This window comes from Collinsella aerofaciens (genome assembly GCF_015546965.1).
GTDB classification, from domain to species: Bacteria; Actinomycetota; Coriobacteriia; order Coriobacteriales; family Coriobacteriaceae; genus Collinsella; species Collinsella aerofaciens_X.
Map to the genome: position 1 here is coordinate 125,580 of NZ_JADMUF010000002.1, position 57,671 is coordinate 183,250.

The 57,671-nt window shown below is 54.8% G+C and carries 47 protein-coding genes and 2 tRNA genes (1 of these 49 only partly in view); 31 read left to right on the forward strand and 18 right to left on the reverse strand.

Features of this window, described 5'->3' with window-relative positions; translation table 11 throughout:
* A partial coding sequence (locus I1M21_RS02255) for a C39 family peptidase (protein ID WP_195192257.1) occupies window positions 1-1,149 on the forward strand: 1,149 nt, incomplete at its 5' end.
* Window positions 1,150-1,214: 65 nt separating this feature from the next.
* Here I1M21_RS02255 and I1M21_RS02260 read toward each other — a convergent pair.
* Both I1M21_RS02260 and I1M21_RS02265 read right to left on the reverse strand, forming a co-directional pair.
* Window positions 1,215-2,156, reverse strand: a complete 942-nt coding sequence (locus I1M21_RS02260; protein WP_195192258.1) for a DMT family transporter — start codon at window positions 2,154-2,156, stop codon at window positions 1,215-1,217.
* A 2-nt stretch (window positions 2,157-2,158) separates the two neighbouring features.
* Window positions 2,159-3,931, reverse strand: a complete 1,773-nt coding sequence (locus I1M21_RS02265; protein WP_271762386.1) for a phosphotransferase — start codon at window positions 3,929-3,931, stop codon at window positions 2,159-2,161.
* 165 nt (window positions 3,932-4,096) lie between these two features.
* On the opposite strand from I1M21_RS02265, the gene I1M21_RS02270 reads away from it, so the two are divergent.
* From I1M21_RS02270 to I1M21_RS02315, 10 genes are all read left to right on the forward strand, one after another.
* Window positions 4,097-6,268, forward strand: a complete 2,172-nt coding sequence (locus tag I1M21_RS02270; RefSeq protein ID WP_195192259.1) for an NlpC/P60 family protein — start codon at window positions 4,097-4,099, stop codon at window positions 6,266-6,268.
* A 42-nt stretch (window positions 6,269-6,310) separates the two neighbouring features.
* Window positions 6,311-8,380: a L,D-transpeptidase family protein gene (locus tag I1M21_RS02275; RefSeq protein ID WP_195192260.1), complete on the forward strand. Its 2,070-nt coding sequence runs from the start codon at window positions 6,311-6,313 to the stop codon at window positions 8,378-8,380.
* A 373-nt stretch (window positions 8,381-8,753) separates the two neighbouring features.
* Complete coding sequence (locus tag I1M21_RS02280; RefSeq protein WP_195192261.1) at window positions 8,754-9,701, forward strand: glycosyltransferase; 948 nt, start codon at window positions 8,754-8,756, stop codon at window positions 9,699-9,701.
* 44 nt (window positions 9,702-9,745) lie between these two features.
* Window positions 9,746-10,990 carry a lipopolysaccharide biosynthesis protein gene (locus tag I1M21_RS02285; RefSeq protein ID WP_124786114.1) on the forward strand — a complete coding sequence of 415 codons (1,245 nt, stop codon included), beginning with the start codon at window positions 9,746-9,748 and terminating at the stop codon, window positions 10,988-10,990.
* 4 nt (window positions 10,991-10,994) lie between these two features.
* Complete coding sequence (locus I1M21_RS02290) at window positions 10,995-11,855, forward strand: LicD family protein (RefSeq protein ID WP_195192262.1); 861 nt, start codon at window positions 10,995-10,997, stop codon at window positions 11,853-11,855.
* A 33-nt stretch (window positions 11,856-11,888) separates the two neighbouring features.
* The gene (locus tag I1M21_RS02295; protein WP_195192263.1) at window positions 11,889-13,034 is read left to right on the forward strand and encodes a glycosyltransferase family 4 protein; all 1,146 of its coding nucleotides are present in this window, start codon (window positions 11,889-11,891) and stop codon (window positions 13,032-13,034) included.
* 112 nt (window positions 13,035-13,146) lie between these two features.
* Complete coding sequence (locus tag I1M21_RS02300) at window positions 13,147-15,123, forward strand: DUF2142 domain-containing protein (protein WP_195192264.1); 1,977 nt, start codon at window positions 13,147-13,149, stop codon at window positions 15,121-15,123.
* 330 nt (window positions 15,124-15,453) lie between these two features.
* Window positions 15,454-16,185 (forward strand): glycosyltransferase family 2 protein, encoded by a 732-nt coding sequence (locus I1M21_RS02305; protein WP_229025531.1) that lies wholly within the window; start codon window positions 15,454-15,456, stop codon window positions 16,183-16,185.
* Complete coding sequence (locus I1M21_RS02310) at window positions 16,185-16,538, forward strand: DUF2304 domain-containing protein (RefSeq protein WP_195192265.1); 354 nt, start codon at window positions 16,185-16,187, stop codon at window positions 16,536-16,538. Before I1M21_RS02305 ends, I1M21_RS02310 begins: the two co-directional genes overlap by 1 nt.
* A 258-nt stretch (window positions 16,539-16,796) precedes the next feature.
* Window positions 16,797-18,644 carry a hypothetical protein gene (locus I1M21_RS02315; protein WP_195192266.1) on the forward strand — a complete coding sequence of 616 codons (1,848 nt, stop codon included), beginning with the start codon at window positions 16,797-16,799 and terminating at the stop codon, window positions 18,642-18,644.
* 191 nt (window positions 18,645-18,835) lie between these two features.
* On the opposite strand, the gene I1M21_RS02320 is transcribed toward I1M21_RS02315, so the two are convergent.
* Window positions 18,836-21,307, reverse strand: a complete 2,472-nt coding sequence (locus tag I1M21_RS02320; protein ID WP_195192267.1) for a glycosyltransferase family 2 protein — start codon at window positions 21,305-21,307, stop codon at window positions 18,836-18,838.
* Between the two features lie 169 nt (window positions 21,308-21,476).
* On the opposite strand from I1M21_RS02320, the gene rfbA reads away from it, so the two are divergent.
* The 5 genes from rfbA to I1M21_RS02345 all read left to right on the forward strand — a co-directional run bounded on the left by rfbA (window position 21,477) and on the right by I1M21_RS02345 (window position 26,199).
* On the forward strand, window positions 21,477-22,376 hold the full coding sequence (gene rfbA, locus I1M21_RS02325; protein ID WP_195192268.1) for a glucose-1-phosphate thymidylyltransferase RfbA: 900 nt from the start codon (window positions 21,477-21,479) through the stop codon (window positions 22,374-22,376).
* Between the two features lie 95 nt (window positions 22,377-22,471).
* Window positions 22,472-22,909, forward strand: a complete 438-nt coding sequence (locus tag I1M21_RS02330; RefSeq protein ID WP_195192269.1) for a DUF4869 domain-containing protein — start codon at window positions 22,472-22,474, stop codon at window positions 22,907-22,909.
* A 9-nt stretch (window positions 22,910-22,918) separates the two neighbouring features.
* The gene (locus I1M21_RS02335; RefSeq protein WP_187362399.1) at window positions 22,919-23,416 is read left to right on the forward strand and encodes a Fis family transcriptional regulator; all 498 of its coding nucleotides are present in this window, start codon (window positions 22,919-22,921) and stop codon (window positions 23,414-23,416) included.
* 185 nt (window positions 23,417-23,601) lie between these two features.
* Window positions 23,602-24,621 (forward strand): dTDP-glucose 4,6-dehydratase, encoded by a 1,020-nt coding sequence (rfbB, locus tag I1M21_RS02340; RefSeq protein WP_195192270.1) that lies wholly within the window; start codon window positions 23,602-23,604, stop codon window positions 24,619-24,621.
* A gap of 123 nt (window positions 24,622-24,744) precedes the next feature.
* The gene (locus tag I1M21_RS02345) at window positions 24,745-26,199 is read left to right on the forward strand and encodes a sugar nucleotide-binding protein (RefSeq protein ID WP_195192271.1); all 1,455 of its coding nucleotides are present in this window, start codon (window positions 24,745-24,747) and stop codon (window positions 26,197-26,199) included.
* Window positions 26,200-26,235: 36 nt separating this feature from the next.
* Here the strand turns inward: I1M21_RS02345 and I1M21_RS02350 are convergent, their stop codons facing one another.
* The 4 genes from I1M21_RS02350 to I1M21_RS02360 are packed head-to-tail and all read right to left on the reverse strand — an operon-like array spanning window position 26,236 to window position 30,563.
* Window positions 26,236-28,641 carry a YfhO family protein gene (locus tag I1M21_RS02350; protein ID WP_195192272.1) on the reverse strand — a complete coding sequence of 802 codons (2,406 nt, stop codon included), beginning with the start codon at window positions 28,639-28,641 and terminating at the stop codon, window positions 26,236-26,238.
* Window positions 28,625-28,747 carry a hypothetical protein gene (locus I1M21_RS09885; RefSeq protein WP_267471373.1) on the reverse strand — a complete coding sequence of 41 codons (123 nt, stop codon included), beginning with the start codon at window positions 28,745-28,747 and terminating at the stop codon, window positions 28,625-28,627. Before I1M21_RS09885 ends, I1M21_RS02350 begins: the two co-directional genes overlap by 17 nt.
* A gap of 52 nt (window positions 28,748-28,799) precedes the next feature.
* Window positions 28,800-29,594, reverse strand: coding sequence for a glycosyltransferase family 2 protein (locus tag I1M21_RS02355; RefSeq protein WP_229025532.1), 795 nt, complete (start codon window positions 29,592-29,594; stop codon window positions 28,800-28,802).
* A 6-nt stretch (window positions 29,595-29,600) separates the two neighbouring features.
* Complete coding sequence (locus tag I1M21_RS02360) at window positions 29,601-30,563, reverse strand: glycosyltransferase family 2 protein (RefSeq protein ID WP_195192273.1); 963 nt, start codon at window positions 30,561-30,563, stop codon at window positions 29,601-29,603.
* Window positions 30,564-30,723: 160 nt separating this feature from the next.
* On the opposite strand from I1M21_RS02360, the gene I1M21_RS02365 reads away from it, so the two are divergent.
* The 4 genes from I1M21_RS02365 (at window position 30,724) to I1M21_RS02380 (ending at window position 33,541) form a co-directional block, all read left to right on the forward strand.
* A complete protein-coding gene (locus I1M21_RS02365; RefSeq protein ID WP_271762397.1) occupies window positions 30,724-31,569 on the forward strand; it encodes an ABC transporter permease in 846 nt (281 codons plus the stop codon).
* Between the two features lie 11 nt (window positions 31,570-31,580).
* Entirely contained in the window at window positions 31,581-32,348 is a 768-nt protein-coding gene (locus I1M21_RS02370) for an ABC transporter ATP-binding protein (protein ID WP_006236046.1), read from the forward strand.
* A gap of 54 nt (window positions 32,349-32,402) precedes the next feature.
* Window positions 32,403-32,479, forward strand: a tRNA-Arg gene (locus tag I1M21_RS02375).
* Window positions 32,480-32,554: 75 nt separating this feature from the next.
* Window positions 32,555-33,541: an acyltransferase family protein gene (locus I1M21_RS02380; protein ID WP_195192274.1), complete on the forward strand. Its 987-nt coding sequence runs from the start codon at window positions 32,555-32,557 to the stop codon at window positions 33,539-33,541.
* 114 nt (window positions 33,542-33,655) lie between these two features.
* Here I1M21_RS02380 and I1M21_RS02385 read toward each other — a convergent pair whose 3' ends face one another.
* The 11 genes from I1M21_RS02385 to aroF all read right to left on the reverse strand — a co-directional run bounded on the left by I1M21_RS02385 (window position 33,656) and on the right by aroF (window position 44,792).
* Window positions 33,656-34,459 carry a helix-turn-helix domain-containing protein gene (locus I1M21_RS02385; protein ID WP_195192275.1) on the reverse strand — a complete coding sequence of 268 codons (804 nt, stop codon included), beginning with the start codon at window positions 34,457-34,459 and terminating at the stop codon, window positions 33,656-33,658.
* 194 nt (window positions 34,460-34,653) lie between these two features.
* Entirely contained in the window at window positions 34,654-35,655 is a 1,002-nt protein-coding gene (locus tag I1M21_RS02390; protein WP_195192276.1) for a DEAD/DEAH box helicase family protein, read from the reverse strand.
* The gene (locus I1M21_RS02395; RefSeq protein WP_195192277.1) at window positions 35,655-36,104 is read right to left on the reverse strand and encodes a DUF4869 domain-containing protein; all 450 of its coding nucleotides are present in this window, start codon (window positions 36,102-36,104) and stop codon (window positions 35,655-35,657) included. Before I1M21_RS02395 ends, I1M21_RS02390 begins: the two co-directional genes overlap by 1 nt.
* 130 nt (window positions 36,105-36,234) lie before the next feature.
* Window positions 36,235-36,672: a type II 3-dehydroquinate dehydratase gene (gene aroQ, locus I1M21_RS02400; RefSeq protein ID WP_195192278.1), complete on the reverse strand. Its 438-nt coding sequence runs from the start codon at window positions 36,670-36,672 to the stop codon at window positions 36,235-36,237.
* 101 nt (window positions 36,673-36,773) lie between these two features.
* A complete protein-coding gene (locus tag I1M21_RS02405) occupies window positions 36,774-38,012 on the reverse strand; it encodes a shikimate kinase (protein WP_195192279.1) in 1,239 nt (412 codons plus the stop codon).
* Entirely contained in the window at window positions 38,013-39,158 is a 1,146-nt protein-coding gene (gene pheA, locus I1M21_RS02410) for a prephenate dehydratase (protein WP_195192280.1), read from the reverse strand.
* A gap of 135 nt (window positions 39,159-39,293) precedes the next feature.
* On the reverse strand, window positions 39,294-40,394 hold the full coding sequence (gene aroC, locus I1M21_RS02415) for a chorismate synthase (RefSeq protein ID WP_195192281.1): 1,101 nt from the start codon (window positions 40,392-40,394) through the stop codon (window positions 39,294-39,296).
* Between the two features lies 1 nt (window position 40,395).
* Window positions 40,396-41,715, reverse strand: a complete 1,320-nt coding sequence (aroA, locus tag I1M21_RS02420; RefSeq protein WP_195192282.1) for a 3-phosphoshikimate 1-carboxyvinyltransferase — start codon at window positions 41,713-41,715, stop codon at window positions 40,396-40,398.
* Window positions 41,709-42,815, reverse strand: coding sequence for a 3-dehydroquinate synthase (gene aroB, locus I1M21_RS02425; RefSeq protein WP_195192283.1), 1,107 nt, complete (start codon window positions 42,813-42,815; stop codon window positions 41,709-41,711). Before aroB ends, aroA begins: the two co-directional genes overlap by 7 nt.
* Window positions 42,816-42,851: 36 nt before the next feature.
* Complete coding sequence (locus I1M21_RS02430) at window positions 42,852-43,766, reverse strand: prephenate dehydrogenase (RefSeq protein WP_117564237.1); 915 nt, start codon at window positions 43,764-43,766, stop codon at window positions 42,852-42,854.
* 3 nt (window positions 43,767-43,769) lie between these two features.
* Entirely contained in the window at window positions 43,770-44,792 is a 1,023-nt protein-coding gene (gene aroF, locus I1M21_RS02435) for a 3-deoxy-7-phosphoheptulonate synthase (RefSeq protein ID WP_195192284.1), read from the reverse strand.
* 204 nt (window positions 44,793-44,996) lie between these two features.
* Here aroF and I1M21_RS02440 point away from each other — a divergent pair.
* The 11 genes from I1M21_RS02440 to I1M21_RS02490 form a co-directional block, all read left to right on the forward strand.
* Window positions 44,997-45,073, forward strand: a tRNA-Arg gene (locus tag I1M21_RS02440).
* A 76-nt stretch (window positions 45,074-45,149) separates the two neighbouring features.
* A complete protein-coding gene (locus I1M21_RS02445) occupies window positions 45,150-47,873 on the forward strand; it encodes an HAD-IC family P-type ATPase (RefSeq protein ID WP_195192285.1) in 2,724 nt (907 codons plus the stop codon).
* Between the two features lie 103 nt (window positions 47,874-47,976).
* Window positions 47,977-49,119 (forward strand): zinc ribbon domain-containing protein, encoded by a 1,143-nt coding sequence (locus I1M21_RS02450; protein ID WP_195192286.1) that lies wholly within the window; start codon window positions 47,977-47,979, stop codon window positions 49,117-49,119.
* Between the two features lie 107 nt (window positions 49,120-49,226).
* A complete protein-coding gene (locus I1M21_RS02455) occupies window positions 49,227-49,769 on the forward strand; it encodes a peptidylprolyl isomerase (RefSeq protein WP_006236059.1) in 543 nt (180 codons plus the stop codon).
* Between the two features lie 11 nt (window positions 49,770-49,780).
* Window positions 49,781-51,085 (forward strand): tetratricopeptide repeat protein, encoded by a 1,305-nt coding sequence (locus I1M21_RS02460; RefSeq protein ID WP_055309859.1) that lies wholly within the window; start codon window positions 49,781-49,783, stop codon window positions 51,083-51,085.
* 127 nt (window positions 51,086-51,212) lie between these two features.
* Window positions 51,213-52,244 (forward strand): rod shape-determining protein, encoded by a 1,032-nt coding sequence (locus I1M21_RS02465; protein WP_006236061.1) that lies wholly within the window; start codon window positions 51,213-51,215, stop codon window positions 52,242-52,244.
* Between the two features lie 78 nt (window positions 52,245-52,322).
* Window positions 52,323-53,264: a rod shape-determining protein MreC gene (gene mreC, locus I1M21_RS02470; protein WP_195192416.1), complete on the forward strand. Its 942-nt coding sequence runs from the start codon at window positions 52,323-52,325 to the stop codon at window positions 53,262-53,264.
* An 11-nt stretch (window positions 53,265-53,275) separates the two neighbouring features.
* On the forward strand, window positions 53,276-53,842 hold the full coding sequence (locus I1M21_RS02475) for a rod shape-determining protein MreD (protein WP_195192287.1): 567 nt from the start codon (window positions 53,276-53,278) through the stop codon (window positions 53,840-53,842).
* A gap of 13 nt (window positions 53,843-53,855) precedes the next feature.
* A complete protein-coding gene (gene mrdA, locus I1M21_RS02480; RefSeq protein WP_195192288.1) occupies window positions 53,856-55,925 on the forward strand; it encodes a penicillin-binding protein 2 in 2,070 nt (689 codons plus the stop codon).
* Between the two features lie 9 nt (window positions 55,926-55,934).
* Window positions 55,935-57,161 (forward strand): FtsW/RodA/SpoVE family cell cycle protein, encoded by a 1,227-nt coding sequence (locus I1M21_RS02485; protein ID WP_195192289.1) that lies wholly within the window; start codon window positions 55,935-55,937, stop codon window positions 57,159-57,161.
* An 18-nt stretch (window positions 57,162-57,179) separates the two neighbouring features.
* Window positions 57,180-57,671, forward strand: partial view of a YcjF family protein gene (locus I1M21_RS02490; protein ID WP_006236071.1) — the 5' portion only. The gene runs 438 nt beyond the window's last position; 492 of the gene's 930 nt are visible here — the first part of the coding sequence; the start codon lies at window positions 57,180-57,182; its stop codon lies off the right edge, out of view.

Sequence of the window (57,671 nt, forward strand, 5' to 3'; positions counted from 1 at the left end):
GCGCTGGCCTCCGGCTGGCTCAACCTAAACGGTACGTGGTACTGGCTCGACCCCTCGACGCACGCCATGGCGACGGGCGTTCAAACTATCGGATCATGTGAATACATATTTAATAGCTCTGGCAAGATGATGGCAAATTGCTGGTCAAACGGCGATGGATCTTGGATGTATCATTCGTCAACCAGTGGCGCAATTGACCTCAAGGGAACCATGACCGATTCGGGAATCCAGTTGCGCGACGATGAGGGGAATGTCAGAACTGGTTGGATTGAGAGCCAGGGGTCTCGATATTACTGTTCTGCTAGTGGGATTATTTTGCTCGGTTGGCAGCAAATAGACGGGACCTGGTATTACTTTGATTCGGACGGTCGAATGTTGACCGGTTGGCTTAATGTCGATGGCAACTGGTATTGGCTAGACTCTGCTTCGGGTGTAATGAAAACGGGATGGCTTTCCCTTGGGGGTGCATGGTATTACCTTGATGCTGCGCGCGGCGGCGTTATGTTGAGTTCTGGTTGGTATTGGGTTGGCTCTACCGACTACAAGTTCAGCTCGTCTGGCGCAATGGTCGGTGTCTGGGTCGATGTCCCTTGTTATTCTCAATATCCGGAACTTCCTACTGGATGTGAGTCGGTTGCCCTTACAAACTTGCTTAACTACTATGGTTTCGGTTTAGGTAAGACGATTATTGCGGATTATTACTTGCCCAAGGGAAGCAACGGCAACTTTGTTACCGCCTTTGATGGCAATCCAAGGCGTAGCAGCGGGGGTCTCATGGGATGCGTCGCCCCTGCGATTACTATTGCTGGTAATAACTTTCTGCGCGCTGCTGGAAGCGGCAAGCAGGCAAAAGACGTTTCTTTCTCGTCAATTTCTTCCATTAAGAACAGACTGACCTGTGGACAACCTGTCGAGATGTGGAATACCGAGTGGGGAAGCTGGCCGGGAGGTCGTTATGCAGCGCGTTGGTATAACGGGCATTCCTATGGCCTGTGGGGCGGTAATCATGCCGTAGTCCTTAAAGGCTATGATGATGAACAGGGAATTGTCTATCTTTCGGATTCGATTAACGGCAATGTTACGCGAAATGCCCAGGTGTTCTTCGGCACGTGGCAACAGATGGATAGTCAGGCCGTGGTAATTGAGTAACTTTGATGCTAAAAAGGGGAGGACTCAATGAGTCCTCCCCTTCGCTTAATTTCTGCTATCAAGTCTTATGCAGTTCGCTTGCGACCAAACAGCTCATCCCAATTACTGGCTGCCAATACGGTTCCGCAAACAATTACAATGCAGCAGATTACAGACGCCATGTCGGGAATTGTGCCAAGCAAAATGAGGCCAAAGACTACCGACCATGCCGAATAGGAGATGTTCAGAGCCATTGCGCGTGCCGCTCCAATAGCGGCAATGCCCTTGTAATAGAACAGATAAGAAGCCGTTCCTGCGAGTCCGGCCAGTGCAATGATCAGCGTCGGCATGTTCGGGATGGCTCCTATCGTAAAGTGCCATGCGCCGAAGAGGGGGAGAACAAGTACCCCATAAACAAGCGCGCTTGCAGTTTCGCGAATCTGCAAAGCGGTTTCATCGTCAACGGCGTCATCCTTCATTCCCCATGCGCACAGCACAGCCTCAGATCCCCATCCAATAACGGCGAGTACGGCTCCGAGCAATCCGAGGGGGGCATTTGCAATTTCGCTCGATCCGGCCGATAGATAGCCCATCGTCATCACGCCACAAAGGGCGACAAGAAGGGATAATATTTGGCCCTTGCTCATTTTTTCCTTCAGCAGCAGGAATGACAGGAATGCTCCGACTGCGGGGTAAAAGGCGGAGATAATTGCCGTGTAGGCGGCCCCGATATTGTTGATCGCCAATACGTAGCCTGTCATTCCGATGGGTCCTCCGAGCAGCGCTCCGGCGATGACTACCTTTCCTGAACGAGTCTTTAGAGCGGCGAGCGTATCCTTTAGTCTGCCTCGAACGCCCATATAGCCAAAGAGCCAGATTGCACAGAAGGCATCATGTAGAAAAGAACCTGCGATAGAGGCGCAAGCGAGCGCCTCCGCCGTTCCGACGTAGGGCGCGAGTGCCAAGCCGATTCCAAGAATTACCGTATCGAGGCCCCAGAGGAGGCCACTAAAAAAGCCGAATTGCATCGTTACTCACCTTTCCGATAGATTTCCAGCGCCTTTTTGAGGTATTTGGCACCGTAGTTGAAGTAGATATAGAGCCATTCGCCCACAAAATCACCCTCGGCTTCTTTAAGAAGAGCCCAGAGATACCAGCACCACCCTGCGAGGGCAATGTGCGCATAGTTATGCGCAACTTCGCCATTCGTTGCTTTGCGACCAAAATAAGCGTCAAGTGCGCGGTCGACTTCATCTTCGGAAAGCTCGCAGCAGACACTACACGTTCCAAAATCATTCGCGTAGTCGCTCATGCCGGCATATTCCCAGTCAATGAGATAGTACTTATCGTTTTCATCGATAAGGAAATTGAGATAAAAGAAGTCATTGTGGCAAAGGCATTTTGGCGCGTTGTCGGCCTGAACAAATCGCTCCAGCTCATCGATTTCGGTCGCCATTTCTTTAAACCCCGGAATGTCGATGGGTCCTTTCTCTAGGAGAAGCGATTCATAACGCTTTGCCTCAAGATAAAAGTCGAACTCAGTTTCGACATTAGCGCCGCTCTCGTGAAGTGAACGACACATCTGCATCATGCGGTTCATTTGGGCGGCGTCATGCGGATCAGGCTGCTTTGCGTTGGGAACAAACTTTGAAATTTTCCAACCACGTTTGGGGTCTTCATAGATGAACGTGTCGTCAAGCCCAAGTTCTTTGGCCTTTTTAAGTGCGGCAACTTCGCCATTTCTATTAATAAGCAGCTCGGTCCCGACTCCCGGATGACGGTAGACGTACTCTCCCTTGTTAGTTCTAAAGTGACACGATAGATTCGTGAGGCCTTGCTTAAGAGGGTAGACGTCGTGAATCTCTGATTTGGAGCAGCCGAGCACCTGTTCGATGTTATCGAAAATGTCGGAGTCAACATTTTCGATAAAGTGCGGGTCGAAAACACGAAGCTCATCAAGAGAGTCAAATTCGTTGATTTCACCCTCAGGATACTTCTTGATTACCATATCGAGTTCCTTGATGTGCTCGATATACAGATCTTCCCAGAGCTTGTCCGCCGTTTCCGGCTTGTTATATTCCGCTTCAAGTATTTGTTTAAATGCAAGTGAGAAAGCTCGGTCGAAGTAAACATGGCCGAGCATATACCATGCGTTAGAACCACCGATTGTAACATTGGTGATTCTATCCATTGCACCCGTTTGAATGCACCATTCTTTGGTGGCGCCTTCAGCGTATTGAGCAGAATAAAATGCTTTCCAAACGTATGCCTCAAACGGATTGTTGAGAAGGTAATCATCGCTTGAGCAAATGTAGGTGTTGCCAAGACGCTCTTTTACGCACATAAGCGATGCGTGGTTATTCTTGGATGCGTATTCGTTGTTAACGACAATCGAAACGCCGAACTTGCTTTCGAGATAGAAGAAATACTCTTTTTTATAGCCGACAACGACGGTGATATTGCTGATACCCGCGTCTTGCAGCTGCCTAATCTGACGCTCAACGAGAATCTCACCACGTACTTTTAAAAGGCCTTTGGGCTTTTCATACGAAATAGGAGCAAAGCGGCTCGAAAGCCCAGCAGCCAATATCACTGCATTTTCAACTTTATAAGGGTGAAGTGCTTCATACCCGCTGTCGGTCAAACTGTCAGATTCGAGAAGACCCTCACTAGTGAGCTCCTTATTCGCTGCGTTTACAGAGCCAAGTGAAAGCCCAGTGTGCTCGGCAACTTCTCGCTGGCTGGCATAAGGGTGCTTTAAATATTCGTATAGAACCGTAAAGTTGCGCTTGCTCAGTTCCACTGTAGGCCTCCGATTAAAGTGTTCATTACTTGGTATAAGAATAGATTGATTGAACGCAATGTTCAATCAAATAAGGTTACCTACATAGACTGAACAGAAAGTAGTGAAAATCAATCACGTAATGTGGATTAAAATAAACAACTGAGATATCTGGGAGGGTTGATTATGTATCGATTCGAAAAGAAGGCTGCACTTGTTTGCGCCACTGCGTCATTAATCGTTGCTTGCTGCTTGTCTGTGACTGTCAATGTGGCGTTTGCGCAGGACTCCGGCGAAGCTCAGAGTATTGAGTCAAAAGCGGATTTACCCTCCGGGATTTCCGATAATCTGCCACTGGATAGCCCTTCCGTCATAAATGATGGGTGGCAACGTGACGAGTCGTCTGGAGTTTGGTATTACGGAAAAAACGGTAAACACCAAACCGGCTGGCTGCAAAGCGGAGGCTATTGGTATTGGCTTGACCCTGCCAATGATGGTGCAATGCAGACAGGCTCTTTTAATGTGACCGATGCTGGCGGATCGATTTCTTCGTTTTATGCGAACGACGGTAATGCCACAACGCCTTATGGCTCGCTATGTCAGAACTGCTGGCTGCGTAACTCGGGTGGAAATTGGTTTTACGCCAATGCTGGAGGCGATTTAGCTGCTGGTTGGTTTTACCAAAACGGCACATGGTATTACTTGGATCCTGTTTCGCATGTTATGCAGGTTGGTTTTGTCAACCTCGGGAGCGGGAAATACTATTTAGATGCTTCTGGCGCTATGAAAACCGGCTGGATTCTCCAGGACGGGAATTGGTACTGGGCATATCCATCGGGCGCACTTGCTTCGTCATGGCAGACGATAGGTGGGACTCGCTATTATTTTGACTCTCAGACGCTGGCTATGTTCAAAGGTCGTCACGAGATCGATGGAAGTACCTACATTTTTGGCGACTATGGCCTCGTAAATGGATGGTTCAAAGATGGAGTAGATTGGTATTACTGCTCTAATGGTATTGCGGTCACTGGCTGGCAACTCGTTAACGGAACCTGGTATTATCTCGATCCGGCTTCCGACGGCAAAATGTCTGTTGGGTATTTAGACCTTGGCAATGCAGCATATTATTTGAATTCGAATGGGGCTATGGCTATTGGTTGGGCTCAGTCCGAGGACGGCTGGTATTTTGCCTCTGAATCTGGCGCGCTTATTTCTGGCTGGTATAAAGAGGGCGTGAGTTGGTATTACCTGGACCCTGCTAGCCATCTCATGAAAACGGGCTTATTTGAGGTGGGCGGCAACGATTGTTTCGCAAACCTGAGCGGTAGACTTGTGGTGTCAAGCTGGATTACCGTTAAAGACGGCGTAGAAAGATATGCCGATGGCAATGGATATCTTTGCAAAGATGTGATCCGCGAAAACGGTACTATCCTAAAAACAGCTGGAGCTGATGGCTGGCAGGTTGCGTCCGGTTGGGTTAATGTTGCAAATCAAAGGTTTTATGCTGAGCCCGGAACGGGCGTCATTCATCGTGGATGGCTGCAGATTGATGGCGATTGGTATTGGCTTGATGCCGATTCTGGTGCGATGAAAACTGGATGGGTTTTTACTGACGGTGCATGGTATTACCTAAACGCCGACGGAAAAATGGCAACTGGTTGGAAATGCCTCAATGGAACATGGTATTACCTTGACTCCAACGGCAGCATGCATGTTGGCTGGCTTAAAGATTCGGGTAAGTGGTATTGGCTAGACGGCAGCGGTGCTATGGCAACAGGCGCAAGAACCATCGATGGCGTGCGTCGAATTTTCTGGAGCGATGGCCAGTGCGACAAGGTTGGCTGGCAAAATCCTCCGCAGTATCCCCAGGTCAGCTCTTGGACTGTTCAGTTGCCTAGCTACTGCACTGGCTACTTTACCTATGTGACTCCTTCTCGCATTTCTGTCGAAGCGACGCGGGAAGATTGCGTGAATGCCTTTATTCAGCGTGCTTACGAATATATCGGTACGCAATATATTGAGCCTTGGTCTACCGCTCCCGGCGGGGCTGTTGATTGCTCTGGTTTTGTCTTGCAATGTCTTTATGCTACTGGCATGGATATGGGTGTTTACAACCCTTATAACCATCGCTGGGATCCAAGCCAAACCTACAATTCGATGAATTGGTATCGAAGCAACATCTTTATGCCCGTGAGCACCAGCTCGATTCAGCGTGGCGATGTGATTTATTATCGCGGGCATATCGCAATCGCACTTGGCGGCGGTATGATGATTGACTCCTGGCCTCATCAGGGTGTCGGTATTCATCCCGTCAGCGCTAGGGGAAATGTGATCGGCGCAGCCCGTCCGTTTATCTAATTGATTCCTTGTAAGACAGTCGGTACCGGTTGGGGGCCTGAAATGAATGCTCGGATTGATCATCGAATTTGCTGGCGAGCAATCGGCTTGGTGCTACTATCCGCCTCGCTCTCGGTTTTCGCCCCCGCGTTTTCTTGCACTGCTTATGCCGTGGAAGAGGGGGCGGATAACGATATCGTAGAGCGCGACTCGACGGAAGGGTCGGGTGCTTTTGTCGGCGGCGGTCTCGCTCAAGATTCCAACGATTATGCTGGCAAAACAGCGGAAGATTCGAATCCACAGGTTGTCGAAAGCCAAGACTCGTCGACGACGGAAAAACTATCTGGATGGCAATGGGACGGTTTGTCCTGGTATTACTATCTTGACGACTGCCGTTTGACCGGAATGCAGAATGTTGACGGCTCGTTGTTTTATTTGGACCCCGCTCGTGACGGCGCGATGAGTTGCGGCTGGATTTTTACTGACAATAAGTGGTATTACGCGAGTCCATCAGGCGCTTTGGCAAATGGTTGGCAGCTTATCGGAGGCCAATGGTACTGGTTTGACTCCCTTGACGGCTGTTCCATGGTTACTGGGCGACGTGTTATCGATGGGCATCCTTATCTTCTTGGAACCTATGGACTGATTAATGGATGGTGTCTTGATAACGGTTTATGGTATTGGGGTAGCAATGGTGAAGTCTTAACCGGTTGGCTTCAAACTGGCAATAACTGGTATTGGCTTGATCCCGCCAATGATGGTGCTATGTCTAGGGGAATCGTTTCCGTTGGCTCATCACGTTATTATTTATCGGATTCCGGTGCAATGGCTGTTGGTTGGGCGTTTGATGGTACGGACTGGTATTACGCAGACGGTTCCGGCGCACTTGCGTCGGGCTGGCGTTCGGTGAACGGCGCTTGGTATTGGCTCGATATCGCAAATGACAATAGAATGGTTACCGGCTTTTTTTCCATCGGATCGAATCGGTATCATTTTTCTTCAACGGGAGCGCTGTCACTCGGCTGGTTTATGAGCGATGGAGACTGGTATTACGCTGAGCCATCTAATGCATCGGGTATTGTAAAGACGGGTTGGCTGAAGGACGGTAGCCAATACTATTATCTTGATCCTGCCGTCGACGGCAAAATGCTGCTCGGGCATTTTTCTGTAAATGGGAAAAGCTATTATGCAAAAGGCTCAGGCGCTGTTGCTTGTCGTGAATGGGTAGATGTCCAGGACTCGGTTCAGGATGGTCCGTCTAAGGCTTTTGCTGGTTCTGACTGCTCGTTGTGCGGAACATTGCGCAATGGGAAGTTATTTACTTCAAACGGCGATGGCGAATTGGTCGAAGCGCGCGGTTTCGTGACGCTTGGTGGCTGCATTTTCTATGCTGATCCGACTAATGGCTCCTTGAGCGTCGGCTGGCAGAACGTTAACGGAAAATGGTACTTCTTTGATGAGACCGCTGGCTATGCACGATCTGGCTGGCTGAGCAAGGATGGCTCCTGGTTCTATTTAGATCCATCCACTTACGTTATGAAAACCGGTTGGGTTGCCGTTAACGGATATTGGTATTACTTGAATTCGTCTGGTTATATGCAGACAGGATGGCTCAATTTGGGCGGCACCTGGTATTGGCTTGATGCTAGTGGGGCTATGGCTACTGGCTGGCGCGTTGTGGACGGATCCTGGAATTACTTCATGGCTAACGGCGCGTGGGTGTCAGACTATATGGACGCTAAAGCTCAAAGTTATTCAAGCAATACAAATTGGCTGATACTTGTCGATACGTCGCGTTGTATCACGAGCATCTACACTGGGTCATGGAATAATTGGTCCTTAAACCGTCGATATGTATGTTCGACGGGAAAAGCCAGTACGCCAACTGTGATAGGGGAGTACCAAGTCTACGGAAAGGGATACTCCTTTGGGCATGGATATACTTGCTATTACTACACACAGTTCTACGGTGATTATCTATTCCATTCCTCGCCCTACTACGTCAACAGTAACCGGGTGATGGATCCCACGATGGGCGTTCCATCCTCTGCAGGATGTGTACGCCTTGAGATCCAGAACGCAAAATGGATTTACGATAACATTCCTTATGGAACAAAGGTTGTTACCTATTGATATTGGACAAGTGTCTTTAAAGGTGGGAGAAAGACACTGATTCTTAAGGGACTCTTTTCCAATTGAAGTGCTTTGATTTGGCAAGCGGTTTCATGAGAAGGCAGTCATAAACTGTATGAACTTCCGGTGCGCAGGATTTTAATTCTCTACGAGCTTCCTTTTCAGATTATTTTGAAAAGCCAACCATCTCGCTCCCTCTAGGGGGGCGAGATGTCGGTGTTGGTGTTAAAAATTACGGGAGCATCATTCAATTTGCCGCCATGTATTATCTAAAGGCCGAGCCTTCTCCTGTCTTTTTTGAGCGTAATAAACAACACCTTAAATCTCTAATGATTGCTTTGCTAATCTTGAAAACATGACTTTGGGAGGATTTTTGGAAATAGAAAAGGGAAATGGTACAGGCGTATGCGTACTTCTTTCAGCATATAAACCTGATCTTAAGTTTTTCTCCGCTCAACTTGATTCGATTGATGAACAAACGTTTCCGGTTACGCTTTTGGTCAGAAATGACTGCCCCGAATCGGCCTCTTTAGAGGGGTTTATCCAAGAGCATATAAAGAAAAACGCCTATCGTTATTATCATGGCGATAAAAATCTCGGTTACGTCAAATCGTTCGAGGCACTACTCTCTTTGGCAGAAGGGGATTACGTAGTATTTTGCGATCAAGATGATATTTGGGAGCCTAACAGAGTTCAAGTTTCGCTCAACCATATGCTAGAAGAAGGCTCAATTCTTGATGTTTGCGATAGATCGGTAATCGACGAAAACGGAAACATGCTGGTAGAGAGCTACAGAAAAGCTCATCCAAATTCGCCTGAAGTAAATTGGTGCTCCGGAGAGGATATTACTATTCAGGCTGCAAGTGTATGCTACGGCATTGGTATGGCTCTCATGCTAGATGCGAGTGCTGCTAAGTCGATGATTCCCTTTCCGGAATCCACTGCACATGATTTGTGGTTGACATTGGGCTGCAGCGAACTGGGGAAGTGCAGTTTTACAACGACTCCCTTGGTTAAGTATCGTCGACATGGCGGGAATGAAACTGGATTCCTTGCGGGTGTTGCTTCAAAAGATGATTGGTATTTAACAAGAGTTAAAAACAGGGTTGATACAGCTAAGCAATTTGCCGAAAGATTTCCTGATTCACCGCACCTAAAGGAAATAATGGGGTTCGCCGATGCAAGAGAGCGACGCTCCATAATTGGCTTGCTTAAATATCGACGAGCTTGCCCGTCCATTGCTAAAGCTGAAATCATTATGCGACTTGTACCGAATTGGCTGTTTCTTTTGATTTTAAACATGATTAAAGAAGCAAAATAGCTTCGTATCCGAATCGCGACTTGTTCAGAAGGGCGCTTATATTTGTGGAAGCCACAGAGAAGACTCTTTCGATTAAACACAATATGTTCTGGAATACCGTTGGCTCGTTGACGAATTTAGGCTGTCAATGGCTAATCACTATATTGGTCGTTCGACTGTCTGATGGATATAGTGCTGCTGGAATTTATTCCCTTGCTATGTCTATTTTCAACATGTTTTCTCAATTGGCCCAATACAGGATGTACACGGTACAAATTGCAGATGTTGAAAGGAAAAACTCTGCTGGTGAATACCTGACTTTTCGTTTCTTTACTACGTTTATGGCGTTTGCAATGTTGGCCGTCTATTCCATTGCGACGTGTCGTATTGATACGGTGCCTGCTGTTCTTTTGTATGCTCTCTATAAAACCGCCGGCTTAGTTATTGATGTCATGCATGCCAATGATCAGGTTGGCCATAGGATGGACTATATTGGGAAATCCCTCATAATGCAGGGCATTGGTTCTCTCCTTTCGTTCATTGTTGTCTTTGGGCTGTTAAATAGCCTCGAAGGTGCATTGTTGCTAATGACGGTAGTGACTATAGGTATCGGTGTTATTTACGATTATCCGAGATCAAATCGAATCTCTGCAATCAAGCTTGGAATTACCCAAGCGAAGGTCAGAGCTTTCCTATGTGGCTGTTTGCCCATCGTTCTGGGCGGCATTGCTGCTTCTGCGGCGCCGAATATTCCAAGGCAGTATTTATCTTATACATTCGGAGATTCTGCTCTAGGCATTTATGCATCAGTTGCTGCTCCCGTGGCAATTATCCAAATGGGTGCGACGTATATCTATAATCCTTTATTAGGTTATTTAGTAGAGCGTTACTATTCTAGGGAAAAGTCCTTTTTTACGCTTATAGGTAAAATACTTGCCGGTATTTTATTTGTCGGCGTCATATCAGCAGTTGCCCTTTTCTTTTTCGGCAAATTATTGCTGTCTTTGTTTTATGGCGCTGGAATAGCCAAACATTCTGATCTCCTTCAGCCTATGTTGGCTTGTGCCTTTTTGACTGGCATTGCTTGGTTTGTCAACGATTTGCTGGTTTCTCTTGATAATTACCGAGGGGTATTTGTTGGCAGCATATTGTCCTTAATCAGTGCTGTTGCTGTCATGGCTCCCGCGCAAGTGTTGTTTGGCTTAAATGGCCCTACTGTAACGGCGCTTATATCCAATGCTATTTGCCTTATTTATCAGTCTTTTGTTTTGGGGAAACAGACGCAAGAATGGTTCGGGGAAAAGAGATAGGCCGATGATGTCTAAAGCTCACGCGCTATTAAAGCTTCAAAACACTGAATTGGATATCCTTCAGGTTGTCGCTGCATTCTGCTCTAAGCACGGCATCAGGTGGTGGCTTGATGGCGGAACATGTTTAGGAGCAATGCGTCATAGGGGGTTTATCCCTTGGGATGATGATATAGATATCGGAATGATGCGTTCAGACTATGACTGCTTTTGCTCTTTAGCCGAGGATGGTTTACCGGAAGGATATTCGCTCCATACATCGCGGAATACTATTGGCTATGCTGCGATGTTTGCTAAGGTGTATCGCGATGGAACTCGCTTCGAGAATCAGGAGGCTCGAGAGGCTTCCAGTTCGATGGGCATTTTTGTCGACATCTTTCCATATGACCAGCTCTATACAGATAAACGCCTTCGTGCAAAACAAGTCCGAACTGCATCAATTGCACAGAAAAGAGCTTATTTATATCACTCTTCTTCCATTGTTGTCCCTCATAAAGGGTTCCTTGGACAACTCGAGCAAATTGGTTGTTCTGCTATACACGTAGTGGAACGACTGGTTTCTCGAGGCGCATGCTCTTACCAGGATTTGTTCGACTCCTGTATTGCCGACTCAAATACGGGTGAGGTCTCTGATTATTGTCTGACGTTAAGCTGGCCGAATATGGCGCCAGTGCCTATTTCAGAGATTTTCCCTCTGAGCAGTGCGGTTTTCGAAGGCAGTGAATTCCCCGTTCCTCGCATGACGGATAAATATCTTACAACGATGTATGGCGAATGGAAGAAAATTCCGGAGCCGGAAAATCGACATACCCATCTTCCTCTTCTGCTTGACTTTGGGGATGGTGAAGTCTGGACTGCGCAGAATTAAGGATATGAAATCTTTACCAGATGAGGTTATGTAATGAGTTCTTCTATTTGTATTTTCACCCATCATTATCACCCGCAACTTAGTGGAATTGGTAATTTTGTTGATGGTCTCGCTCATGCCCTAGCTGCCCGCGGCGACAGGGTGGTTATCGTTACTAATGATTCAATGCGCGTAGGAGTCGGTCATTCAGTCGAAAACGGTCTCGAGATAATTCGGCTTCCATGTATTTCATTGCTTGATGGAAGGCTTCCTCTTCCCAAAAAAACCGGCGATTATTACCGGCTCCTGCAAAGCCTTGATGATTATGAGTGGGACGGCGTACTTATCAACACGAGGCTTTTCCCCCTCTCACTCGAAGGGCTGAAGTTTGCTGCGGATCATAACACTAGGGCCGTCGTTCTCGACCATGGTTCAGCGTACCTTTCTTTCAATCAGCCATTCCTTGATTATTTTGTGCGCCGATATGAGGATTGGATTACTGATCGCGTAAAGACGTTTGAACCTGATTTCTATGGGATTTCTTCTAAAAGCGTTGAATGGCTTCAGCATTTTAATATCGGTGCAAAGGGCGTAATATCGAACTCAATCAATGCTTCAATTTATAGGAGCATCTCTTCGGGTAGAGATTTCCGATCAGAATTAGGTGTCCCTCAGTCATCTTTAGTTGTGGCTTTTGTTGGGCGGTTTATTCCTGAAAAGGGAATTTATTCAATTATTGAGGCGGCTCGCGCAAAGGATATTACCAAGCGTGATATTTGTTTTGTTCTTGCAGGGGATGGTCCGCTGGCCAATGAAGTCAAGGAAGCCTGTTCGTCGAACTTGTTTTGGCTTGGGAGATGTAGCGCAGAGGACATTTCCTCCTTACTTCAGCAAGCAGATGTGCTTTGTCTTCCAACTCGGTCCGAAGGCTTTTCGACGGTACTCCTTGAGGCTTCAGCTTGCGGAACGCCCGCTGTGGTAACAGATGTGGGAGGCGCGCACGAGCTTATTCCAGATGATAGCTACGGCACGATAATTCAGTCCATGTCATCTGATGAGGTGGTTTCGGCATTATGCAGGCTTTTTGATGATCGAAAGCTGCTTTCTCTACAGTCTCGAAACTCTAGGGCCCTTGTTGAAAATCGATATAGCTGGGACGCCACTGCTATAGATGTCGAGAAGGCGTTTTGTATTTGCTAAGTGATACTTGGCTGGCTTTTACTTAGCTTTTGAGTGAAGTTGGATCTAAGACCCGAATTTGTTATTGTCGACTTACCCTATTCGATTTTGTCTTTAGTTGGAGATGCACGTTTTGAATAATCCTGCAATTAAGAAAAGCGAGTACGCGCTTGCCATCTTTGGGCTGGGACTTCTTTTGTTAGCTGTCGCGACATCATTGCACTATAAGAATTTAAATCTATTCATTCTTGAACTCTTTTGCGATGTCGTTGCTGTTGCGTGCTTATATTTGCAACCGAAATCACAGTCGAGCGGTGATGCTATTCGTCAGATAACCGTTCTCGTCGCGTCCAGTATCCTCAGCAGCCTTCTGCTAGTTTTCATCATATTGGCTGGCGCGAAGACGTTTGGCCCCTTCGGTCTTGGTGCATGGAATATCTCAGGTCTGGTTATATGCTTTCATTTAGTTTTAGCGTTCCAGGGAATTGAGCTTTGCTATGGCCTGTTGAAGAGCTTCGTAACCTCGGTTAAGAAAACTGATGCTAAGAAGTGTTTCTTTTATTTGGCGGTTTTTGTTGGCTTTGCTGTTTTAATCGCTTTTATTGGCATTCCGCTCGATAAGTCAAAGACGGTGTTGTTCGCGTCTGCTTTGCCCATTACGGTTTTGATCGGATTGATTGCTATTAATGGGGGCATTTCTTATCTGAAGCCCGAACTGTTCGCTTTCGCATGCATTGTCTCAATTGGTCTATCCGTAATTATTTGCTTTCCCGTTACAAATTTTTTGACATGGGATGATGAGGTCCACTATGGAAATGCAAACAGTTTTTCCTACCTCACAAATGCTGAAATAACAAATTCTGACCGAATGATAGTCGAGCAGTTTTATATGGGGGACGGCTTTAGTTTGGATGCAGCTTTGGGTAAGTACCCAATAGATGAAACAAGAGAGTTTAACCGTGGCTCTGTTGAGCAATTGGTCAGAGAGGCTGATAAAAATGATTTAGCTGAAGGTATCGAACGTTTTAATTGTTTTGATAGTGTGGCTCTTTCTAAAATTGCCTATATTCCTTCATCTATCGGCCTTTGTTTGGGTCGCTTGCTTCATCTCCCATTCTCTATCAAATTTGCATTGGGTAAAATTTTTAATTTGTTTGCGTATGCAGTTATCTGCGGAATCGCAATTCGTATAGCCCCTTGCAGAAAGTGTCTTTTCACTTGTATTGCGTTGTTCCCGTCTGCTGTGTTAATGGCAGCCAGTTACTCGTATGATCCCTGTGTGATATCGTTCAGTTTGCTAGGAACAGCTCTTTTGTTGAAGATGCTTATTTCTGAAGAGGATATTTCTGCTAAAACGTTCTTCGCATTTCTACTATCTTTTGCAATCGGGTTTGCAGCTAAAGCGATTTATTTTCCCTTATTTGGACTTGTGCTTTTAATTCCTGCAAATAAGTATGTTTCAATCAAGCAAAGACGTATCTTGATTGGTACTGCTATATTCGTTTGTGCCATTATGATCCTATCTTTCTTGACGCCATATTTCTCATCTGTCGTAAATAATATTTCTGATGCACGTGGTGGCTCCGAAGTCTCTACGGCTGGTCAAACGACGGGAGTGCTTGCAAATCCAGTTGGAACTATAGCTGTAATCTCGAATTTCGTTTTTGGATCGATGCTGACCCCGGCGTTTCTCAATTCAATATCAACGAATATGGCTTATCTTGGGGACGTGTCTAATCTGTTCCCATGGCTTTCGTATCTCCCCATCATGTTGTTTGAAGCTATTTGCATTATTGATAATGAAAAAGATATTAAAATAAAGCTTAGCCGTTGCGGAATTGTTTGGACTCTATTCCTGGTTCTTGCTACTTGCCACCTAGTTGCTTTGGCTCTATACATCGCTTTTACAGGAGTTGGAAGCCAGACAGTTGCGGGTGTCCAAGCGCGATATCTCATACCTTTGATAATACCTTTTGCCTGTCTATTGCTCAGGTTCCCTATTTACTGCGATGAGGAGGAGAAGGCTAAATTTACAGCCTTTATGCTCGGGGCTCCATTTGCGCTGCTGTATTTTGTGATGTTCGAGCTTCTGTATATCCGTTTTTTCTAAATTAGCGATATAGGTCATGGTTATAGTAGGAGTGGGCAATTAGTTGGATTCGATTGGATCGAATGGGACGGCGTTGAGGGTTCGCTCAGGACATGCGCCCCGTATTTGAGGCAGAACTGCAAGGGGTCCTTTTCCTGCGGTGATGGATGGGGACTCCATGTGTGCCTTAGTTGAGCAAGCTAAATATCTAAGCTTGAGATGTAACTTCCTAATGGTTAGACAGGATACAGTAAACTTAAGTCTGAGTTAAGCTATGCGTTGGACTGTAAGAGTCGCAAATTCTTTGGGCGTCGCTAAGAGCCAACTGTTTTTGGAATGGATGAATCTCGATTGTCTTTTACTTCAACGACATGTTCAAAAGGACATCTGCGTGTTCTCGTAATAATTCCTGCCTATAACGAACAGGAGTGCATTCTCAATACCGTTGCAGCTATAAAAGCTGCGGGTTATGACTATGTCGTAATCAACGACGGCTCACAAGATACAACGCTTGAGCTTTGTCGAGAGCATGGTATCAACATATTGGATCTGCCGCAGAACCTTGGTATCGGTGGGGCTGTCCAAGCGGGCCATAAATATGCCCAGAGATTTGGCTATGATATCGATATTCAGGTTGACGGCGATGGCCAACATGATCCTTCTTATATTCCTGAGCTTGTAAAGCTGATTGAGAGCGGTGCGAGTTTGGCGATAGGCTCTCGATTTTTGGTTGAGACTGATGGTTTTCAATCAACTTTTATGCGTCGTGTTGGAATCAGGTGGCTTTCATTTTTGCTCGAGTTGCTTACGGGTAAGGTGGTCACCGATCCCACTTCTGGCTTTAGGGCCTGCAATAAAGATGCTATCGACCTGTTCTGCAAGAGTTATCCTGATGACTACCCGGAGCCAGAGTCGATTGCTTTGGCTATGAAGCTTGGTCTTCCCGTTATGGAAGCGCCTGTAAAGATGAATGAGCGCCAAGGTGGACGTTCATCTATCGGGGGCTTCTCTTCCGTCTACTATATGGTCAAGGTTACGTTAGCCATTGTCCTTGTGTGCTGGGTTCATAGAGGAGACAAATAATGAATCTTATTTTGAGGATTGGTGCGGCCCTCTTTTTCGGCGGATTCCTCGTCTATGTTTTACGTCTCGTGTCCAACGGAAAGATGCTTCTTAAGTATTCTTTGCTGTGGATTTTGATGTGTATGGCGGCCTTGATCTGTGATTTATGTCCTCAGATTATTTATAGTTGCTCAACAGCTATTGGGTTTGTCAACCCGGCCAATTTCCTTTTTTTGGGTGCAATCGTGCTGTTGCTTGCAATCTCTCTGTCTCTTAGCGTTGCCGTGAGTCGTCATGTTTTGGCGATCAAAAACCTTACTCATAGGATTGCCTTGCTCGAAAAAGAGCTTGAGAAAAGGTCTGATCATGAATGAGCTCAATACATGGTTTGATTCAGTTCCTTCGGCTATCCCTCATTAGGGCTCCTAAGTTTGTGCACCATTGATCGCGCTCGACTGCTGGTTGTGGATTGTCTAACAAATAGACAATCCCTATGTTGAGTGTCTTATCGTTTTATCTGGTGCAACGTATCAAGCGAGTTGTCTTGCATATTAATTAATTTGGGAATTGCATCTCTGGGTCGACTGCACCTGGATATTCAAAGGTTAATTTGATTTGGCGAGAAGAGAAAAATGATGAAAAATCGACATCTGAGTTTAATCAGCGTGGTTTGTCTAACATCAATTTGTTTCATCTCTCTTTTATGGCCCGCAATCGCATTTTCATTAACTGAAGATTGCGTGGCTGAAGGCACTGATGGCTCTTTGGTTCAATCGGGTCAGGAAGCATTTGGGACATCATGTAGCGATCGTTTGACTTTGGATTCCGATAATTTCAAAGCATCTATCGATTCGTCGATATATGAATATACTGGCGATGTGATTACTCCTGATGTCTCTGTTTTGACTGCCAGCGGTTCTGTGCTAGCAAGCGGAATCAATTATGAAGTCACGTATTCAGATAATGTTGCCCCTGGCTGCGCCACTATAAGAGTGAATGGGCGAGGGAATTACGCCGGCGTTACCTCTCAACTGTCGTTCCAGATCGTTCGTTCCTCTGATAATAGCATCGCTCTTCCTGGTTCTTGGGCCTACCAAAACGGTAAATGGTGGTGGAGATATGAGGCTGGTGGTTGGCCGTCAAACTGTTTTCTGTCCATTAGAGGGGCGGAGTATTATTTTGATTCCGAAGGTTATGCAGCTACTGGCTGGAAATACTTGAACGATGGCTGGCATTTATTTTCTAACTCCTGTGCACATTTGAAGGGATGGGCTGCCACCGGTGGGCGCTGGTTCTACCTTGACGAGACATCGGGTTCAATGAAGACCGGCTGGGTTTTAATTGATGATAGCTGGTACTATTTGGACAGTTCGGGCGCTATGCAGACCGGGTGGTTACTCCTTGGCAATACTTGGTACTGGCTTGAGCCTTCTGGATTAATGGCTACGGGCTTTAGGCTTGTTAACGGCTCTTTGTATCATTTTTCCGAATCCGGTTCTATGAGCTCCGGTTGGTTTATTAACGATGGGGCATGGTATTGCTCCAGCGCATCGGGAGAGATTCGTACCGGGTGGTTTTACAATGGTTCTAGCTGGTATTTGCTAGACCCCAATAATAATGGCGCCATGCTGGAAGGATTTCAAACTGTAAATGGCTCCATTTATTATTTGGATCCGGATAGCGGCGGTGCATTAAAGTGCAACACTTGGGTCTTCTCACAAGATGAAAACGTATATTATGCGTGCAGCAGTGGTGCGATTGTGCTTTCGGGCGTCAAGGACGGCGCGGGCGGAATTAAGCTCAGGGATCCCGAGGGAAAGCCTGTCGCTGGCTGGTATTGGTCCTCAGCTGCACAGGTGTGGTTTTACACAGACTCAGATGGGGTTCTTCAGCGCGGTTGGCGATTCATTGACGGTAGGTGGTATCACCTCGACAACGAATCCGGAGCCATGAATACTGGCTGGTTCCTCGATGATGACGGAACGTGGTACTACCTTATGTCTTCTGGACAAATGGTAAATGGCTGGAACAGAATTGGAGACTCCGAGTATTTCTTTAATGCCTCAGGTGCTTGGGTGGAGCCTGAGCACTCCGCGCGCACCTCCTTGCAGTCCCAGATCGTTAATCGTTGCCATAGCGTTCCTTCTCCTGGGGCGGGACTGTGCTCGGAGTGGGTTAGCCATGTGTTTTACCCCGTGCTGGGGTCATATCCCAACGGCGACGCATGCGACATGTTCTGGAATTGGTGTTACAGCCGAGATATATCTCAGCTTAAAGTTGGAATGATCGTTGCGGTCCCTACGCATACTCATACAAGTGCTGGTGCCCGCTGGGGCCATATTGCTATTTATATCGGAAACGGTATGGTTATGGATAACATCGGTTACATCAGGACAACATCACTTGCTTGGTGGCTGAACTACTACCACACTACCGCTATACCACAGTGGGGCTGGGTTTTAAATACGCCTTTGGAATGATGCGGATTCTGGCCAGCATGCGGAATCAACGCCTGCTTGTGTATCGAATCACAAACGCTTCTTAACTGTATATGATGTATGGAATGCTATTATTCATAGTAAGGGAATCGAGGGTTGACCCTCGATTCCCTTATCTATTAGTCGCATTTTAATAAGGCTAAAATTAGAAAGCGCAGAATTAAGCTAACACTTTATAAATGATAGTAGCGATTTCCGGGTTCTCCCACGCTGAAATTCGGGTTAATGTATGGATCGCCTTCGACATAGTATTTTGCCCAGCGATAATTCATGTATGCGACTTCTTTGTGGAACCGAATCTGCTTTTCCGTATTGTTTTCAACGCCTCTAGAAATCGACTCGTAGTGATAGAGCTCGACTTCGGGCGTGTATACGATCAGGTCGTTAATCTCGCGTAGCTTTAAGCAAAAGTCAACATCATTAAATGCAACTTGAAGCTCTTCGGTGAAACCTCCGACTTTCTCATATTCGCTACGCTTGGTCATTATGCAAGCTGCAGTGACAGCGCTGAAGTCTTGTTGCGCATCGTTGAGTGCAAAGTAGCCCCAATTATTCCTTGGCATGCTTTGGCATAGATGTCCCGCTACGCCGCCAGTGACGCATAGGCCCGCGTGCTGAATGGTGTTGTCGGGATAGTAGAGTTTTGCACCGACTGCGCCAACATCCTCACGTGCGCAGATGCCAAGCATGGTCTCGATCCAATTGGGCGTAATTACCTCAGTATCGTTATTCAATAGCAAGAGATAGTCGCCCTTGGCGTGAGCAACGCCAAAGTTCATGAGCTTGGAGAAATTGAATTCGTGTTCCCAAGTTACAAGACGAACGATGTCAGGATATTTTGCTTGCAACTTATCGTAATAATCGAACGTCGCCTTTTCTGTGCTGTTGTTTTCGATTATGACGAGCTCGTAATTGTCGTACGTTGATTTCTCAACAATTGATGTAATGCAGTTGTTCAGGATGTCGGCGTGGTCTTTAGTCGGGATGATAATTGACACGAGTGGGTGGGAATCTGGCACAGCGTAGGTTACTTTATATGTAAAGGGACGACGCGCTTGTTCGACCTTCGCATTGAGCCCAAGCCTGTCCAAATGACTCTGGACCGCTTTGATACCTGCGATAGTGGCATACGGCTTGCTATCGGCATTTGCTGCGGTGGAGGTCTCGCTTAGGCGCCAGTGGTATAGAACCTTCGCAACATGATGAACTTTCCTTGACTTTTCCACGGCGCGGAGAGTCAGATTATGATCCTGTGCTCCATCGAACTCTTTTGTGTTCGGCTCTAGAGTGTCTAGCAGGGACTTACGGATGGTAAGCATGTGACAGATATAGTTATTGTTTCTGAGCAGGTCGATATTGAAATCCGGCTTAAAGAACGGCTGCGCTAGCTTTCCATCGGGCATGAGTTTATCTTCATCACAATATAGAAGATCGACGTCATTGTTGTTTTCAATTGCCTCGGCATATGAGAACAACAAGTCCGGTTCAAGAATGTCGTCATGGTCAAAGAAGCTAACGAAATCGCCCGAAGCTACGGCAACGCCTGCGTTTGTGTTTTCGGAAATACCCTTATTTTCGGTAAGATTAATTGACTTAATCCTGTTGTTGCGGGCTGTCTCCTGCTCAACGCGAGCCTTTAGTTCCTGATTGTCAGGGCTTGCATTAACTAGGAGGAGCTCCCAGTTTGCATAAGACTGGTTTTTTACGGATTCGACCATATCGTTAAAAAACGAAATGGGCGTGTTGTAAAGAGGGACAATGATGCTGAATTTCGGAGCGCTATTGAAGACGATTTTTCTCTGCTTCTCCAGTGCGCCAATGGTTGCCTTATGCTCTGTAAACCATTCGGGGTATTCAGGGTCAAACTGCGCATGGGTAAAGAGGAAGTTGGTCTCCTCAAGAAGCAAGCCTAATTTATCAGGTGTTAAGCAGTCAAATGCACTGAATGAAGGGTGATTTTGATCGTCAATTATAAAGTAGCAACGATCAAACGCCTTTGGCATGCGGATCGAGAGCTGTGTTTCAAGTTGTTTTTTCTCGGATGTAAATCCAACGCTCGTTACATTTGAGCCGAAGTTGACTATGCTCAGCTCAACCTCATTGAGGAATCGATCGAGGCAGCGAAGTTTGATTTGCGAGTCGTTGCGGTACGGTGTTCTAATCGTGCACCTCAGGATATACTCGTTTGAATCTTCGATGCACTGCCAAAAATCAATCGTCGCCATCTCAAACTCTGAAACGTCATCGTAATTTCGGAGTTTGCTGCACATGTCAGGTTTAATTTTGTAGTTAAGACGCGACTCCCATTTGATGTTCTTGCAATTGAGCGAAAGGGAGTCGCTGCTCAGGTTGCAACCGTCTTTGCCGATTTCGTTAAACTCAATTTTAATGGCTCGGGTATCGGGGTCGGGGATTACAAGAACGTATGAGTTCGATTCGCCGTTATTTTCCTTGAATTTTAGAAGAGACAAAGGTAAGCGGCGGTCGTCATCCGTTGCCGCTTGAGCTTTTATGCTGGAGCCTTCATGGATGCCTTCTATTTTAAGTTGCTGGTAGATTTTCCAGTTTCCTCTGCATACTCCGGTTGTTTCGACTCGCATTGTTTGCCTTTCGTTTGTTGGACACTGCTCATTGTACTTATTCATTTCCTACCTCGCGATAAATGCAGAAAGAGATGCGTGTTTCTGCTGTCCGTTTTAAAGAGAATGAGGAGGAAGCCGTTGCCGGCGCATATAATTTTAATAACTATGTTTGTCTAATCGTTATTTGCAATTAGCAGCTTTTGCTCAACGATTGTCAACTGAGAGGAATTCTATGAAAGGCATCATCCTCGCCGGCGGGTCCGGCACGCGCCTGTACCCGCTCACGCTCGTGACCTCCAAGCAGCTGCTGCCGGTCTACGACAAGCCCATGATCTACTACCCGCTGTCCACCCTCATGCTGGCGGGCATCCGGGACATCCTGGTCATCTCCACGCCGACCGACCTGCCCAACTTCGAGCGCCTGCTCGGGGACGGCTTGCGCTACGGCGTGGACCTCTCCTACGCCGAGCAGCCGAGCCCCGACGGCCTGGCGCAGGCCTTCACCATCGGCGAGGAGTTCATCGCCGGCGAGCCGTGCGCCCTGGTGCTCGGCGACAACATCTTCTACGGCAACGGCCTGTCGCGCCACCTGACGCGCGCCGTCCAGAACGCAGAGTCCGGTAGGGCCACGGTCTTCGGCTACCACGTGGACGACCCCGAGCGCTTCGGCGTCGTGGAGTTCGACGGGGAGGGCCGCGCCGTCTCCATCGAGGAGAAGCCCGCCGAGCCCAAGAGCTCCTACGCCGTCACCGGCCTGTACTTCTACCCGGGCGACGTGGCAGCCAAGGCGCACAGGGTCGAGCCCTCCGCGCGCGGCGAGCTCGAGATCACCACGCTCAACCAGATGTACCTGGAGGAGGGGACGCTGTCCGTGGTCACCCTCGGCCGCGGCTACGCGTGGCTGGACACCGGCACCATGGAGAGCCTGCACGAGGCCGCGGAGTTCGTCCGCGCCGTGGAGCACTCCCAGGACCTGCCCGTGTCCGTGCCCGAAGAGATCGCGTGGGAGAACGGCTGGATCACCACCGCCGAGCTCGAGGAGGCCGCCAAGGCCTACGGCAAGTCGGTCTACGGCCAGCACCTGAAGAAGGTCGCCGCCGGCGAGATCGTCAACAGCCCGCGCGAGTACTAGTGCAAGCTTGTTTTCTTTCAGGGGTCACCGTTTATCTGGTGGCCCCTTTCGTTATGATTACGTTGACCATAAAGACAATATGATTGGGAGTGGATGTGTTAAGCGTCTACTTTGGCGATATGCCAGAAGCGATTTACAACACAGCGACATATTTCAAAAACTCTTACCGATCTTCTTGGATTACGGATCCCTATGCAGTCTCGATAATTAAAGATGTCGATCGATCGGTTGTTGTCTCCGAAAACGTCATCGAAAGCCCTGTGCTTGGATCCATCTCCCCACTCCAGCTTTCTGGTGGCGTGAAAACGCTGCTGCTTATGAGATTTGATCGTAAGCATATTTTTAACGCTTCTACCTGTGGTGACAACTGTGCCAAGTGGATTCTCGACATGGCGAAAGACCGCAAGCTCGTTTTGAATTTCTATCATGTGATGGACTTTGGCCGCGAGGATTTTAAAATCAAAGTCGTGAACAGCGGCCGAATCGTTCATAACATGGCCGAATTGATTCACGAGTCGATTCCGTATCTGTAGGTGCTGCTTATGAACGGTTCGCATCTTGTTAAGATTTCCCGCCGTAGGGGAACCAAGTACACATTTACCATCAAGCGGAACATCACTATTGTGCGTGGCGATAGCGGCACGGGTAAGACGACGCTGTTTGACATGGTCGCAGACTACATGCGAACGGGCGAGCAGTCGGGCGTTTCCTTGCAATGCGATTGTCCCTGTGTCGCCCTGACCGATTATGATTGGCGAAACCAGCTTTCGTCCGTTCATGACTCGATTGTATTTGTCGATGAGGGCTTAAAAGAGATCCATTCTGATGAGTTTGCCCATCATGTGCTGTATTCCTCGAATTATTTCGTGCTGATCTCAAGGGCTGATTTCCCCAATCTTCCGTATAGCGTGGATGAGATTTACAAGATTAAGACGAGCGGAAAATACCATTCTTTCGTCCCTGTTTATCAAGATCGCGGGAATCATCGTTATGCTATTTCCCGGTCGGCGCCAAAACAGGACATTACTTACGTGAAATAACTGGGGATTCGGTTTTTCACTACGACAAAGACTGCATTCCGGAGGCGTTTTGTACAGGAGGTAATTCTGCGAAGGTTATGGCTCTTATCGCATGCCGAAATGTCCGATAGTTTTGTTGAATAGTGTCGCGGCGTCACTTCCTGCGGCATACTAAAGAAGCTGTACTTGCTTCAGATTGGATTTTCATGTCTGAGATTTTTGAACCTAAGAACATCATCGTCACGGGCGGCTGCGGCTTCATCGGCAGCAACTTCGTGCACTATGTCGTCAACAACCACCCGGACGTCCACGTCACCGTCCTGGACAAGCTGACCTACGCCGGCAACCCCGAGAACATCGCCGGGCTGCCCTCGGACCGCGTTGAGCTCGTCGTGGGCGACATCTGCGACGCGGAGCTGCTGGACCGCGTCGTCCCGGGCCACGACGCGATCGTGCACTACGCCGCCGAGAGCCACAACGACAACTCCATCGCGGACCCCGAGCCGTTCCTGCGCACCAACGTGGAGGGCACCTTCCGCCTGCTGGAGGCCGTGAGGAAATACGGCATCCGCTACCACCACGTCTCCACCGACGAGGTCTACGGCGACCTGGCGCTCGACGACCCCGCCAAGTTCACCGAGGAGACGCCGTACCACCCGAGCAGCCCGTACTCGAGCACCAAGGCGTCCTCCGACATGCTGGTCCGCGCCTGGACCCGCACCTACGGCCTGCGCACCACGATCTCCAACTGCTCCAACAACTACGGCCCCTACCAGCACGTGGAGAAGTTCATCCCCAGGCAGATCACCAACATCATCGACGGCGTGCGCCCCAAGCTCTACGGCCGCGGCGAGAACGTCCGCGACTGGATCCACACCGAGGACCACTCCTCGGCCGTCTGGGACATCCTCACCAAGGGCCGGATGGGGGAGACCTACCTCATCGGCGCCAATGGGGAGAAGAACAACATCACCGTCCTGCGCATGATCCTCGAGGCGATGGGGAAGGACCCCGAGGACTTCGACTGGGTCGCCGACCGCCCCGGCCACGACCGCCGCTACGCCATCGACTCCACCAAGCTCCAGCGCGAGCTCGGCTGGAGGCCGGCCCACACCGACTTCGCCGAGGGGCTCAAGGCCACCATCGACTGGTACGTGGAGAACGAGTCCTGGTGGCGCCCGGCCAAGGAGGCCACCGAGGCACGCTATCGCGCCCAGGGGCAGTAAGACCGCATCCCGGCGAACCGCACCGCGGGGCGCCCGCGCGGGGCCGCAGGGCATGGGGATGATCCTGCGTCCCCGCGCGGGCGCCCCCGGTTATCCAACCTCTTCGATAGGAGCTTTTCCCACATGGCAGACATCGCATTCGAGAAGGACCTCTCCGTGGCGGAGACCGGAATCGAGGGCCTCAAGGTCGTCGACCTCGCCGTCCACGGCGACTCGCGCGGCTGGTTCAAGGAGAACTGGCAGCGCGCCAAGATGACCGCGCTGGGCATCCCCGACCTCAGGGTCGTCCAGAACAACATCTCCTACAACGACAGCCGCGGCGTCACCCGCGGCATCCACGCGGAGCCCTGGGACAAGTTCATCTCCGTCGCCCGCGGCAGCGTCTTCGGCGCCTGGGTGGACCTGCGCGAGGGCAGTGACACCTACGGCAGGGTCTACACGACCGTCCTGGACCCCTCCAAGGCCATCTACGTGCCCCGCGGCGTGGGCAACTCATTCCAGGCCCTGGAGGACGGCACCGCCTACACCTACCTGGTGGACGCCCACTGGTCGCTCGAGCTGAAGAAGACCTACACATTCGTGAACCTCGCCGACCCCGAGCTCGCCATCGAGTGGCCCATCCCGCTTGCGGAGGCCACCGTCTCCGAGGCCGACCTCAACCACCCGATGCTGAAGGACGTCGTCCCCATGGCGCCCAGGCGCACCCTCGTCACCGGCTGCAACGGCCAGCTGGGCCATGCGGTGAGAAAGCTCGCCGAGGAGCGCGGCGTGGCGAAGGACTTCGACTTCTGCGACATCGACACCTTCGACATGTCCGACCCGGACGCCTACTCCGAGTACGACTGGTCGCTCTACGGCACCGTGATCAACTGCGGCGCCTACACGGCCGTGGATAAAGCGGAGACCCCCGAGGGCCGCGCCATCGCCTGGAAGGCCAACGCGACCGGCCCCGCCCTGCTCGCCCGCACCTGCGCCGAGCACGGCATCACGCTCGTGCACGTGTCCAGCGACTACGTCTTCGACGGCGCCGCCGAGGCCCATACCGAGGACGAGCCCTTCAGCCCGCTGTCCGTCTACGGCCAGACCAAGGCCGCCGGCGACATCGCCGTGGCCGGGTGCCCGCGCCACTACATCATGCGCTCCAGCTGGGTCATCGGCGAGGGGCACAACTTCGTGAAGACCATGAAGGCGCTGTCCGACCGCGTCGCCGACCCCGAGGACGAGCTCACGCAGGTCGCCGTCGTGGACGACCAGCTGGGCCGCCTGACCTTCACGCGCGACATGGCCGAGGCCGTCTTCCACGTGCTGGGGACACACGCCCCCTACGGGACCTACGGCTGCACCGGCTCCGGCTCCGTTAAGAGCTGGGCGGACATCGCGCGCGCCGTCTTCGAGGCCGCCAACGGCAACGGCGAGAAGGTCGTGCCGGTCAGCACCGCCGACTACTACGCGAGTGCCGCGGGCCCCATCGCACCGCGCCCGGTCCACTCCGCGCTCGACCTGTCCAAGCTCGAGTCGGCCGGCTTCCACATGCCCGACTGGGAGGAAGAGCTGGGGGAGTACCTCAAGACGCTCTAGCTGCTATTCATATTTCAAAAGAAAAGCCGCCGCTTGTTAACGGCGGCTTTTCTTATGCCGAGCGTATAGTCCAGCCGCAACGAGGGCGGCGGTAGCCAGACTCACCGCAAGCCCTGCAAGGGCGCCCGGGGTCTTATAAGTCATTACGATCCTATTCGCGCCTTTCTGTACGCTTAGACACGACATACCCTTATCGGCAGCGGGCGTTAGTTCTGCGGCGGCTCCGTTAATCGTTACGCTCCAGCCGTCATCGTATGGGACACTCAGCAACAAGTTGCCGTCATTCTCGGCGGTATACTCGCCCTCGATCTTGCCGTCCTTGAAAACCGCCGGAATAAACTCGCTCGTCCTAAGCTCGTCGATAATCTGCTCAAAGACTTCCAGATTGAGTGCGTAAAAGACCGGTTCATTGTCTTGGGGCATATCGGTATAGCCCTCTGCAATCTCCAACGATACCGTATGTGGGCTTGGAGCATCCGATGCATCTGCAATCTGGCGGATATTGTTATCGAATCGCCAAGCTTCGTTATTGATTGTGCGCTGGTCGATGGTGAGGGCGACGGGCCAATAGCTGCCGGCATTCGCATCTTTATTGATGTAGAGATAACCGATTGATTCTGCCGGCACGGTGACGCTCCACTGCTTTGCATCCTGGCTGTCCGCCGTTTTCATGGCGTCAATCTCGGTGTAGAGCTCAACCTTGTGGCCGAGGATTTTGCTATACAGGTCGTTTTGCTTCTCGAAGGGATTCTCGCCCTCCAGCGTGCAGTTTTGAATATCTTTAGAGGCCGCGATACCAAGGCTGAGCGCATAGGGGTTCTCGTACACGGCACTTGCTGTGTCGCCTAGCTCGGTTATTGCCACGTATCCTGCGGGCGCTTGTCCGACGATGGCGTACTTGACCCCCAGTAGCGCGTCGGCAGCCAGAATCGGCTCGGCATAGCGGGTCGAAAACTCGCCCACGCTGCTGTATCCAAGGGAGTTGAGCAACGCGATGGCCTGCGGGTTGTTGGCAGACGAATACGAAGACAGCTGATCGTACCCGAGCGCCAGGCCTTCGTTGAGTGCGGCGCTATCGGCACGCGTGGTCGTGCGGTCAATGCGATAGAACGGCGTTGGGTCGTCGTCCTGAATCGTCTTTATAGTGTTTGTTGCGGTGGCGACGTAGGCGCTGTTATTGTCCTCGGAATAGCCTACGTAGAGCTGGTTCCACATGCTATGGGCGTTGGCAAAGAGCTCAATGGCGGTGAGCGCCAGGAGGGGCAGTATGACTGCCGGACGAGATGCTCGGCACAATTTGGGGTGGTCCTTGAGCGCCTGCAGGGCATAGCCCGCTGCCCACAGCGCAAAGAAGCTCAGCAAAAAAGCCGTGCGCGAATAGAAACCGTTGGGCACGCGCATGCCGCACCAGATGTACTCGAGCGGGCTCAAAACGGAGCTGGCGACCAGGATTATCGTGACGGCAAGCGTTGCGATGCGCGTCTTGTTCGAAGCCTTGCGGTTAAATAGTAGGCTCACCGCGAGCAGCATCATGATGATGCCGCAATAGAACTGCGGTGTACTATCGTTGTTCACCCACATGCCGGGGAGAAAGCCCCTGATGAGCGATTTGAGGCTTGTTTTAAACAGCGGCCTGAGGGCCAGGACGGGGCCGCCCTTGGACATGGCAAGGATAGTCGGCAAAAAGGTCCAGGCGGAGAGAAGCAACCCGAGCACGATGGCGCCTGCGAATCGAAGCGCTCGGTCGAGCATGAGCTTCCAGCTAAATCCTTCTTGTGCAACATAATCGACAAATTCGACCAGTACGAAGATGCAGAGGAACAGGCTGCTGATGTAGGCCGTATACCAGCAGAACATGACGTTCAGTGCCGTGGCGATGACAAGGCGCGCCATGCGCTGCTTGCGGATGAGCTCGTAACAACCGTAGGCGCAAACGGGAAGCAGGATCAGGCAGTCGATCCAGAGCGGGTTGCGCAGGTTGCTGACGGTCCAGCTGCAAGACGTGAATGACGCGGAAAGCAGGAAAGCCGCGGGCTTGGATAAGCTAAAGCGCTTTTGTACATACCAAGCGCTGCTGATGTGGATGCAGCCCAGTTTGAGCGCGGTTGTGGCAAATACGAAGAGCGTGAGCTTGTCCTGGGGAAACAACACGCAGAGCAGATTAAAGGGGCTCGCGAGGTAGTAGCTATAGAGCCCCCATGTGTTCATGCCGAGTCCCTGGGAGAAGGAATAGCGAAGGTTCGCTTCGCCCAAAAGGACGCTTCGGAACCACGTAAAGAAGTCGATGTATTGGTACTTGAGGTCGTTGGTGAGAAACGAATTGTCGCCAAAGGGATAGACATGCCCTGCTATCGCAAGCGCGATAAAGAGCGTGATGGAAAACGTGAAGCAGGCAGCGTAGAACGCAACGTTCTTGAGCGTGCTGTTATTGGACCGTGTCATCAGAATCCTCGTTGGACTCGCGAACGATATAGATGGGGCGTCGCTTGGTCTCCAGATAGGCTTTTGCCAGGTATTCGCCGATAATTCCCAGGCACAGAAGCTGCATGCCGCCAAACAGCGTAATGAGGCAGGCGAGTGAGGGCCATCCGCCTACGGGGTCACCCCAGACAAGCGTTTTGACCAGGATAACGATAAATCCCAGGATGGCGATGAGGCAAAAAAACGATGCCCGTGAGGGCGGCAAGTGAGAGTGGGGCCGTGGAGAACGCGACGATGCCGTCGATGGAATAGAGGAGCAGCGACCAAAAACTCCACTTGGTCTCGCCGGCCACGCGGTTGACGTTTACATAGGGGAGCCACTTGGTTTTAAAGCCGACCCAGCCGTAAATGCCCTTAGAGAATCGATTGTATTCGCCCATGGAAATGATTGCATTGACCATGGGTCGCTTCATGAGTCTAAAATCGCGCGCTCCGTCGACGATGTCGGCCTTGGAAATGCGGTTGATGATTTTGTAGAACATGCGGGCGCAGAACGACCTGATGGGAGGCTCGCCTTCGCGGGTGGTCCTGCGCGTGGCGACGTTGTCGTAGTCTTCGGTTTGCAGGATCTCGTACATTTGCGGCAGGAGCGAGGGCGGGTCCTGCATGTCGGCATCCATGGTGGCAACATAGTCGCCCTTTGCATGCTGGAGTCCGGCAAACAGCGCCGCCTCTTTACCAAAGTTGCGCGAGAAGGAGTACCAATGAATGGCATAAGGATGCGATGCCGCGGACTCGGCTTTCATGACGGTGAGCGTTGCGTCCGCTGAGCCATCGTCGACGAGGACTGCTTCGAATGAAATATCAGGGTGCGTTTGCGTCATGGCGTGGACAACGCCATCGAGCTCTTTGAGAAAGATCGGAAGCGATTCCTGCTCGTTGTAGCACGGAACGACGATGGAGATGAGCGGCATGGCGATTTACCTGGCGTTCGTTTTGTCGCTGCGATAGTCATCGAAAGCGTATTTGCTGTACACGTTGACCTCCCACTGCTTTTTTTCGACCTTTGCCACGGAGTCGAGGATGAATCCGGTTGCGAGGCTCAGGCCGCACAGGAACATAAACGAGGCGGCGAGCATGGCGGTGGGGAAGCGCGGGACGAGGCCGGTCTGGAAATACTCGACAACGATGGGCATGCCCAGAGCGAGGCCGATGAGCGCGAATAAAATCGCGACCAGGGTGAAGAACTTTAGCGGGCGGTAGTCCTTGAACAGCGTGCCGATCATCGCAACGACTTTAATGCCGTCGCTCACGGTATTGAGCTTGGACTCGGAACCTTCCGGACGGTCGCGGTACTCGATGGGCACATCTTTGATGCGCCAGCGGTGGTCGACGGCGTGGATCGAGAGCTCGGTTTCGATCTGGAAGCCCTCGGAAAGCACAGGGAAGGTTTTGACGAATGGGCGGCTCATGGCGCGGTAACCGGTCATGACGTCATCGAAGCTGTAGCCATAGATCCACTTGATCATGGCGCGTACCAGGTTGTTGCCAAAGCCGTGGAAGGCACGCTTGTTCTCCTCGGCGTAGGTGCCGTTGGAAAGGCGATCGCCTACGGTCATGTCGGCCGTGCCGTTAAGGATGGGCTCGCAGAGGGCCTTGGCCGCTTCGGCGGGGTAGGTGTCATCGCCGTCGACCATCAGGTAGCAATCGGCATCGATGTCGCGAAACATCTGGCGGCAGACGTTGCCCTTGCCCTGACGCGGCTCAAAGCGGACCGTCGCACCATGCTCTGTTGCGATGCGGGAAGTCTCGTCCGACGAGTTATTGTCATAGACATAGACCGTCGCCTGCGGAAGCTCGCGGTGAAAGTCGTCGACGACCTTACCGATCGTGAGGGCTTCGTTGTAGCAGGGGATAATGACGGCAATGGATTCAGAATTCACTCAATGCTCCTTTGAATTTCAATCTCTGAAAGTATAGCCGTTTGCGCCTGGCATCCTAAGATGTGGGTTAGTTCTCCAGTTTTGTTGCGCGATTCGTTTGCCTGCCTGTCGGGTCTATACTGTTCGTTTGTCAACGATTACGAGTAAAGGAGTTGCATCCGTGTCGGATCAGACAAAGCAACAAGAAACTCGCAGTCTGCCTGCGACGTTTGCTAAGAACGAATTTGAGAAGGACGCGTTTATCCTTCGTCAGCTGGTTACCAAGGATTTTAAGATTAAGTATCGTCGCAGCGTGTTGGGCGTTGCGTGGTCGGTGCTCAACCCGCTGCTGATGATGATCGTCATGGCCATCGTGTTCTCGACGATTTTTGCCCAGGGTCGCAACGGCTCTATTACGCCCGAGATGTACCCGCTGTACTTGATCGTGGGTAACGTCACCTTTGCCGTCATGTCCGAGTCTACGAACCAGGCGCTGACGTCGATCGTGGGCGCAGCTCCGCTGCTCAAGAAGGTCAAGGTTCACCGCTGGGTTTTCCCGGTGCAGAAGGTGCTCTTCTCGCTGGTCAACTTTGCCTTCTCGCTGGTCGCCGTCGCCATCGTTATGCTGTGGTTCCGCGTTATGCCTTCGCGGCACCTCATTCTGCTGCCTGTTTGCTTGTTCTTGCTTATGTGCTTCTGCATGGGCCTGGGTATGATGCTTTCGGCGCTCACCGTCTTTTTCCGCGACGTTATGCATCTGTGGAGTGTCGTCATCACGGCGTGGACCTATATCACGCCCATCTTCTGGACGACCGACTTCGTTGCGCAAATGCCCCATATCGTGCGCATCCTGGTCTATGCGAACCCCATGTACAACTACCTGCAGTTTATGCGTGACATCTTCCTGTTCCAGACCACGCCTTCGTTCTTGACGCTTGGTATGTGCGTCGCTTGGGCGGTTCTTGCGCTTGCTATTGGCTACACCGTGTTCCATAAGTCCGAGCGCAAATTCATCCTCTACATCTAAGGAGTGCTGTGATGACTGAATCTGTTGTTGATTACAGCGAGCAGCCTCTGGCTGTCGAGGTCGACGACGTCACCATGATCTTTAACATGGCGTCCGAGTCGCTGACCAACCTCAAGGAGTATTTCATTAAGCTTGCCAAGCACGAGCTGTTCTTTGAGGAGTTTAGGGCGCTTAAGCACATCTCGTTCGATATTCATCGCGGCGAGGTCGTGGGCCTGGTGGGCACCAATGGTTCCGGCAAGTCTACGATGCTCAAGATTATCGCCGGCGTGCTTGAGCCTAGCGAGGGCAGCGTTAAGGTGCACGGTAACATCGCACCACTGATTGAGCTTGGCGCTGGCTTTGACCCCGAGCTGACGGCGCGCGAGAACATTTATTTGAACGGTGCGCTGCTCGGCTATACCAAGGAGTTCATCGACGCCAACTTTGACGGCATTATCGAGTTCGCCGAGCTGCAGAACTTTGTCGACATGCCGCTTAAGAACTTCTCTTCGGGCATGGTGGCGCGTATCGCCTTTGCAATCGCCACGATTACCGAGCCCGATATTCTGATCGTTGATGAGACGCTCTCCGTCGGTGACGTGTTCTTCCAGCAAAAGTGCGAGGCGCGTATTCAGCACTTTATCCAGAGCGGTGACGTGACGGTTCTGTTCGTTTCGCACTCTATGGAGCAGGTTGAGCGCATCTGCCAGCGCGCCGTTTGGATTGAGAAGGGCGACCTTCGCATGGACGGCCCGGTTGATGAGGTCTGTAAGGCGTACCGCGAGCAGTTCAACTAGGTTATAATTATCTGCGCCTGGCACGCGTGCGCGTGCTTGGGCGTGCGGTTATTTGCTCCATTAGCTCAGTTGGATAGAGCAGGGGACTTCTAATCCCAAGGTCGACGGTTCGAATCCGCCATGGAGCACCATCGTTTATTAAGCCCGGACCGCTTGGTGGTCCGGGCTTTTTTCGTCTTATGTGCTGTGGTTTTGAAGGGTGCGTTATGGGGACCAAAAGGCTCGACTGGATAGATATTGCAAAGGGGATTGCAATTATTCTGGTCATTGTGGGGCACACCGTCACAAATCCTTCCCCTTTGCGGCATGCCATCTTCTCGTTTCACATGCCGGTGTTCTTTATTCTTGCTGGATATACGTTTAGGCCTAAGCCGTGGCGCGAGCTGGTGAGTGGTTCGGTGTCGCGCCTGCTGGTGCCGTATGTGGTGCTTGCGCTGGCGTGGCAGGTGCCGACGTTCTTGATGAGCGGGGCTCCTTTGACGGGTAGTGCGCTTACGGGCGGACTTGAGACACTCGTGTTTGCCTCGGGCGTTGATGTGCCTGGGCTTGGCGTTGCCGCCGTTGGCATGGCGTGGTTTTTAGCCGCGCTGTTTACGTCGCGCCTGCTGTTTAATGCGCTGTTGCGGCTGTTTGATGGGCGTGAAGTTGGGGTTGCCAGGCAGGGCGTTGTCTGTGCTGCGATAGCTTTCGGTGGCCTGAGCGTGTCTCGCTTTTTGGGTATCTACCTGCCGCTCGATCTGGATCTGAGCTGCTACATCGTTTTGCTGATGTGGATTGGCTATACGGTGCGTCAAAGGGGGCTGGAGCCGAGTGTAGACAAGCCGCTGCTGTTTATTGGGGCTGGAATTGTTTGGCTTGTTCTGGCGGCTCTTAGCGGGCTTGAGCTTTCGAGCCGCCGCGCGGACGGTTTTGTTGTCGCCACGATTGCCGCTCTTGCTGGCAGTTACTGCGTATGTTGGGTTTCCATGGCCGTGGAGAAGCTGAAGGAAGCTCCGGTCTTGGGCACCCTTGAGCGAGGGCTCGTTTTTTGCGGACAAGCCAGCCTGGCGATCTTTGCAATTCACGCGGTCGATTGGTTTATCCCCTGGCAGACGATGCCGCTGCTCATGACACTGCCGGCATCGTGGCTCTTCGCATCAATCATACGCTGCGCCTGCGATATCGGCTTGGCATACGTAATCAAAAAGGCGTAACAAAAGCGGGGACGACCAACTTGGTCGTCCCCGCTGTTTTGTGGACATTTTTGTGTCAGGGTTAGAACTGGGCGCCTTCAGTCTCTGCTGAAGCTCCGTTTGTTCGTTGCCTGTTTAACTTAGATAAAACTGGGGTTCAAACCAGTTCTCGAACGAATATGAATTGCCTTCTTCCGTCCATGTGTCGTCATTAAAAAAGAATTTGAGATCATCGTCGCCACAGATATCCTCGGGCCATTCATCCCAGCCTAAGTCCCGCGGATAGCCGTCTTCATCGAGATCGGTTTCATCGGTTTTCCAGTCGGAAACGAGTTCGAATGACGCATCTCGGATAAGCCTTACAAGCAGTTCTTGTGCAACGGTGTGGGCCATTATGTCTTGTCCGTGTTTTGCTCGCATACGATAACTAATTAGATCTGCTCGAAATTTGAATAGAAAGTCATAGTTGTACTGCATCAGATATTGAGACGGGAGTAAATCAATCATCCAGCTATCGGGGAGTTGTCCTACATGAGTCCCTTTTGGAAGATGAGAGAGGTCCTCAAGATCCTGATTGATATAGTCAAGCAGAATGTCGGTGCCAAAGGCGAAGGACGCTGCGCCTTTATAACCGTATTCATCTTTTAAGAGTTGGGACCAGGCGGCATGAGTCGAATCGATTGCCAAGGATTCTTTTGTCGTGGCCTCATTTATAGTTTCTGCGGCTGAATCATCGGGGAAGTTTTTCCATTTGAGGACCTTGCACACGGCTGTTGCCTTGTCGCTTCGAATGGATTGGCCGCTCTCATACTTGCCCCATGTTTTTGCCCCGATTCCGGCTCTGGAAGCTGCTTCTTCGATGCTAAGACCCAGTTCTGCTCTCCTTGCTTTGATTTGGTTTGCTAAATCTTCGCTAACTTGAATCGTCTTAGGCGGCATCTCTGTTCCTTTCAAACCGGAACGTATAGGATACATACCATACTAATACTAAAAGCCTGTTTGTAAAGCTGGTATGTTGCCAGCTTGCGCTTGATGGGGTTTTATCTATTAAAATATCGGACGCCCGCAGGTATTCGCTACGGGCGTCCGATATTTTAATAAGGTTCTATTTGTATGATTTAGCGTGGGGTTGGCTATTTCATCCTTAAGCACTCTGGTAAGACGTTCGATACAGCATTCATTGCCTGCGGCTTTAGGTACTGCTCGTTGATGCGTGCCTTTTTGTAAACGTAGCGGGTTTCTGCCGAGTATTTGACCAGCACATCGGTGAAGAACCGCTCCCAACTTAGGTAGTCGCGGCTTTCGATATAACTCGAGGGGTCTTCAAGGATTTTGGGAATGTCGCTACTGGGGATGAGTCCGGAGCGCAGGAGCGTCCACTCGAATGACTCCGGGAGGAACAAGCGAACATTCTTGTAAACACGCTGCCCCAATGCCTTTTCGATATAAGGACCGAACGCTGCTCCGTCTCCAATGGCAAGAACGTTTTGCTCGGGGCATTCATGAATTGTCCGCTTTAGATTTGCTACGCCGGTGGCGGTATAGCAGGGGATCCCGAGCCGGTTGCAAAGAGCGTCGTAGAATTGATAGCCAGATTTGCTATCTTCGACAACTACGGCGTCGGGTACCTCGAATCCAACATTTAGATCCTGATACAGCATACTTGCCGTGTGGTCATATAGTGGCTTGGTCACCGAGTAGAAGCGCCTGTCGCTCTTGCGGCCATTGATTGTTTTACTTGTCGTGTTGACTAACTTCAGGATCTCATCAACGCTGTAGGGGAGCTCGTTGGCATCGCGACGAGATATCAGAACAAAATAGTTGGACGAGCCGTTTACGGCTTTGGCGAAGTCCTTTGAGTAGATAAACTCGTTGCCCTCATCTAGAAAGACGATTGAATCTTCGATGATCGACAGCTCGCGCTCCCAGCGTCTGCCGGAAAGCGTTTCGCAAGGTACGTCGCAGCTGAGTGCAACGCCGCTTTCCGGTCCTCGGTCGTTGTAGTCGCGAATCATCGAGATGAGCGTCGTTTTGCCCGTGCCGCTGTTGCCGCGTATAAAGGAAATGTTGCGTTTAAAGGTGAGTGTGTACTTTACTTTTGCGCGCTCGACGACAACAGTATGTGTTCCCCTCATTACTCATCAACATCCAAAAAGTCATTGGTGGCACCGACAAACTCCTGCATGTTCCTGACGTTACGGCCATCGTTATCGATGCGGATCTCAAAGCTCTTCCAGGGGAATTTCATGATGTGGTATAAGGTCACCAGCACATCCTGCTCTTTGCCGATCTTGAGTAGCCAGCGGGCACAGTTGTCTCCGCAGGTGGATGCGTTGAACACCATATTTGGGAGATTGCGCACCAGCAGCAGCGTCTTAACGCCGCCGGACAGTTCGAGTGGGGTGATCGAGCCCAGCTGTTTGCTTACGATGTTGTGGGGACCGATGAGCTCTGATCCGTCCACGCTTTTAATAATCTGTGCGGCCATAGGGTCTTCGAACCATGAGTCCAAGTATGAGTTCCTAAAATAGGTTTCGGTATCGTAGATGGAACCAGGGTAATCCCCCAGATGGATGCTTAACATGCGCGTCTCCAGACGTTGTGTGACTGCAATGATTATATGCCAGTAATAAAGTGCCGCCAGTAGCAAGGTTGCTGCTGGCGGCACTGGCATTATTAGCGTGTGAATCGCGTTGATGGATTTGCTCGCGAGGCTACTTTTCGAGACGTTCCCCCAGCAGCTCCAGCGCGTGGGCGTAGCCTTGGAGGCCTTCGCCGGTGATGGTGGCGAAGCAGGTTAGGCGGGCGTAGCTCACCTGGCGGAAGTCCTCACGCGTTTCGACGGCGCTGATATGGACCTCAACGGCGGGGATGGCGACGGCCTTGAGGGCGTCCAGGATGGCTACGCTGGTATGCGTGTAGGCCGCCGGGTTGATGACGATGCCGTCGACCTTGCCGTAGGCCTCCTGAATCTTGTCGACGATGCTGCCCTCGTGGTTGGACTGGAAGACCTCGACTTCGTCAAAGCCCTGCGCGGCGCCTGCTTCTTTGCAGATTTGGACCAAACGGTCGTAGTTGTCGCTGCCGTAGATGCCCGGCTCGCGGATGCCGAGCATGTTGAGGTTGGGACCGTTGATGACGAGTGCTTTCATGGTTGCTTCCTTTGCGGTTGGGCGAGTGTGCTGCAGGCCTTGGGGTTCGACGTTTGCCCAGATAAAACCTGCCAAAATAAACCTGTCCCTTTTGGTAGGTTTTAGAGGGTGTCGAGGAGGGCTTGGGCGGTATTGGCGGCGCAGTCGCGCGAGTCGATGATGTAGTCGGCCCAGGCGCGGTAGTGCGGCATGCGCTGCTCGGCCAGCTTGTCGATGCCGTCGCGGGCGGTGATGGGGCGGCCCTTGTGGGCGAGCTCGTTGAGCTTACGGTTGAGCATCACGATCTGGCTGTTTTGGTGCAGCAGCGGGTAGTTCTCGTCGCACGTAACGACGCCGCCGCCCGTGGAGAGCACCAGACCACTGCGCTTGGAAATGTCGGCCAAGGCAGCCGTTTCCTGCTCGCGGAAGGCCGGCTCGCCGCGCTCGACGATAAAGTCGGCGCAGGGCATGCCGAGGCGCTCCTCGAGGGCGCGGTCCAGGTCAACGTGCTCACGGCCCGTCAGCAGGGCGACCTGCTCGCCCACGCGGGTTTTGCCCGAGCCGGGCATGCCGATCAGCGCGATGTTCTGCTCATGGCGGGAGAGCTGCTCCGTCACGTCCAGGATGCGCTCACGCGGGGTGACCTGTCCGGTGTAGCGCTCGACGGCTTGTGCAGCCTGGGCCACGAGCATCAGCAGGCCGCCGATGCTCGGGATGCCGCGGCGCTCAGCCTCGAGCATGAGTCCCGTGCGAGCGGGGTTGTAGACGATGTCAATGACGCCCTCGAGCGCATCGAGACCCTCGAGCGTACAAGGCGCGTCGGGGCAATGGGGGAACATGCCGGCGGGCGTGCAGTTGACGAGCAGCGCGGCATCGGACTGCTGGGCGATGTTGTCGTAGTTGATCTCGCTCGTGCGGCCTACGGGCACGACGATGGCGCCCAGATCACCCAGAACCATGCTTGCCGTGGTGCCGGCACCGCCGGTGGCGCCGAGCACGAGTGCCTTCTTACCGGCAACCTCCACGCCCAGCTCCTCGACCAGGCACTGGAAACCGAAGTAGTCGGTGTTGTCGCCGCGCAGGCGGCCGTCGGCCAGGCGGGTGATCGTGTTCACGTTGCCCATGCGCTCGGCGAGCGGGCTCAGCTCGTCTAGGTACTCCATAACGGCGCGCTTGTAGGGGATGGTCACGTTGGTGCCTTCCCACTCATCGCCGGTCATAAATGCCTCGAGATCCTCGGGCTCGCGCTCAAAACGCACGTACTCCAGGCCCGCGAGCTCCTTGTAGATGGTCGGGGTGTAGCTGTGGCCCAGGACGCGGCCCAGCACGCCGTAGGGGCGGGTTGCGGCGGTATCGGTCATCTAGAGCACCTCCGTGTAGCTGCCAAAGTAGGTGAAGCTCTCGCACACGTCGTCGATGGAATCGAGCAGGTCGTCGAGGGCCTTGCTGCCAAAGGGGCAGTCCAGGTCAAAGTAGAACATAAACTCAAAGTCGTGCCCGGGGATGGGGCGGCTCTCGAGCTTGATGAGGTTGATGTTGAGCGCATAGAAGCGCTCGAGCACGCGATAGAGGGCGCCCGGCTCATTGGCCGTGGTGATCATGAGCGAGGTGCGGTTGGCGCCGGGGTAGACGCGCGGCTCGCGGCTGATGACGACAAAGCGCGTGTAGTTGTTGTCCGAGTCCTGGATGTTGGGCTCTAGCACCTCCAAGCCGTAGAGTGCCGCGCAGCTGCGTGAGGCGATAGCGGCGACGTCGGTGCGGTCGGAGTTTGCGACCATTTCGGCCGACATGGCCGTATTGGGGTACTTGGTGGCGTGCAGGTCGTGCGCCTCGATAAAACTGGCGCACTGGGCGATAGCCTGACCGTGGCTGTAGACCCCGCGCACGTCCTGCAGCCTGGTGCCGGGCTTGACGAGCAGGTTGTGGTCGATCTTGAGACGCAGCGAGCGCACGATGTGGAAGTCGAACTGAGCGAGCAGGTCGTAGACCGCGTTGACCGAGCCGGCGGTGGAGTTCTCGATGGGCAGAACGCCAAACTCGCAGAAGCCGTCGCGCACGGCGCGCATGACGCCCTCGAAGGTCTCGAAGAATGCGATATCGGGCACGTCGAAGAGCTTGCACGCGGCAATCTGGCTGTAGGCGCCCTCGACGCCCTGGCAGGCGACACTGGCCGTCTGGGGGAAGGGCGTGTCGAAGGCCTCGGCCGTGGCGTGGGCCTTCTGCGAGACGGTGATGCCCTTGAGCTCGTTGATGTAGCGCTGCTGCTCGGCCTTGCTCATGCTCATAAGGAGGCGGAACAGGGTGATAGTCTGCGCCTCGTAGCGCTCGGGCGCGCGGCTGGCGAGGTTGTTGAGCTTGGAGCGCTCGCGGGCGGGGTCGAAGACAGCCTTGCCCATCTCGATTTTTGATTTGGCGACCTCGGTGGCGATGTCCATGCGCTCGACAAAGCTGTTGAGGAGTGTGGTGTCGATGCCATCAATGGCCTGGCGAATATCGGCAAGGTCCATAGGGACCCCTTTCACGTGTCGGTGATTTTTCTGGGACGGGGATTAAAAAATCATTGTGTGCCTAATGATTTTTTAATCCCCGTCCCAGAAAAATCACTGGGTGGGCGTGGGGGCCGGAGTTGGCCCCCACGGGGATTACTGGCGCTGAGCCGCGTCTTCTAGGAGGGCGTCCCAGATGGCCAGCGCTGCGGCTGCTTCGGCCACGGGGACGGCTCGGGGGACGATGCAGGGATCGTGACGGCCGTGGACCGAGAGCTCGGCATTTTCCATGGCGTCCATGTCTATGGTCTGCTGCTCGCGGCCAATGGAGGGCGTCGGCTTTACGGCCATGCGCCACATGACGGGCGCGCCGGTCGAAATGCCGCCCAGGATGCCGCCGGCGTTATTGGACTCGACCTCGATCTCGCCGGTCTCGGCATCAACGCGATACGGATCGTTGTTCTCGCTGCCGCGCATGGCGGCCACGGCAAAGCCCATGCCAAACTCCACGCCCTTTACGGCGGGAATGCCAAACGCGATTTGCGCGATGCGGTTCTCGATGCCGTCGAACATGGGGTCGCCTATGCCCGTGGGAAGCCCGTAAATGCCGCACTCCACGATGCCGCCGATACTGTCGAGTTCGTCGCGCGCGGCTAGGATTTCCTCGCGCATACGGCCGGCTGCGGCGGCGTCAATGCACGGCAGATCGTTCGTAAGGATCGCCTTGCGGTCGGCCTCGCGATAGACCATATCGTCCATCGGCAGGTCGGAGATACCGCCGATCTGCGCGACGTGCGCCATCACCTTGATACCGCGGGCCTCGAGCGCCTGCAGTGCGATGCCGCCGGCGATGCATAGAGGTGCCGTTAGGCGGCCGGAGAAATGCCCGCCACCAGCGACATCGTGCATGTTGTGATACTTCACACGCGCAGGGAAGTCCGCATGTCCGGGACGGGGCTTGCGGCGCAGCTCGGAGTAATCCTTGGAGCGCGTGTTGGTGTTCTCGATAATCGCGGCAATGGGCGCGCCGGTGGTATGTCCATCGACAACACCGGCGATGATGTGGGCGGCGTCGGCCTCGCGGCGCTTGGTTGCGGTCTCGTCGCGACCGGGGGCGCGACGGTCGAGGAAGGCCTGCAGCTTCTCCTGGTCCACGGCGATGCCCGCCGGGATGCCATCGAGCGAGCAGCCGATAGCGGGAGAGTGCGACTGGCCGAAGATGCTTAAGTGCAAGACGTTGCCAAAGGTCGAGGACATGCTATTCCTCCTCGAGTGTGACCTTGCCGCCCAGCAGGCGGTAGTGGTCGAAGAAATCGGGATAGGACTTGTTGACGGCCTCGGCGCCGTGGATCACGACCTCGCCGGTGGCACGGCTCGCGGCGATGGCGGCCATCATGGCGATGCGGTGGTCGTTGTGCGAATCGACCTCGCCGCCGCTGAAGGCATCGACACCCTTGATGATGAGGTCGTCACCGGCGATGCGCACCTGCGCGCCCAGCGCGGTGAGCTCGCGGGTGGTGGTGGCCAGACGGTCAGATTCCTTGATGCGTAGGCGTGCACAGTCACGGATGAACGTGCGGCCCTGAGCCAGCGATGCTACGGCCGAGATGACGGGCACCAGGTCCGGAATGTCGTGCGCGCTCATCTCAAAGCCGGCGAGCTTGTCGGACTGGACGGTGGCGGCGTTGGTGGAGCGCACGATGCGGGCGCCAAAGCGCGAGAGCGCGGCGAGCACGTTGCGGTCGCCCTGTGCGGAACTCAGCGACACGCCCTCGACGGTGATGGGGTCGCTGCCGATGGCGCCGGCGCACAGCCAAAAGGCGGCGTTGGACCAGTCGCCCTCGACGGCTACGCTGCCGGGCGTGCGGTACGAGCCACTGCTCACGCGGAAGTTTGTGACTTCGGGCTGGCCGTCCCTGGCGGGAATACGCTCGACGTTGACCTCGACGCCAAAGGCCTTCATGGCCTGGATCGTCAGGTTGATGTAGGGGCGGCTCTCAATGAGGCCGGTCACCTGCACGCAGGAGGGCTGGGCGAGCAACGGGGCTGCCAATAGCAGGCCCGAGATGTACTGCGAGCTTACGTTGCCCGGCAGCACAAAGGTGCCCGGGCGCATGCGACCGCTCGTCTTGAGCGGAAAACCGCCCAGACCCTGTAGGTCGCAGCCGGCGGCGATGATCTCGTCCGAGAGCGGGGACAGCGGGCGGGCGCCCAAGCGTCCCTGACCCACAAAAGTTGCTTCTGCGCCCAGCGCGCAGGCGACGGGCAACATAAAGCGGAGCGTGGAGCCGCTTTCGCCGCAGTCGAGCGTGCCGCCGGCAAGGGCCTTGAGCAGGCCAAACTCAACGCTCTTCATGGTGGGGTGGACCTGGAAGCCGTCCTCGACGGTCTCGATGCGGGCGCCGAGCGCCGTGAGGCAACGTACCGTGGCCTCGATGTCGGCGCAGGTGGTGTTGCAGGTAACGTGCGTCTCGCCGTTGGCAAGCGCGGCGCAGATGATCAGGCGATGCGCCATCGACTTGGACGCGATGGCGGGAACGGTGCCCTTGAGCGGGGACGGGGTGATGCGGGCTAGCATGCGGAAGCGTCTCCCTTCTGGCCGAGGCCCTCGGCAATTAAATCGTGGAAAGTGGAAAGCGGCGTGCGGTCGATGCTGCAGCGGCCAATGCCGTGCGGAATCACCAGGTCGATGGTGTCGCCCGCGCGCTTCTTGTCGTGGAGCGCCTCGGCAAAGATGGCATCGGCATCTAGGTCGCAGCGGTTCTTGAGGCCATGGCGGGCGCAGAGTTCCTCAATACGACCGGGCAGTGCAGCATCGCAAACGCCGTGCAGGGCCGCGGCGCGCGTGATGATGCCCATGCCGATCGACACGCAGTTGCCGTGTCCGAGCTCAAAGTGCTCGCAGGCCTCAACGGCATGTCCGGCGCTGTGTCCAAAGTTGAGGAGCTTGCGCTGGTTGGTTTCGCGCTCGTCGGCGACGACCACGGCGCGCTTGATGTCGATATTGCGGGCGATGATGAGCGCTACGCGGGCCACATCGCGGTTGAGCAGCTCCAGCGTGAGCGGGGTCTTCTCCAGCTCGGCGAAAAGCTCCGGGTCGGCGATCACGGCGTGCTTGACGACCTCGCCGCAGCCGTCGGCGAACTGCTCGGGCGTGAGGGTGGCCAGGCACCCCACGTCTGCGATAACCACGCTCGGCTGCCAAAAGGCGCCGGCCAAGTTCTTGCCGGCAGCCAGGTCGATGGCGGTCTTGCCGCCCACAGACGAATCCACCATGGCGAGCAGACTCGTCGGGATCTGCACAAGCTTGCAGCCGCGCATGTAGGTGGCGGCCACAAAGCCCGCCACGTCGCCCACGACGCCGCCGCCGAGTGCCACGATCACGTCGGAGCGCGAAAGCTCGTGCTCGGCCACAAACTCCAAAATGGCAACATAGGTTTCGGCGCGTTTATGGGCCTCGCCGGCCTCGAAGGTGCAGATGCTCACCTCGTAGCCTGATGCCTCCAGACTCTGCTTAACTGGCATCTGGTAGAGCGGGCCCACGTTGGTGTCCGTCACGATGACGGCCTTGGTGCCGCCGGCAGTGGCGCGCACGAGCGGTCCCGCCTGCTCCAGCAAAAACGTGCCAACATGCACCTGGTAGGGGCGTGCAGTGTCGATATCGATGGTAATCGCCATAAGCTTCGGTCCTTTCGACCTGGCGTGATAGGTGGTCTAGTGGGAGGCCTCGTCGTCGAGCGCGCGCTTAATGCGGTCGCCCTCGGCAAGGAGATTCTCCAGATAGCGCTGGTCGCGGTCCTTAAGGGCGCGGCTGTAGGCGCCGAGCGATTCGATCAGATGGTCGATCTCGAAGGCGAGCGCATCGGCGTCGTCGATCATGAGCTCGGACCACATCTGCGGATTGAGGTGCGCCACGCGGGTGAGGTCGCGGTAGCTGCCAGCCGAAAAGCCGTGGTGGACCTGGGCAGTGGGGCTTTTGACGTAGGCGTTGGATACCACGTGCGCAAGCTGGCTCGTGAAGGCGATGACACGGTCGTGCTCGGCGGCGCTGGTCACGCTGAACTTGCCAAAGCCCAAGGGGCGCACCATCTCGCGCACCTGGCCCAAAAGCTCCAGTTTGAGCGCATCGTCCACCGCGGGCGGCACGAGCACGAGTGGCGCGCCCTGGAACAGATCGGCGCGGGAGTGCGCATAGCCCGAGTACTGCGTGCCCGCCATGGGGTGCGCGCCCACAAAGTAAAAGCCGTGCTCGCGGGCAAGCTCAAAGGCGCGCTCGCACACGATGCCCTTGACGCCCACCGTGTCGATCACCACGGGGCCCATGATGGCCTCGGTGTCGGTGGCGTCGGCGAGCGCCTGGGCGTGCGCCTCGAGCCACTCGATGCATGCCTCGGGATAGCAGGCAAGGACGATGATGTCGCATTCGCCGAGTGTCTTGTCGTTGAGCTCTCCGGCGACAGTGCCCATGCTGGCGGCCGTCATGACATCGTCATCGGGGTCCCAGGCCAGCACGCGGACGCCCGCCTGCGCATAGCCGCGGGCAAAGCTGCCGCCGATGAGGCCAAGGCCGACGATGCCGGCGCACTTGGGGCCGCCCTGGTTAACGCGCGCGTTTCTCACCGTACCCATGGGCTACTCCATGGTCTCTTGGCAGACAACCTCGCGGATGGCTCGGATGCGGCGCATGGTGTCGTCGAACTGATCGGGGGTGAGGGCCTGGGCGCCGTCGGACCAGGCGCGGCTCGGCTCGTCGTGGACCTCGATCTCCAGGCCGTTGGCACCGCAGGCGGTCGCGGCGAGCGCCATCGGCTCAACGTAGCGGGTGTAGCCGGTGGCGTGGCTGGGGTCGGCGACGACGGGCAGGTGCGACAGGTGGTGCAGCACCGGCACGGCGTTGAGGTCGAATGTGTTACGGGTGCGGGTCTCGAAGGTGCGGATGCCGCGCTCGCACAGGATGACGTTGTCGTTGCCCTCGCTCATGATGTACTCGGCGGCCATGAGCAGCTCATCGATCGTGCCGGACATGCCTCGCTTGAGCAGAATCGGAGTCTGGGTCTTGCCGACCTCCTTGAGCAGGGGGAAGTTCTGGGCGTTGCGGGCGCCGATCTGCATGACGTCGATCTTCTTGTCCAGGAAGACCTGCACGTCGCGTGGGTCCATGATCTCGGTGACGATCGGCATGTCGAGTTCGGCAGACGCCTCGCGCAGCAGGTCGAGGCCGGCGGGACCCATGCCCTGGTAGGCGTAGGGGGAGGTGCGGGGCTTGTAGGCACCGCCGCGCAGCATCGTGGCACCGGCGGCCTTCACGCGGCGGGCGATGCGGATGAGGTTCTCGCCCTCGACGGAGCACGGGCCGGCGATGACCTGGAACTGATCGCCGCCAATCTTGACGCCGTGGCCGCAGTCGATGACGGAGTCCTCGGGGTGGAACTTGCGGTTGGCGCGCTTGAACGGCTCGGAGACGCGCTGCACGCGCTCGACGACATCCATGGACTCGAGCAGGAACGGGTCGATCTTGGTCGTATCGCCCACCAGGCCGATGATCGTCTCATTCTCGCCGCGCGAGACGTCGGTCTTCAGGCCCTTTTTCTCAATCCAGCTGACGATATGGCTGACGGCCTCGTCGCTGGCGCTCTGCTTTAAAATAGCAATCATGGTGTGCCTCTCACCTCGATGGATAACCCTTGCAAAAACGGCCCGCATCGCGAACCGTGTATATATGGTGCATGAGAGTTTATACTATCTGACTCGCTTTTGCCTTCTAAAGTGGGCCGTTGCGCCGCGTCTCCCACGTAATTGCAAAGCTTTTTCTTTTATTTTGATAGCCCGTGGTGCACTTGGGTATAATGCCAAACGTTGGCCCTATTAGCTCAGGGGATTAGAGCGTCTGCCTCCGGAGCAGAAGGCCGTTGGTTCGAATCCAACATGGGGCACCATCGAACGTAAGACCGTCCGAACCTCGCATGGTCCGGGCGGTTTTTCTTATACCGACGCGACGTGATGGGACGTGGTATGGCAGCAACGGATATCGAGCGCGGACTCTCAACCGCCGAGGTCGAGGAGCGCATCGCCGCCGGTAAGATCAACCGCAACATGGAGCTCAAGACCAAGTCGGTCAAAGAGCTCATCATCGAGAACCTCTGCACGCTGTTCAATTTGATCAACGTGATCTTGGCGTTCCTGGTCATTTTGACCGGTTCGTTTAAGAATCTGACGTTCCTGTTCGTGGTGTTCTTGAACACCGCTATCGGCGTCATTCAGTCCATGCGTTCCAAGAAGATGGTCGATAAGCTCACGCTTCTGACCTCTAAGAAGGCCATCGCGGTGCGCGACGGTGCCGAGGTGGAGCTCGACTTGGACCAGATCGTGCTCGACGACATCATTCGCCTCGGGCGCGGCGACCAGATTCCCGCTGACGCCGTGGTGGTTTCGGGCGAGGCGCTCGTGAACGAGAGCTTGCTGACGGGCGAGAGCGACCTTATCAAGAAACAGCCTGGTTCTGAGCTCATGAGCGGCAGCTTTATCGACTCGGGCCTGCTGCGCGCCCGCGTGATCCATGTCGGCGCCGACAACTACGTGGCTAAAATTAATAACGAGGCGAAGTACGTCAAAAAGGTCAATTCCGAGATCATGAACGCGCTTAACGCCATCGTGCGCTTTGCGAGCATCATCATGATCCCGCTCGGTTTGGCGTTGTTTGCCTCGAGTGTGAGCGAGCTGTGGGATGCCGCGGGAACCCCGGGCGATAGCGCGCTTTCGTGGTGCTTCTCCGAGCTGTTGGCTGGTCATGTGCCTTCGTCGGCGCTGCTGTCCACGGTGGGCGCCCTGCTGGGCATGATTCCGCAGGGCCTGGTGCTGCTGACTTCGTCGGTGCTCGCGATTGCCACGGTGCGCCTGGCCCGCCGCAAGGTGCTGGCGCAGCAGCTCTACTGCATCGAGACGCTCGCGCGCGTCGACGTGCTGTGCCTGGACAAGACGGGCACCATTACCTCGGGTCGTATGGAGGTCGAGGGCACCTACCCGCTGCCGGTTGAGGGCGTGAGCCTAGGCGCCGGCTCGGACGAGGCGGCTGTTCCCGTCGATACCACGGTGCTCGATTTTGCGCTGGCTAACGTCGCGCGTGCGACTTCGGCCGATGCCAACGAGACCTGCCAGGCGCTGCTCAACTATTACGCCGATCGTCCGGTCGAGGTGTCCGAGCCGCTGTCGGTCATTCCGTTCTCGTCGTCTAAAAAATGGAGCGGTGCTTCTTTTGCGCAGGGCTCCTATGTGATGGGCGCCGCGCAGTTTGTGCTTTCGGAGCGTGTGTTTTCGCAGGTCGAGAACCGTGTCGCCGAGCTTGCCGATACCTGCCGCGTGCTCGTGGTGGCGCGCGTGGACGGCTTTACGCCCGATGGCGATATGGTGGGCGAGGCCGAGCCCGTGGGCTTTGTGACCATCCGCGACGAGATTCGTACCTCGGCGGCCGAGACCATCGGCTACTTTAACGAGCAGGGCGTGACCCTCAACGTGATCAGTGGCGACGACCCGCGTACGGTGTCGTCGATCGCGCGCGTGGTGGGCGTGCCGGGGGCGGACGCTTATGTGGACGCCACGACGCTCGATACACCGGCCAAGCTCGATGCCGCAGTGGACCGCTACCATGTCTTTGGTCGTGTGACCCCGCAGCAGAAGCGCGAGCTCGTGCAGGCGCTCAAGCGCCGCGAGCACACCGTGGCCATGACGGGCGACGGCGTCAACGACGTGCTGGCGCTCAAGGAGGCCGACTGCTCCGTGGCCATGGCGGCCGGCTCCGATGCCGCGCGCAACGTGGCCGAGATCGTACTCGTCGACAACGACTTTGCCTCGATGCCCGCCGTGGTGGCCGAGGGCCGTCGCTCCATTAACAACCTGCAGCGTTCGGCCTCGCTATTCCTGACCAAGACGCTGTTCTCTATGGGCCTGGCGGCGCTGTGTATCGCGCTGCCGCCGTACCCCTTCGAGCCCATCCAGATGACGCTCATTAACTTCTTCTGCATCGGCGCGCCGGGCTTTGTGTTGGGCCTGGAGCCCAACAATGCTCGCGTGAAGGGGTCATTTTTGACCAACGTGCTCAAGCGTGCACTGCCGGCGTCGATTGCGGTCATTTTGGCTGCGGCGCTCGATATCTTTGTGGCGCGCGTGTTTGGTTTTAGCCAGCTCACGCTGTCTACGATGTGCCTGCTTACGTCGTGTGCGGCGAGCGTCAGCCTGATCTGGCGCATCTCGCAGCCTCTCACGCCCTTACGTGTGGTGCTCTTTGTGTTTGTAGTCGCCGGCATCCTGACGGGGGTTATCGGATTCCCGAAGCTGCTGTCTATTGCCAACCTGACGATGGGTCAGATGGTTATCTTGGCTGTCATCGTGGTCTTTACCTGTTCGGTGTTCTTTAAGCTCGCCACGATGATGGATTCGCTCAAGCCGCGTCGTCGTCATGCCGCAACTGGTTTTGGCCGCGGCGTGCGCGTCCGCCTGGGTCGCGGTGGCGGCAAGGTGAGCTCGACGGGTTCGACGGCCGAGCGTTTTGCCAAGCGCGTCGCCGCCGACATGGCGCAGCGCCGCGAAGCTCGCACCGTTCGTGAGGCCGAGGCCCGCGCACTCGAGGGCGTGGCCCAGGTCCAACCCAAGAAAAAGAGGAGTGCCGGAGCCAAACGCTCTCGCGTGACCAAGTCCGCCCAAGGCATCAAAGTCTCGATGCCAAGCAAAAAGAAGAAGTAGCTACGCGCCCTGGCGATGTTGAATTGGTGCCTTGTTCCTGTGGGGCCGTGGCGATGTTATGCTCTAACCTCGATTGTTTGAATTGCTTCGAAAAGAGGATGCCGTGATCTGCCCGCATTGCCTTAAGACTATCGAGGACGGCGCCTCGTTCTGCCCCTACTGCAACGCCTATGTGGGTCCGGGCGATGGTCCCGAGCACACCGAGTTCGTGTTCTGTGAGGGCTGTGGCGCGCGTCTTTCCCCGCATGATCGCACGTGTCCCAAATGTGGACGCCCCGCTCCGGGTATCCTCTCCGAGGACGCGGCCGCATCCGACTTGGCTGCGGGCCGCACGGCGGGTTTTCCGCGCCTAACGCAAGAACAGATCGATACCGAGGTGCCGCATGCGCCGGCCTCTGCCGCTGCGGTGCTTTCGGACGCCGCCGATCCTAACGAGACCTGCGTGCTGCCGGCTTTCGATAAGGATTTCGGTATTCCCGAGGTCGATATTCCCACGCCGGTTTCCCTGCACGACGATGCTCAAAAACCCAAGCGCAAGGTGCATCCCGACGAGGACGCTTATCACAAGCACAAGCGTCATATCCCTAAGCCGCTCATCGTCATCGCGATCCTTGCCTTTGTGTGCGGTGGTGCCTATTGGTTCGTGACGACCGATCCCATGGGTGTCATGCCTGGCTTCTATGACCAGTTTGGCCAAGCCGCGCAGACGACCTTCCCCACGCGCCAAAAGGGCGAGGCGACTGAGGACGATACCAAGCAGGACGATTCTGCCGAGGTGGTCCAGGAAGAAACCGTGCTGACCGATGATCAGCTCTATACCAGGCTCGACGGTCTGTATCAGACCATCGTGTCCTACGGCGACGAGGACCAGATCGGCGAGGTCATCGATTCCTTTAACAACGGTTATCTTCGAACGCCGCTGTCCACCCGTCAGGAGCTGTCGCAGAGTGCCTACGCCCTGCGCGACCAGATCAAAAAGACGCAAGATGAGCTCAACAACCTTAAGTACCAGGACGATACGGTCTATGCGGATGACATCGCCCACTTAAAGCAGCTTGCCGAGTGGATGTACGAGCGTGTCGACGTGATCTGCCAGAGTTGGGACATCTCGCTGGCCATTCCCGATGGCGAGTCGATGAGTTCCCACCAAAGCGAGATCCTGGCTCCCATCGCGCAGGGCGGCAACAGCGCGCTGAACCAGTACGACGCCAATGTGGGTTCCTGGAAGCCGCAGCAGCGTTCCTAAAATTAGTTCGCCATAGTCGGCATAACCTACGTGCGCAATTGATGTAAGCCTGTGCTTATTGCTACAATTCGTACAAATATGCTTTAAACGCACGAGGAAGGAACCACATGTTTGGTTTTAAGAAAGAGCTCTACACGCCCGAGTATCAGCTTGCCGGCGACGAGTGCGCCGTAATCGAGACGTCGAAGGGTACCATCAAGGTCAAGTTTGACGGCGAGGGCGCTCCCATTCATGTCGCGAACTTCTGCGAGCTTTCCACGATGGGTTTCTATGATGGCCTTAAGTTCCATCGCTATGTGCCCGGTTTTGTCATCCAGGGCGGCGACCCCAATACCCGTGATATGTCCGGCGCCGATGTCGCTGCCGGCCTTGAGGGCCCCGACGGCATGCCCGGTACCGGTGGCCCCGGCTACTGCATCAAGGGCGAGTTTGCCACCAATCCGCGCAACAGCCATGTCGATGGCGCCCTTGCCATGGCACGCTCCATGGACCCCGATTCCGCGGGTTCGCAGTTCTACTTCTGCCTGGGTGCCCAGCATAACCTTGATTCCGGTTATACCGTCTTTGGTACCACGGTCGAGGGTCTCGATGTGATTTCGCAGCTGCGTGCCGGCGACGAGATCGTCCATGTCGAGATCGTTCACGAGTAAAGGGGACTTCCTTGAATAGCCAGCTGATCCAACAGGGCCGCGCCGCTTACCGCGCGGGTGATTTTTCCGCTGCAGCCCAGATGCTTGGGGCGGCAAAGACTCCCGATGAGATTATGGGCGAGGCCGACCACCTTCGTGGCAACGCCTTGATGCACCTGGGCATGTATGCCGAGGCCGCCGAGGCTTATGCCGCCGCCCTCAACGACGGCACCTACGGCAAGCGCGGCGCGCTGCTCACCAACCGCGGCAAGGCGCTCGCCGCCGTGGGCGACTACACGACGGCCGCTCAGGCATTCTCTGCTGCTACGCAGGATGCTTCCTATGCCACGCCGTTCAAGGCCTATCTGGGCCTGGGTAACGCGCTGTTCCAGTCGGGCGACTATGCCAACGCGGGTACTGCCTTCCGTCAGGCTGCCATCGACGGCGCCAATCCGGCTCCTGCCGCCGCGCTCGGCGAGCTTGGTCGTTGCTTCATTAAGCTCGGCCGTCCGGCGGATGCCGTGGAGACCTACCGCACGGCTATCGACTTTGCCGGCCCCCGCGACGACACGCGTGCGCTCAACGCCGGCATGGGTCAGGCGCTTTCTGCCGCCGGCCGTCCCTCCGACGCACTCGACGCCTTTAACGCCGCTACTGCCGATGGCATCTACCAGCTCACCTCCGAGCAGGCCGATGAGCTTGCCCGCGTGCACGATTCGCTTGCCGCGCTGTCTGCCCAGACGGCTATGGCCACTGCTCCGGCGCCCGCGATGGACGCTCCTGCCGTCGATCCGCTCGATCCTACGGGCGCGACCGGCCAGTTTATGCCCGATCCCTCGGACACCGGTTTCTTTACGCTGTCCGAGTCCGAAATGGTCCAGCAGGACCGTCAGGATCGTAAGCAGGCCAAGGTCCGTCGTCGCCATCGCCACACGGGTCTCAAAGTCTTCATCGTGCTGCTTCTGCTCATTTTGATCGCCGCGGGCGGTCTGGGCTTTGCCTACACGCGCGGCTTTGGCTTCCCGTCTCAGGAGTCTGTCGTTACCGATCTGTTCCAGGCTGCCGGCGACGGTGACACCGCAAAGGCCGAGTCTTGCCTGGCATCGAGCCTGTCCGAGGACGCTAAGTCGATGATCATCTCCTCGATTCCGCAGGGTGCCACCGTGTCCGTCGAGGGCATGGATCAGTCCATGACCGAGACGACCGCTAAGGTGAAGGCATCGCTGTCCAAGGGCGGCGAGCAGGAGTACACCGTCAAATTCGTGCGCTCCGACAACCATATCGGCTGGGCCGTTTCCTCGCTCGATATGGATTTCTCGGCTGCTGACAACCAGTAGTGACCTTATGGGATTTAGCTTTGCCCGGCGCTTCACCGCAAGTGAGGTGCCGGGCTTGCGCTAGTATGATGAGCTAGTAGTTTTCCAGCAATCATCCAACACATCAGGAGTTGCGTTGTTTTCTTTGATGGATATGTTCTTCGGTAGCTATGCGGGCGATCTTGCCATCGACCTCGGCACCGCCAATACGCTTGTCTCCGTGCGCGGCAAGGGCATCGTCATTCGCGAGCCCTCTGTTGTCGCCATCGACAAGAACGACGAGCGCATCCTGGCGGTCGGTATCGAGGCAAAGCGCATGCTCGGCCGTACGCCCGGCAACATCGTGGCCGTTCGTCCCCTGAAGGACGGCGTCATCGCCGACTTCGATGTTACCGAGGCCATGCTTCGCTACTTTATCGATAAGGCGTCCGAGAAGCGCTATCCGTGGACCCCGCGTCCGCGCGTTGTCGTCTGCGTTCCCTCCGGCGTCACGTCGGTCGAGAAGCGTGCCGTCTTTGAGGCCACGATCCAGGCCGGGGCCCGCCAGGCCTATCTGATCGAGGAGCCCATGGCTGCCGCTATCGGCGCCGACCTGCCCGTCGAGGAGCCCACCGGCTCCATGGTCATCGACATCGGTGGCGGTACCACCGAGGTTGCCGTTATCGCTATGGGCGGCATCGTCGTCTCGCAGTCCATCCGTATTGCAGGCGACGAGTTCGATCAGGCCATCCTCACGCACGTTCGTGATGCCTACAACCTTGCCATCGGCGAGCGTACGGCAGAGGACATCAAGATCAAGGTCGGCTCCGCTGTGCCGCTCAAGGACGAGCTCGACGTCGAGGTCAACGGTCGCGACGTGATCACCGGTCTGCCCAAGACCGTGCGCATCGAGAGCGAGGAGATTCGTCGCGCGCTCAACAAGCCGCTCGACGAGATGGCCAAGGCCGTCAAGGACGCCCTCGATGCCACGCCGCCCGATCTTGCCTCTGACCTTATGTACTACGGCATTTTGCTGACCGGTGGTGGCGCTCTGCTACGCGGACTCGACGTGCGTCTGCGCGATGAGACCGGCGTTTCGGTCAACGTCAGCCCCACGGCGCTCGATAACGTCGTTAACGGCTGTGCCCGCGTGCTCGAGGCCAATGCGTTTGATGGCGGCTTCGTCCAGACCAATGCTTAATTTCCAAAAGGTGGATTCCATTTGGCACGATCTTCGGGTTTCTCCACAAATCTGAATACCAAGCGACAATCAACGGGTATGCGCCCGTTGATTGTTTTCAGCCTGATTTCGGTGTTGCTGCTCACGTTTTACATCCGCGAGGGCGAGGCAGGGCCGATTCATGCCGTGCGTTCGGGCGTAACGACGATTACCTCGCCGGTGCGTTTTGTGGGCTCGGCTGTGGCGGCTCCTTTCAATGCCATCGGCAACGTGTTCTCTAACCTTACGGCGTCGCAGGACACGCTCGACGAACTCAAGAAGCAAAACGAGGAACTGACCTCTAAGGTTGCTGAGCTCTCCGAGGCTCAAAAGACCGCTGAGCGTCTGGAGGGGCTGGTCGGCCTGCAGTCGACCTACAACCTTAAATCGACCGCAGCTCGTATTGTCGGTGCCTCCGGCGATGCCTGGACCTCGACCGTTACCATCGACAAGGGCTCTGCCGACGGCTTTACCATCAACATGCCCGTGACGAGTTCTGCCGGTGTTATCGGCCAGATTATCGAGGTATCGGCCAAAACGTCGACCGTGCGCCTGATTGGCGACGAGAACTCGGGCGTGTCCGCCATGGTGCAGGACACGCGCGCCCAGGGCATGCTGCAGGGTCAGGCTGACGGCACGCTGCGTCTTGAGTACGTGAGCGTCGACTCCGACGTTAAGGTTGGTGACATCATCGTAACCTCGGGCATTGGCGGCGTGTTCCCTAAGGGTCTACCGCTCGGCACCGTCTCGTCGGTCGAGAAATCGGCAAACGACGTGTACTACACCATTGTGGTGCGCGCTCAGACCACGGCCGAGAACAACGAGGAAGTGCTGGTCATTACCTCGCTGACCGACGAACAGTCGGCTTCGGATGAGGACGTGAGCACCGCTAATAGCACGCCGCAGGGAACGTCGCGCGATGCTGCGACCAAGACGAAGGACGAGAGTTCGGATGACAGTTCCGACACGTCCGAGACGACCGATTCCGGCTCGAGCGAATAGGGGGCATGTCCATGGATCTACACGAGCAGGGGATGAGCTCCCGCACGTTTGTGATCGCCGCCATCGTGTGTGTGCTGCTGCAGGCAGGCCTGGCACCGCAGATCTCCATTGCGGGCGGTCGCGTCAACTTCATGATTATCCTGGTGTGCCTAAGCGTGTTCTCGGGCGACCCGACCCGTGCCGTCGTGTGCGGTTTTTGCAGCGGCTTGTTCTATGACCTGTCCGCTGCCGTTCCGGTGGGCGTTATGTCGCTCCTGCTGACCGTGGGTTCTTTTGCCCTGGTGCACAGCGCTGTCGGTCAGACGGGCGGTACCCCGAGTGCGCGCGGCATCACTGTGGGCGCCTTCGCGCTCGTCATTAATGTGATCTACAGCATCATCTTGCTGTTTATGGGTTTGGAGACGAACTTTGTCGTGGCGATCTTCGGCCATGCGCTGCCGTCCTCGATCCTGACGGGTCTGGTTGCCATTCCGTTTTTGATGTCCGGCGTCGTGCCGCAGTCCGGCTATGGATTCTCCGCACGTGGCGGACGCCAGACGGGTATGCGCTTTAAGCCCAAGACCCGCAAGCTCAAATAGGGGAGGCCCGTAGATGTCTTCCCAGTTGACGGTTATTATCGCCGGTATCGTACTGGTTGTGGCCATCGTGGTCGCGCTGGTCATCATGCGTCGTGGCGATTCCCGTTTTACCTACGATACACAGCATGGAACGGCCCCGCGCGCCACCGAGGGCGAGGGCAATACCGCGGCGACCGCCTTTAAGGGCCGCTTTTCCATCCTCACCACGGGTGTGGGCGCGATGTTTGCGGCGCTTGCCGTCAAGCTGTGGGGCATGCAGATGGTCTCGTCGGACTATTACGAGAAGCAGGCCAATAGTAATCAGACTCGCACAGTGACCACACCCGCTGTGCGCGGCCGCATCCTCGACCGCAATGGCGTGGCGCTTGTCAAGAACCGTCCCTCACTTGCTGTCGTGGCCTACCGCGACCTTGCCGAGGATGAGGTTCTGGTTCGCCATCTTGCCAACGTGCTTGGAATGCCTTACGTGGCGGTCCTTCGCAATATTCAGGACAATACAGAGGGCGCTCAGAGCCTACATACCATCGCGACGGACGTCCGTCGCTCCACGGTTGCCTATATTCAGGAGCATGCCGGCGAGTTCCCGGGCGTCAAGATTGCCGAGCGTACCGAGCGCCAGTATCCATATGGCGAGACAGCATGCCATATCTTGGGCTATACCGGCACCATTACCTCCGAGCAGCTCGAGGCCCAGAATAAGAAAACCTCTGGCGATGATGATGCTTCTGCTGGCAAGATTACGTACCAGTCGGGCGATATCGTGGGCCAGGCGGGCGTTGAGAGCTACTACGAAAACCTGCTGCAGGGTATTCGTGGCGAGCAGACCGTCAAGGTCGATGCCTCGGGCAATGTGACCGGTCAGGCCGGCGCCGTTCCCGCGAAGGCCGGCTCCGACATTAAGCTCACGCTCGACCTTAAGATCCAACAGGCCTGCGAGACGGCACTGGCGAGCGCTATCGAGCTTGCCAAGACCACTGGCTACAGCAATGCCGGCAACGGCGCTGTGGTGTGTCTCGATCCCAACAATGGCGAGATCCTGGGCATGGCGAGCGAGCCCAAGTTCGATCCGTCCGTCTTTATCGGCGGCGTCTCAAATGACGTGTGGACCGAGCTCAATGATGACAAAGGTTCGCACCCGCTGCTCAACCGCGCCATTAGCGGACAGTACATGTCGGCTTCGACCATCAAGCCGCTCTCGGCACTGGCCGGTCTTGAGTTTGGAACCTACACGTCGGGGCAGACGACCAACTGCACGGGCTATTGGACGGGTCTGGGCAAGTCGTGGGGCAAGCGCTGCTGGCTGACGTCTGGTCACGGCACCATGACGCTGCAGTCGGGTATCGCTAACTCGTGCGACCCCGTCTTCTACGACATGGGCAAGGCGTTCTTTTATGACGATCAGCACCCCGAGGGCCTGCAGGAGGTCTTCCGCCGCTGGGGTCTTGGCAAGGCCTGCGGCATCGACCTGCCGAGTGAGGGCGCAGGCCGTATTCCCGATGCCGAGTGGAAAGAGTCGTACTTTACCGACGCGTCTGCCGAGGACCGCAAGTGGAATGCCGGCGATATGACCAACATCGCCATCGGTCAGGGCGACATCCTGGTGACGCCTCTTCAGATGGCGTGCGCCTATATGGGTCTTGCCAACGGCGGCAAGCAGTACGTGCCCCACGTGTTTTTGTCTGCCGTGTCGCGCGATGGCGACGGCGATGCCTATAAGTACAACGGCAAGGGCAAGAAGAAGCGCTTGGAGGCCAAAATCAACAGCGATTCGGACCTGGCTCTCGTGCGCAACGGTATGCATGACGTGATCTATGTTGCCTCTACGTCGTTGGCGGCGCACTTTAGCACGCTGACGCCGCAGGTGTACGGCAAGTCGGGCACGGGCGAGAAGAGCGGCGAGGACGAATACGCATGGTTTTGCGCCTATGCCCCGGCCGACGACCCCAAATACGTGATTGCCACCATTTTGGAGCAGGGCGGCGGTGGCTCTGATACCGCAATGCATGTCGTGCGCGACGTGCTCGGCGTGATTTATGACGAGCCCGATACCTCTTCGGCCTCGGGCGATTCTTCGGTTCGATAGGAGGTTGCGATGGATTTTTCTCCGGCGGATCTGTTCCGTTCAACCAAGACTGGCTCTCGCAGCAGCCTGGACCGCGTCAACAAGCAACTTTCGGCCTCGCGCGGCACGTTTCGCCAAAAGGTGCATATCGGTGTGCTCGTGGCCACTGTGGCGCTCGTCGCCTACGGTGCCATCATCATCTGGTCGGCTTCGCAGTTTAAGGCTGATGCCTCGTTCTCACGCCATCTGCTGGGAATTGGCATCGGAGCGGTGCTGGCGGTGTTGGTCTGGCGTACCGATCTGCGCGGTATTTCCAATTTCTCGACGGCGTTGCTCGTCATCGACCTGATCGTGATCTTCTCGCCCAAGATTCCGGGCCTGTCCTATACGGGCGGTCTGGGCATGACGGGCTGGATCAAGATTCCCGGTATCGGTTTGACATTCCAGCCGGTTGAGCTTGCCAAGCTCATTACCATTTTCTTTATTGCTACGCTTGGCTCGCAGTATAACGGTCGCATCGATACCGTTCGCGACTACGTCAAGCTCTGCGGCATGCTGTCCATCCCGTTTTTGGCCGTCGTTGCCATGGGCGACCTGGGCTCGGGCCTGGTTGTGTTGGTTTCGGGCGCCATCGTCATTTGTATGAGCGGCGCACGCCGCGAATGGGTGCTGTCGACCCTGGCCCTGCTCGTGGGCCTGGTGGCCCTCGTTCTGGCGCTCGATTCGGTTTTTGATTCGTTGCTCGGCCACGATGTGCTCATCAAGCAGTATCAGATGAACCGTCTGACGGTCTTTATCGACCCCGATAATGCCGATTCGGACGATGCCTACAACCTGCAGCAGTCGCTTATCGCCGTTGGCTCGGGCGGCTTCTTTGGTAAGGGTTTGGGCCATGCGACGCAGTCGGCCGGCGGCTTTCTGCCTGAGTTCCACACCGACTTCGTCTTCGCCTTCCTGTCCGAGACCTTTGGCTTTTGCGGTTCCTTTTTGCTCCTGTGTCTCTACGTGCTGTTGATCTTTTCGACGATTCGCGTTGCCTTTAAGTGTGAGTCGCTGTTTTTGCGTCTTTCGTGTGTGGGCATCGTTGGTATGTGGGCGTTCCAGACCTTCGAAAACGTCGGCATGTGCATCGGCATGATGCCGATTACCGGTATTCCGCTACCGTTTATTAGCTTCGGTTCGTCTTCGATGATGATTCAGCTGCTGACGGTGGGTATCGTACAATCCATATGGCGGCATCGTTCGGGCGCCGCGTAACCGCTGGAGGGGTTTGCTATGAAAATTCCCGTAGATAAGCTGACCCGCGCTTTTAAGATGGGCGCGTCCGTTAAGAAGGATTCCGATACGCCGGTGCGCGTCTCGGTCTATCTGGATTCGTCCGCCTCGCGCTTTCTGGCCGAGACGGTGCGTGACGCCTTTGTGCCGCAGACGACCTCGGGCATTGTGCGCGTCGAGCGTCTGGGGGAGGAGCGAATTGCTCCAAAGACCGATACCGATGTGGTGCTGGTGCTCTCGTGTGGTTCCGACCGCTTGGAGAGTGCCGTGCAGGAGCTCGTGATCGCCGGCGCGCCCGTGTGCGTGCTTGCCGAGTCTGCTGTGGAGGTGCCGTTTATCGAGGAGTCCACGCCCATGCTCGGCGTGGTAGCGGCAACCGATAAGACGTATCTGCTCGAGACGCTTGCCCGCTGGATTCTCGATCGCACCGACAAGGAAACGGCTTTTGCGGCGAACTTTGCCTTCATGCGCATCGCGGCGGCCAATCGTATC

What these genes read in the sequence shown, in the direction of transcription:
- I1M21_RS02260 (WP_195192258.1), bottom strand. Translation starts at nt 2,156, where the DNA reads ATGCAATTCGGCTTTTTTAGTGGCCTCCTCTGGGGCCTCGATACGGTA.
- I1M21_RS02270 (WP_195192259.1), top strand. Translation starts at nt 4,097, where the DNA reads ATGTATCGATTCGAAAAGAAGGCTGCACTTGTTTGCGCCACTGCGTCA.
- I1M21_RS02275 (WP_195192260.1), top strand. Translation starts at nt 6,311, where the DNA reads ATGAATGCTCGGATTGATCATCGAATTTGCTGGCGAGCAATCGGCTTG.
- I1M21_RS02290 (WP_195192262.1), top strand. Translation starts at nt 10,995, where the DNA reads ATGATGTCTAAAGCTCACGCGCTATTAAAGCTTCAAAACACTGAATTG.
- I1M21_RS02295 (WP_195192263.1), top strand. Translation starts at nt 11,889, where the DNA reads ATGAGTTCTTCTATTTGTATTTTCACCCATCATTATCACCCGCAACTT.
- I1M21_RS02310 (WP_195192265.1), top strand. Translation starts at nt 16,185, where the DNA reads ATGAATCTTATTTTGAGGATTGGTGCGGCCCTCTTTTTCGGCGGATTC.
- I1M21_RS02315 (WP_195192266.1), top strand. Translation starts at nt 16,797, where the DNA reads ATGATGAAAAATCGACATCTGAGTTTAATCAGCGTGGTTTGTCTAACA.
- I1M21_RS02320 (WP_195192267.1), bottom strand. Translation starts at nt 21,307, where the DNA reads ATGAATAAGTACAATGAGCAGTGTCCAACAAACGAAAGGCAAACAATG.
- rfbA (WP_195192268.1), top strand. Translation starts at nt 21,477, where the DNA reads ATGAAAGGCATCATCCTCGCCGGCGGGTCCGGCACGCGCCTGTACCCG.
- I1M21_RS02335 (WP_187362399.1), top strand. Translation starts at nt 22,919, where the DNA reads ATGAACGGTTCGCATCTTGTTAAGATTTCCCGCCGTAGGGGAACCAAG.
- rfbB (WP_195192270.1), top strand. Translation starts at nt 23,602, where the DNA reads ATGTCTGAGATTTTTGAACCTAAGAACATCATCGTCACGGGCGGCTGC.
- I1M21_RS02345 (WP_195192271.1), top strand. Translation starts at nt 24,745, where the DNA reads ATGGCAGACATCGCATTCGAGAAGGACCTCTCCGTGGCGGAGACCGGA.
- I1M21_RS02350 (WP_195192272.1), bottom strand. Translation starts at nt 28,641, where the DNA reads ATGACACGGTCCAATAACAGCACGCTCAAGAACGTTGCGTTCTACGCT.
- I1M21_RS09885 (WP_267471373.1), bottom strand. Translation starts at nt 28,747, where the DNA reads ATGCAGCTTCTGTGCCTGGGAATTATCGGCGAATACCTGGCAAAAGCC.
- I1M21_RS02355 (WP_229025532.1), bottom strand. Translation starts at nt 29,594, where the DNA reads ATGCCGCTCATCTCCATCGTCGTTCCGTGCTACAACGAGCAGGAATCG.
- I1M21_RS02370 (WP_006236046.1), top strand. Translation starts at nt 31,581, where the DNA reads ATGACTGAATCTGTTGTTGATTACAGCGAGCAGCCTCTGGCTGTCGAG.
- I1M21_RS02380 (WP_195192274.1), top strand. Translation starts at nt 32,555, where the DNA reads ATGGGGACCAAAAGGCTCGACTGGATAGATATTGCAAAGGGGATTGCA.
- I1M21_RS02385 (WP_195192275.1), bottom strand. Translation starts at nt 34,459, where the DNA reads ATGCCGCCTAAGACGATTCAAGTTAGCGAAGATTTAGCAAACCAAATC.
- I1M21_RS02390 (WP_195192276.1), bottom strand. Translation starts at nt 35,655, where the DNA reads ATGAGGGGAACACATACTGTTGTCGTCGAGCGCGCAAAAGTAAAGTAC.
- I1M21_RS02395 (WP_195192277.1), bottom strand. Translation starts at nt 36,104, where the DNA reads ATGTTAAGCATCCATCTGGGGGATTACCCTGGTTCCATCTACGATACC.
- aroQ (WP_195192278.1), bottom strand. Translation starts at nt 36,672, where the DNA reads ATGAAAGCACTCGTCATCAACGGTCCCAACCTCAACATGCTCGGCATC.
- I1M21_RS02405 (WP_195192279.1), bottom strand. Translation starts at nt 38,012, where the DNA reads ATGACCGATACCGCCGCAACCCGCCCCTACGGCGTGCTGGGCCGCGTC.
- pheA (WP_195192280.1), bottom strand. Translation starts at nt 39,158, where the DNA reads ATGGACCTTGCCGATATTCGCCAGGCCATTGATGGCATCGACACCACA.
- aroC (WP_195192281.1), bottom strand. Translation starts at nt 40,394, where the DNA reads ATGTCCTCGACCTTTGGCAACGTCTTGCACTTAAGCATCTTCGGCCAG.
- aroA (WP_195192282.1), bottom strand. Translation starts at nt 41,715, where the DNA reads ATGCTAGCCCGCATCACCCCGTCCCCGCTCAAGGGCACCGTTCCCGCC.
- aroB (WP_195192283.1), bottom strand. Translation starts at nt 42,815, where the DNA reads ATGGCGATTACCATCGATATCGACACTGCACGCCCCTACCAGGTGCAT.
- I1M21_RS02430 (WP_117564237.1), bottom strand. Translation starts at nt 43,766, where the DNA reads ATGGGTACGGTGAGAAACGCGCGCGTTAACCAGGGCGGCCCCAAGTGC.
- aroF (WP_195192284.1), bottom strand. Translation starts at nt 44,792, where the DNA reads ATGATTGCTATTTTAAAGCAGAGCGCCAGCGACGAGGCCGTCAGCCAT.
- I1M21_RS02445 (WP_195192285.1), top strand. Translation starts at nt 45,150, where the DNA reads ATGGCAGCAACGGATATCGAGCGCGGACTCTCAACCGCCGAGGTCGAG.
- I1M21_RS02455 (WP_006236059.1), top strand. Translation starts at nt 49,227, where the DNA reads ATGTTTGGTTTTAAGAAAGAGCTCTACACGCCCGAGTATCAGCTTGCC.
- I1M21_RS02465 (WP_006236061.1), top strand. Translation starts at nt 51,213, where the DNA reads ATGGATATGTTCTTCGGTAGCTATGCGGGCGATCTTGCCATCGACCTC.
- mreC (WP_195192416.1), top strand. Translation starts at nt 52,323, where the DNA reads ATGCGCCCGTTGATTGTTTTCAGCCTGATTTCGGTGTTGCTGCTCACG.
- I1M21_RS02475 (WP_195192287.1), top strand. Translation starts at nt 53,276, where the DNA reads ATGGATCTACACGAGCAGGGGATGAGCTCCCGCACGTTTGTGATCGCC.
- mrdA (WP_195192288.1), top strand. Translation starts at nt 53,856, where the DNA reads ATGTCTTCCCAGTTGACGGTTATTATCGCCGGTATCGTACTGGTTGTG.
- I1M21_RS02485 (WP_195192289.1), top strand. Translation starts at nt 55,935, where the DNA reads ATGGATTTTTCTCCGGCGGATCTGTTCCGTTCAACCAAGACTGGCTCT.